The following is a 57284-nucleotide window of genomic DNA, read 5'->3' as shown; positions in this document are numbered from 1 at the left end:
AGCGTGTGCTCCCACTCGTGCTCGCAGCACCTCCGGCAGTCAGCTTGCCATTCACCGCTCTCACTCCTGATTCTAATACCCCCTCAAGACACAAGCCGGCTTGCCGGCGATAGGGCCGGACAGGGTTACACCGGGTCGGCGTGCACCATCACATCCGCCTGTGGATAACGCTGGCGAATCACCTCCGATGCCGCCACGCACAGACTGTGCGCCTCATGCAGCGCCAGCTCGCCCGGCAACTCCAGGTGCAACTGCACGAACCATTGGTTGCCCGAGACCCGTGTACGCAAATCATGCACCCCCTTCACGCCAGGGATGGCCAGTACCAGGGCGGACATCGCCTCGCCCACATCGCCTGGCAGCTCCTTGTCCATCAGGATGGCGGTGCTCTCCCGCGCGATCTGCAGCGCACTCCAGAGAATGTAGAAGGCAATGCCCAAGCCGAACAGGGCATCCAGTTGCGACCAGCCAAATTGTGTCAGCAGCAACGCCAGCAAGATGCTGCCGTTCAGCAGCAGGTCTGAGCGGTAGTGCAGGGAGTCTGCCCGCACCGCAGTGGAGCCGGTCAGGCGTATGACCTTGTGCTGCAACGCCAGCAAGGCAACGGTCAGGGCCAGTGAAAGCAGCATGACCGCGATGCCGACGCCCGTGTCACCCAAGGGTTGTGGAGTTTGCAGGCGTTCGACTGCCTGCACCCCGATCAGCACCGCGCTGACTGCGATGAACAGCGCCTGGGCCATGCCCGCCAAGGCCTCGGCCTTGCCGTGGCCAAACCGATGGTCGTCATCGGCGGGGCGCAGGGCGTAATGCACGGCGAGCAAGTTGAGGAACGAGGCGACGGCGTCCAGTGCCGAATCGGTCAACCCGGCCAACAGGCTCACTGAGCCGCTCAGCCACCAGGCCAGCGCCTTGCTCACGACCAGGATGCTAGCCACCGCCAGTGACGCGCGGGTGGCCAGGCGTAGCAGACGCTGGTGTTCAGCCGGGGTGATCATGCCGGGGGGATGTCCTTGTCAGGGTCAGGCAGCCGGTACCAACTGGTAGGCGGCCAGTTGCTCAACGCTGCCACGGTGCTGGATCAGCCGTGGGTCGTTGAGCGGCAGGCGCTGGCCCAGTTCGCTTTCAAGAATGGCCTGCAGCTTGAGGTTGTCGACCTTGCCGTCCGGGCTTACCGCTTCGCGCAGTTTCTCTGGGGCGACCTGGGCTGTGCGGCCACCCGGGTAGTAGATGGCGCCGGTGGCAAAGTCGATGCCGAAGGCGATCAGCCCGGGGATCACGTAGAAGAGAATGCCGATGGCATCCATGGCGGCGACCACGGGGTCGATCTTGCCGTCGATCTGGCCGCGGCGGTCTGGGTAGAACAGCGTGCCGCAGGCCGTCAGCTGGGTCAGCAAGGTGACGATGAGGGCGCCGCCGATGACACGGGATGGGATACGCATGTAAATCTCCGAAAAGGTATTCAGCAGGGCAAGCGAAGCGCCAGCACCTGATGCTAAGACCATGATAGAGCAGGCTGGGTTCGCCGTTATACTCGCCCGACTGTTCGAGGACCACCATGATTTCATTACCGATCGATACTGTTTTGCCCGCCTTGCGCCAGGCCCTGGAAAACCGCGACGAAGCCGTGCTCGAAGCACCGCCCGGCGCCGGCAAGACCACCCGTGTGCCCTTGGCATTGCTGGACGCGCCGTGGCTGGCTGGGCAAACCATCGTGATGCTCGAACCACGCCGCCTGGCCGCCCGCGCGGCGGCCGAAAGGCTGGCCAGCGAGCTGGGTGAAAAGGTCGGGGAGACCGTGGGCTATCGTATTCGCCTGGACAGTAAGGTCGGGCCGAAGACCCGTATCGAGGTGGTCACCGAGGGTATTCTCACCCGCCGCTTGCAGGCAGACCCTGCGCTGGAGGGTGTGGGGCTGTTGATCTTCGACGAGTTCCACGAACGCAGCCTGGACGCTGACCTGGCCCTGGCCTTGAGCCTCAATGGGCGTGAACTGCTACGTGACGAGCCGCCCCTGAAAATCTTGCTGATGTCGGCGACGCTGGAGGGCGAGCGGCTGTCGCGGCTGCTCGGCGATGCGCCGGTGGTCAGCAGCGAAGGCCGCATGTACCCGGTGGATATCCGCTGGGGTCGGCCGTTCCAGCCGGGCGAGTTCATTGAGCCGCGGGTCGTCGATTGCGTGCTCCATGCGCTGGCGGACCAGGCCGGCAGCGTGCTGGTATTCCTGCCCGGCCAGGCCGAAATCCGCCGCGTTCATCAGAGCCTTCAGGACATGCTGGGCGAACGTTCCGACATCCTGCTTTGCCCATTGCACGGCGAGCTCGACCTCAATGCCCAGCGTGCGGCGATCGACCCAGCCCCTGCCGGCAAGCGCAAAGTGGTGCTGGCCACCAACATCGCCGAAACCAGCCTGACCATCGACGGCGTGCGCGTGGTGGTTGATGCCGGCTTGGCACGGGTGCCGCGCTTCGACCCCGGCAGCGGCATGACGCGGCTCGACACCCAGCGTATCTCTCGCGCCAGCGCCACCCAGCGCGCCGGCCGGGCTGGCCGCCTGGAGCCGGGGGTGTGCTACCGGCTGTGGTCCGAGGCCCAGCATGACCAGTTGGCGGCGCATGGCAGCGCAGAAATCCTCCAGGCCGACCTCGCCGGCCTGGCCTTGCAACTGGCCCGGTGGGGCGTCACCCCTGATCAACTGCACTGGCTGGACCAACCGCCCGCGGCGGCGTTCTCCCAGGCCCAGGACCTGCTGGCACGGCTCAGTGCCTTCAAGGCGGGCAGCCGCGACAACCTCAGCGAGCACGGCCAGGCCATGGCCGAACTGCCGGCCCACCCACGTATCGCCCATTTGCTGCTGCGCGGGCAGGGTCTGGGCTTGGCGGCCATGGCCTGTGATGTCGCGGCCTTGTTGGGGGAGCGTGATATCCAGCGCGGGGGTGGCGCCGACCTGCACAGCCGGCTGGCGCTGATCAGCGGTGAAAGCAAAACAGCCCGAGGCGGGCAGGGCGGCGTGCAGCGTGCGCGGCAGCTGGCCCGCCAGTACCGTGGGCTGCTGCGTGGCAAGGCGGGTGCCGGGGTTGCCGACCCTGATCATCCACGCTGGTTGGGCGCACTGTTGGCGCTGGCCTACCCAGACCGGGTTGCCCAGCAGCGCCGCGAGGGCGGTGCCGAGTATCGCCTGGCCAATGGCCGCGCGGCCCTGTTCGCCGAGGTCGATGCCTTGATGAAATGCCCCTGGCTGGTGATTGCCGACCTGGGTAGCCGCCAAGGCCAGCGGGAAGAACGCATATACCTGGCGGCCGAGTTCGACCCCGCACTGCTGGACGACGTGCTGGCCGAGCAGGTCGAGCGTATTGATATCCTCGACTGGGACGACCGCGAGCAGGTGCTGCGCGCCGAGCGCCAGACCAAGGTTGGCGAACTGGTGCTCAGCCGCGAGCCGTTGCCTGGCCTGGACGACGACGCCCGCGCCAGAGCCCTGCTCGGCCTGGTACGGCGTAAAGGCTTGAACCTGCTGACCTGGACACCCGAATTGCGCCAGTGGCAGGCGCGGGTGGCGTTGTTACGTCAGCTGGACCTGGACAAGACCGGGCAAAGTGAGTGGCCAGATTTAAGCGACGAAGCCCTGCTGGCGACCCTGGAAGGCTGGCTGCAACCCTACCTGGGCAAAGTGTCCCGCTTGAGCCATTTCGCCACGTTGGACCTGTCGTCGATGCTGCGCAACCTGTTGCCATGGCCTTTGCCGCAGCGCCTCGACGAATGGGCGCCGGCGAACTTGGCCGTGCCGTCCGGCTCGCACATACGGCTGGACTACAGTGAAAACCCGCCCATCCTCGCCGTGCGCCTGCAGGAGCTGTTTGGCCTGGCAGACACGCCACGCATCGCCCAAGGGCGACAGCAGGTCAAATTGCACCTGCTATCGCCAGCACGCCGGCCCGTGCAAGTGACTCAGGACCTGGCCAACTTCTGGCGCACGACCTATGCCGAGGTGAAGAAGGACCTCAAGGGCCGGTATCCCAAGCACTATTGGCCGGATGACCCGCTGGTAGCCGAAGCCACGGCGCGGGCCAAGCCACGGGGTACCTGAGGGTTTAATGGATACTGCGTTCAAGCCGTCTGTTTGAGCAGGAAGGTCACGACCGTGCCTTGCTCGACATTGAGCAAGGCAATCCAGTCGCCACTGAAGTGCGGATCATCTTGGAGTGCGCCAACCCTGTGGCCCTTGTGGTCTCGCAGGTAGCAAACAAGGCCTTCATCGGTCAGTTGCAGCGGTTCGATTTTCCAGAAATCTGTCACTTCGGCGTTCCAGTAAAACCCCAGGTAGCCATTGCGGCTAATGCCCAGTTTTTTGGTGCGTGGGTTACCCGGAATGCTGATGTGATAATGCAGTCGATCTTCGGTCCGGGAGTCGAAATGGAAGCTCATGACTGGCGAATCCTTTGGTCCGCCAGCTTGCAGCCAGTCATCTTCCGGGGTGATGCCCCAGCTGAACTTGTCGGTGCTGCGGCTTAACCGCAACGGAATATCGCGCCCGACTGCCCGTACATACAGTTTGCCGCGAAATGACCTGGCGTAGCCCGCCTGGATGTCTTCGTCCATGGTGCTTTCTCGAATTCAATTAAAGAAGCACGCACGGTAGACAGGCATGGCAGGTGGGGGCAGCGTGAACCTTTTCACGGCGCTGTTCTCAGCTGCTGGCAGGAGACTCCAGCAGCGTGAACAGGCGGTACAGCACCACGGTGCTGAACAGCTGCAAGAAGCCGCTGAGGCTGTCCATGGCCAGTTCCATGCCGGGGGACGGCTCTGGGAAGGCCATCAGCAGCAGCCCGTCGATCAGCCAGATCGGCGCCAGCACCGCCAGCACGCAAATCATGATGCGCAGGAAGTTGCCGGTGGTCATCCGCGCACTTTCGCGCATCGACTGCACCACCGGCAGGCCCCGCAGTACCAGCAGGTACTCGGCGAACACCAGGTTGATCATGATCCACACGCCCGGGAAGATGAACAACGCCAGGCCGGCCATGATCAGCAGAGAGCTGATGAGAATCAGCAGGGCCAGCTGCGGCCACAGTTGCACGGCCCGGGCAAACAGGTCGCGCTTGGCGATCTCCTGGCCATTGCTGCGGGTGTCGAGGTAAAGGATCAGCGCCGCGCTGTACAGCGGGTACAACAGCAAGCTGACCAGCATGCCGTAGGCCGGCGACGCCTGGTCGCCCATTTGCCGGTACAGCAGCTGGGTGACTAAGGCTTCGAGCACCACCAGCGGCAGGCACAGCGGGAGGATGTTCGGCAGGTGGCGGCGGAAGAAGTACAGGGAGTCGCGCAGAACGCTCAGCGGATTCATCGGTCAACATCGCATGGCAGTAAAAGCAGGGGTGTACTTTAGCCCAAAGCAGGCGTGTAGCTGTCACTTGCTGAAAAAAGTTTCACCGCCGAGGTGATTGAATCCCGTGCCTGAACGCCCCATCTTTGACGCTGTCCGTTGTCCCGCTTCCCCATGAGGTAGCTTCATGAACACTGAAGAACAAACCCTGATCGATAGCCTGTTCGGCCGCATCAAGCAAGCGGAAGACCCGAGCCAGCCGCGCGACGCGCAGGCCCAGGCGTGCATCGAAGCGCATGTGCGTCAGCAGCCGGCAGCGCCTTACTACATGGCCCAGGCGATCCTCGTGCAAGAAGCCGCGATCAAGCGCCTTGATGAGCAGAACAAGCAACTGGAGGCGGAGCTCCAGCAAGCTCGGGCACAGGTCGAAGCCAGCCGCGCCGGTAACAGCAGCCCCACCAGCAACGGTGGCGGTGGTTTTCTGTCGAGCCTCTTTGGTTCGGGTGGGCGTAACACGCCACCGGCCGTGCAACCGCAGCGCCCCTCGGCGCCCGTTGCTGGCGGGGGTGGCTGGCGTGAACCGTCGGCGCCGGGCTTCAGCCCGCAGCAACCGCAGCAACAGCAGCAAGCTGGCTTCGGCGCAGCGCCAGCGCGAGGGGGCGCCAGCAGCTTCCTCGGCGGTGCGATGCAGACCGCTGCCGGCGTGGCCGGCGGGGTGTTGCTGGCCCAAGGGATCAGCAGCCTGTTCAACCACAACTCGCAGCCAGAGGAAGTGGTCGAAGTGATCAAGGAAGAGCCGACACCGGCCAGCGACAGCGGCGGCTGGAACGACCAGGGCGGGCAGCAGCAGGTGGCCGACAACGGCGGTTGGGGCAATGACCAGGGTGGTTACGCCGATACCGATTACGGCGGTGGTGACGGCGGGTTCTTCTCCGACGACGATTCCTACGTCTGACGGGTCTGGCATACTGCTGGCATTTGGGGCTGCACGGCAGCCCCGGATTCCATCAGACCATGAGGTTCCCGTGAAAAAGATCGCGTTGTTCGCCGACGTGCAGAACCTCTACTACACCGTGCGCCAGGCGCATGGCTGCCACTTCAATTACGCCGCGTTGTGGGCCGAGGTCAGCCGTGAAGGGCAGATTGTCGAAGCCGTGGCCTATGCCATCGACCGCGGTGACAGCAAGCAACAGCAGTTCCAGCAGATCTTGCGCAACCTCGGGTTCGAGGTACGCCTTAAACCGTACATCCAGCGCAGTGACGGCTCGGCCAAAGGTGACTGGGATGTGGGCATTACCCTGGATGTGATCGACGCCGCCAGCCGCGTGGACCAGGTGGTGTTGGCCTCCGGTGATGGCGACTTCGATTTGTTGCTGGAGCGGGTTATCCAGCGCCATGGTGCCGAAGCGGTGGTGTATGGCGTGCCTGGGCTTACGGCGATGTCACTGATCCGTGCTGCGAGCCGTTATGTGCCTATTGAGGGGCGGTTGTTGTTGCGGCATTGAGCGCGGGGTTGGGGCGCGAGGTGGAGGGGTGTTGATGGCGTCAGGGCGAAGAGGGGCATGGCGTTAGGTTTTTAGCGCCTGGGAGATCGAGCGCCGCCCGCGCGGCGCATCGCGAGCAACGCTCGCTCCTACGTCTGTTTCGGGCCAGTCACGCCTGTGGTAGCTGCGCGCGACCGCCTTGTTTGTTCGACGCGATATCGCGCCATGCGCCAAAGGCGGTCGCGCGCATATGCCCCAGGAATAATTGGCCCGAAACAAACGTAGGAGCGAGCGTTGCTCGCGATGCGCCGCGCGGGCGGCGCTCGATCTCAAACACCCCAAAAACCTCAAGCCAAACACCCGGGCCAGCACACAACCTCAACGCACCCACACCAAGTGTGTCGCTCATTTATTCCGGTTTTGTAACTTAAGTTTACGCAGTGACCTTTCTAAACTAAGTCACCCGTAAACGGATTTCGAGTACTTAGCCATGCCTGCCTCCCGCCGCTTCCCACTCCTGCTCATCGGTGCCTTCATGGCCCTGTACCTGGTCTGGGGATCCACCTACCTGTTCATTCGCATCGGCGTCGAATCGTGGCCACCGATGCTCATGGCAGGCGTGCGCTTTCTGATCGCCGGGGGCCTGTTGTATGGCTTTCTGCGCTGGCGCGGTGTGCCGGCGCCGACCTGGCCGCAATGGCGGGCCGCAGGGGCAATCGGCTTTCTGTTGCTCAGCTGTGGTAACGGCGGCGTGACCGTGGCCGAACACGCCGGTGTGGCGTCCGGCGTGGCGGCCTTGGCGGTAGCGACGGTGCCGCTGTTCACCCTGGTCTTCGGCCTGCTGTTCGGGCACCGCAACTCGCGGCTCGAATGGGCGGGGATCGGCCTCGGGCTGGCCGGTATCGCACTGCTTAACCTCGGCTCCAACTTGCAGGCAAGCCCGATTGGCGCGGCACTGATTCTGTTCGCGGCGGCCTCGTGGGCATTTGGTTCGGTGTGGAGCAAAAGCTTGCCGCTGCCGCAGGGGCCGATGGCCAGTGCCGCCGAAATGCTGGTGGGCGGTGCCGTGTTGCTGCTGGGCAGTGTGCTGTCGGGCGAGCGCATGACCCAGATGCCCACCGCTGCCGGTTGGGGCGCGCTGGCCTACCTGGTGTTCTTCGGCTCGATCCTGGCGTTCAGTGCCTACATGTACCTGCTCAAGCATGTGCGCCCGGCGGCTGCTACCAGCTATGCCTACGTCAACCCGGCGGTGGCGGTGCTGTTGGGGATCGTCTTCGCCGGCGAACAGATCGGCGCCGAAGAATGCGTGGCCATGGCGGTGATCATTGGCGCAGTGGTGCTGATCGGCCTGCCTCAGTGGCGCAAGGCACCCGCGCCTGCGCAACCGTTGAAGGGCGAAATCTGCAAGTAGGCGGGGGTGTTGCGGTAAACTTGCCGCCTTCGCTGAACCCCCTGACGGTATTGCCATGAATTTCGCCAAACTCGGCCTGATCGAACCCTTGCTGCGTACCCTGCAGCAGCTGGACTACACCACCCCGACCCCGGTCCAGGCCCAGGCCATCCCCGCCGTGCTGGCCGGCCGCGACCTGATGGCTGCGGCCCAGACCGGCACCGGCAAGACCGCAGGCTTCGCCCTGCCGGTGCTGCAGCGCCTGGCGCTGGAAGGTGAGAAGGTTGCCAGCAACTCGATCCGCGCGCTGGTGCTGGTACCGACCCGCGAGCTGGCCGAGCAGGTGCACAACAATGTGCGCGAGTATGCCGAGAACCTGCCGCTGAGCACCTATGCGGTGTACGGCGGGGTGAGCATCAACCCACAGATGATGCGCCTGCGCCGTGGCGTCGACCTGCTGGTCGCCACCCCGGGCCGCTTGCTCGACCTGTTCCGGCAGAACGCGGTGAAGTTCAACCAGGTGCAAACCCTGGTGCTCGATGAAGCCGACCGCATGCTCGACCTGGGTTTTGCCGAAGAGCTGCAGTCGGTGTACGCCGCACTGCCACGCAAGCGCCAGACCTTGCTGTTTTCCGCGACCTTCTCGGACCAGATCCGGGTCCTCGCCGGCCTGGCCCTGAACGACCCGCTGAGCATTGAAGTGAGCCCCCGCAATGCCGCCGCCAACACGGTCAAACAGTGGCTGGTGCCTGTGGACAAAAAGCGCAAGGCCGACCTGTTCTGCCATTTGCTGCGCAAGCAGCGCTGGAGCCAGGTGCTGGTGTTTGCCAAGACCCGCAACGGTGTCGACCAGTTGGTGGAGCGCTTGTTGAGCGAGGGTATCAACGCCGACGGCATCCATGGCGATCGCCCGCAGGCCACGCGCCAACGTGCGCTGGATACCTTCAAGGCCCGTGAAATCCAGGTGTTGGTGGCGACCGATGTTGCCGCGCGTGGGCTGGATATCGACGACCTGCCGCTGGTGGTCAACCTCGACCTACCGATCGTTGCTGAAGACTATGTGCACCGCATTGGCCGCACTGGCCGCGCCGGCAACAAAGGGGAGGCGATTTCGCTGGTGTGTGCCGACGAAGTGCAGATGCTGGCGTCGATCGAGACATTGATCCGCCAGACCTTGCCGCGGCATGAAGAGCCGGACTTTATCCCAGAGCACCGCGTGCCGATGACCGATGCCAGTGGCCAAGTGATCAAGAAACCGAAAAAGCCTAAAAAGCCGAAAGAGAACAGCGCGAAGCGTGGTTTGGGGCGCTGGATGGACAGTGCCGAGGCCGCGAGCCCGGCGCCGTCAGTGAAAGCGGTGCGTAAGGTGCCGAGCTTCAATGGTGGGTCGCGTAAGCGTAAGCCTTGAGATTTTGGGGCCGCGTTGCGGCCCTTTCGCGACACAAGGCCGCTCCTACAGGAGATCGCGTTGCCTTTGTAGGAGCGGCCTTGCGTCGCGAAAGGACCGCAAAGCGGTCCCGGCGATCTATCAGGCCGCCCCCGCCGCTACCCATTGCGCCGCCGCCCGCCCGGCGCGCAGCCCGCTGGCAAAACATGCCGTCAGCAAATACCCCCCGGTCGGCGCCTCCCAGTCCAGCATCTCGCCGGCACAGAACACCCCCGGCAATGCCTTGAGCATCAACCCCTCGCTCAGCCCTTCGAAACGCACCCCGCCAGCACTGCTGATGGCCTCATCCAGCGGCCGGGTACGCACCACGGTGATCGGCAACGCCTTGATGGCCCGCGCCAGCGCCTGTGGATCGGCGAACGTGGCCTGATCGGTCAGCTCCCGTAACAACGCCGCCTTGACTCCATCGATGCCCAACTGGCTGTGCAGGTGCTTGGCCATGGAGCGCGAGCCGCGTGGCTTGGCCAATGCCTGGGCGATGTTATCCACAGCCTTGTCCGGCAGCAGGTCGAGCAGCAGCACACCCCGGCCGTCACGCTTGATGGCCTCACGCACCGGTGCCGACCAGGCATACACCAGGCTGCCTTCGACACCTTGCGCAGTGAGGATGAACTCACCTTTGCGCGGCAGGCTACCGGGCACGCTCAGGGCAATGTTCTTCAGCGGTGCGCCGGCAAACTTGTCTTTAAGCAAGGTGCTCCAGCCTTCGACCTCAAACCCACAGTTGCTCGGCTGCAAGGGCGAGATATCCACAGCCCGCTCAGCCAGCAGCGGCTGCCACGCACCGTCCGAACCCAGACGCGCCCAGCTACCCCCACCCAGTGCGAGCACCACGGCGGCCGCGTGTACCTGGCGTTCACCCTGTGGATAAGCGATCCGCAGGCTGCCATCGTCATGCCAGCCCACCCAGCGATGGCGGGTGTGGATAACTACACCGCTGTCGCGCAGGCGCTTGAGCCAGGCGCGCAGCAAGGGCGCGGCCTTCATGTCGCGCGGGAAGACCCGGCCCGAGGTACCGACGAAGGTTTCGATGCCCAGGCCGTGAATCCACTGGCGCAGCGCGTCGGCATCGAAGCCGCGCAGCAGGGCGTCAATCTCGCCCTGGCGTTCGGCGTAGCGCGCGACAAAGGCCGGGTAGGGCTCGGAATGGGTGATGTTCATGCCGCCGACACCTGCCAGCAGGAACTTGCGGCCGACCGAGGGCATGGCATCGAACACCTCGACCGCCAAGCCCGCCTGGGCCAGCGCTTCGGCGGCCATCAGGCCGGCGGGGCCGCCACCGATGACGGCGACAAGGGGAGGGGTGCAGTGGTGTAGATCGGGCATGGGGGCGGCAGGCTGTGGAAAAGAGCGCGCATTCTAGCGCAGGCCGGTAGGCGGAAGCACTGGTCAAAAAATGATCAATACTCTACAGGTGGCGTAGCTAAAGGGCTGCAGCCGCTTTCCAGCAGCTTATCCACAGGCGGTTCCACAGTCATTGTGAACAACCCATGACCCGCGCCGCACTGTGGTGCAGGATGCCGTGGCGCCGTGCCAGGGCCACGCGGTCCTTGCTGTAGCCGCCACCGATCACGCCCACCACCGGGATGTCGCGGCCCAGGCACTGGCGCATCACCAACTCGTCGCGTGCCGCCAGGCCCTCATCGGTCAACTGCAGGTAGCCCAGGGCATCGTCCTTGTGCACATCGACGCCGGCGTCGTACAGCACCAGGTCTGGCTGGTAGAGCGGCAACAGGTAGTTGAGGGCGTCTTCCACCACCTTGAGGTAGGCCGCGTCGCCCATACCACGGGGCAGGGGGATGTCCCAGTCGCTCTGGGCCTTGCGGGCCGGGAAGTTCTGTTCACAGTGCAGAGACACGGTAATTGCATCGGGGGTGTCGTGCAGAATTCGCGCGGTGCCGTCGCCCTGGTGCACGTCGCAGTCGAAAATCAGCACCCGGTGCACCCGCCCAGCTTCCAGCAGGTAGCGGCTGATCACGGCCAGGTCGTTGAAGATGCAAAAGCCTGCAGGGTGGTCGTAATGGGCGTGGTGGGTGCCGCCGGCCAAGTGGCAGGCGATGCCGTGCTGCAAGGCCAGCTCGGCGCTCAGCAGCGAACCGCCCACGGCGCGCACGGTGCGCCGGGCCAGCGCCTCGCTCCAGGGCAGGCCGAGGCGACGCTGGTCCTCGCGGGACAGGTCGCCGCTCATGTAGCGTTCGATGTAGCTTCGGTCGTGGGCCAGGGCAAGGATGTCGTTGGGGCAGATTTGCGGGCGCAACAGGTCCTGGTCACGGGTCAGGCCGCTGTCGACCAGGTGGTCGCGCAGCAAGCGAAACTTGTCCATCGGGAAGCGGTGCTCGGCGGGGAATTCCGGGCTGTAGTCATCGTGGTAGATCAGCGGCAACGGCATGGTCGGTTCGCAATCGGGGCCAGTGCTGATCTTGCCAGTTGTGACGCGCCGCGCAACCGGCTTGTGGCATTAGCGTGTCATTTGCCGATGCTGGCCAGTACCCGCTGCCAATCCGGCTCGTTCAAGCGCCCGAGAATCCGCGCCTTGCCGTTGCCGTCGACCGACACGAACAGCGCACTGGCATAGCCGCTTTCCCGTTCCCCACCGACTACACGCTGCTGGCGCTGGAAGTGATCGATGCAACCATTGTGGGTCACCAACACCAGGTTGTGACCCGGGCGTTTGCGCGCCAGGGCTTCATCGGCGAACGGGTTGTCGCAGCTCTCCAGCCAGGCAGCGCTCGGCACGGCCTGGCCCAGAATGAAGTGCGCGGTCTGGCGAGTCCGCACTTTAGGGCTGCTCAGCACATCGGCATTGCTTAAGCCCAGCGTGTGCAAACCCTGGCCGACGCGGGTGGCCGCCTGGGTGCCGGCCACGGTGATGCCGGTGGGGTCGTCCAGGCAGGGCCCGGGTGCGCTGTCGCAGCGTTCGGCATGGCGGATCATCACGATCACTGCGCCTTCGGCCCAATCCTGCAGCAGGCCGCTGTCACTCAACTGTTGCTCGTTGCCAAGGTCCACGATGTGCGTCCTCGTTGCCAGCCAGGTGGTCAACGCCGCCACGACCATGCACAGGCCCAAAGCGGCACCGAGGGCCTTGCGTGATAAACGTCGCTTGCGCCGGGCGTGGATGGCAGGGTGGCCCAGGGTATTGCTCGATAGCATGCGGGACTCCGATGGCATGGCCGCGCCGGGTGTGGTCGTGGCTGGCGACATTCTGGTGAGCGGCCTGTCGGGTGGCGGTGAAGGCGTTGTGAAAATTGCATTCAGGCGCCGCCGCTTGAGTGAAACCGTCGCCCGCGCCTACGCTGTAAACTGCAAGACAGCAAAACCGGAGCACGCCCGATGACCCCGATTCTTCACCTGGAAAGCGCACGGCTGGTGCTGCGGCAATGGCACGACGACGACCTGCGCGAGTTCGCCGCGCTGTGCGCCGACCCGCACGTGATGCAGTATTTTCCGGCACCCCTGACGCGCTTGGAGGCGGCTGCGCTGATTGGTCGAATCCGTGGCCATTTCAATGAGCATGGGTTTGGCCTGTGGGCGCTGGAGCGCAAAGACAGCGGCGCCTTCATCGGCATGACCGGGCTGCTGAACGTCAGCTTCGATGCCGATTTTGCGCCCGCGGTAGAAATCGGCTGGCGCCTGGCGCGTCGCCACTGGGGCTTGGGGTTTGCCAGTGAAGCGGCCTGGACCTGCCTGCGTTGTGCCTTCGCCCAATTGCGCCTGGACGAGGTGGTGTCGTTCACTAGTGAGAGCAACTTGCCCTCGCAGAAAGTGATGCAGGCCATCGGCATGCAGCAGGACCCGAGCGGCAGTTTCGAACACCCGCGCCTGCCTGCCGGCCACCCCTTGCGCCCGCATGTGCTGTACCGCATCGACCGCGCACGCTGGGAGCAGACCCTGCGCGGCTGAATGGATGGGCATGCGCGGTGCGAATGACAAACCCTGTATCATTCGCCTTCATGAAAGCGCTGTAGAGCCGTGTTGCCTTGCTAGGAGAACCCCCGATGAGTCATGTGTTGGACGACCTGGTCGACCTGTTGAGCCTCGAGTCCATCGAGGAGAACCTGTTCCGTGGACGCAGCCAGGACCTGGGCTTCCGCCAGTTGTACGGCGGGCAAGTGCTGGGCCAGTCATTGTCGGCGGCGAGCCAGACGGTCGAAGATGCGCGCCATGTGCATTCGCTGCACGGTTACTTTCTGCGCCCTGGCGACGCCAGTTTGCCGGTGGTCTATTCGGTGGACCGCGTGCGTGACGGCGGCAGCTTCAGCACCCGGCGGGTGACGGCGATCCAGAAGGGCCACACCATCTTCACTTGCAGCGCGTCGTTCCAGTACGACGAAGAGGGCTTCGAGCACCAGGCGCAGATGCCTGATGTGGTCGGCCCGGAAAACCTGCCCAGCGAAGTCGAACTGGCCAGTGCCATGGCCGAGCACCTGCCAGAGCGCATCCGCGACAAAGTGCTGTGCGCCAAGCCGATCGAGATCCGCCCGGTGACCGAGCGTGACCCGTTCAACCCCAAGCCCGGCGACCCGGTGAAGTACGCCTGGTTCCGTGCCGACGGCAACCTGCCGGACGTGCCTGCGCTGCACAAGTACTTGCTGGCTTACGCCTCGGACTTCGGCCTGCTGACCACCGCCTTGCTGCCCCATGGCAAATCGGTGTGGCAGCGCGACATGCAGATCGCCAGCCTCGATCATTCGCTGTGGTTCCATGGCAACCTGCGCGCCGACGAGTGGTTGCTGTACGCCACCGACAGCCCGTGGGCCGGCAATGCCCGCGGCTTCTGCCGTGGCAGCATCTTCAACCAGGCCGGGCAACTGGTCGCGTCGTCGAGCCAGGAAGGCCTGATTCGCCATCGCAAGGACTGGGCATGAGCCTGGGCGAGGTACGTAACTGGGTGTTCGACATGGACGGCACCCTGACCGTGGCGGTGCATGACTTTGCGGCGATTCGCGAAGCGCTGGAGATACCGCCTGAAGACGACATACTGACCCACCTGGCGGCCTTGCCGGCGGCGCAAGCGGCGGCCAAGCACGCCTGGCTGCTGGAGCATGAACGCGACCTGGCGCTGGCTTCGACGGCCGCGACGGGGGCGGTGGAGCTGGTGCGCGAACTGGCCGGGCGTGGCTGCCGGCTGGCGATCCTGACCCGCAATGCCCGGGAGTTGGCGCATGTCACCCTGGAGGCCATCGGCCTGGCTGACTGCTTCCCGGTGGAGCATGTGCTTGGCCGTGATGAGGCCGAACCCAAGCCTAGCCCGGACGGCCTGCTGAAGATTGCAGAGGCGTGGGGTGTGGCGCCCAGCGAACTGGTGATGGTGGGTGACTATCGGTTTGACCTGGATTGTGGGCGTGCGGCCGGGGCGCGTACCGTATTGGTCAACTTGCCGGATAACCCATGGCCGCATCTGGTGGATTGGCATGCGGCGGATTGCCGAGCGTTGCGCGCGATGCTTGGCTGATTTTTTGTTGGCCGTGCGGGCCTCTTCGCGGGTAAACCCGCTCCCACACGGGAGGAGGCAGCCTGCACTGGCTATGCTGAACCGCAGTTTTTCCCTGAATGGAGACCCAGCCATGAGCAGCAAGGCCATCTACGTCCAACCTGGCGGCGGCTACGACAACGTCCAGGTCGGCACCTGCGAGGCGCCTGCGCCACAGGCCGGCGAAATCACTGTGCGTCTGCACGCCAGTTCCCTCAACTACCACGACTTCGCCGTGGTCAGCGGCATGTGGGGGCCGAGCGAGCGGCGTATCCCCATGGCCGACGGTGCCGGCGAAGTCACGGCAGTGGGACCGGGTGTCAGCGAGTTCCAGGTCGGCGACAACGTTGTCAGTACCTTCTTCCCAGACTGGCTCGACGGCCAGGCCAATGTCGAAGGGTTTGCCCGGGTGCCCGGCGATGGCCTCGACGGCTACGCCCGTGAACAGGTCACTGCCCGCGCCACGGCCTTCACCCTCGCGCCCAAGGGCTACAGCCACGCCGAGGCAGCCACGCTGACCACCGCAGGGCTGACGGCCTGGCGTGCCTTGATGAGCGATGACCACCTCAAGCCCGGCGATACCGTGCTGGTGCAGGGCACGGGCGGGGTGTCGATCTTCGCCTTGCAGTTCGCCAAGCTGGCCGGTGCCACGGTGATCGCGACCTCGTCCAGCGATGCCAAGCTCGAGCGCCTCAAGGCCCTCGGCGCCGACCACTTGATCAACTACAAAAGCACCCCGGCCTGGGGTGAGAAGGTGCGTGAGCTGACCCACAACCGCGGGGTCGACCATGTGATCGAAGTGGGCGGGCCGGCGACCCTGGAGCAGTCGATGATTGCCACGCGCATCGGCGGGCATGTGTCGTTGATCGGCATTCTCACCGGGGTAGCGGGGCAGTTGCCGTTGGTTCAGGCACTGGTGCGGCAAATCCGCCTGCAGGGCGTGCTGGTCGGCAGCCGTGCACAGCAGCAGGCGATGGTGCGGGCGATCGATGCCAATGGCCTGCGGCCGGTGGTGGACAAGCACTTCGAACTGGAGCAGATCGTCGACGCGTTCCGCTACCAGGAGAGCAATCGGCATTTCGGCAAGATCTGCCTGACCTGGTAATCGCACCTGTGAGTCCGATTGCCTTGTCCGGCCTCATCGCTGGCAAGCCAGCTCCCACAGGTGCGGCGCTAGCCTTGGAGGCTACACGGGTGCGGCGCTAGCCTTCGGTGCTACACGGGTGCGGTGCTAGCCTTGGGTGCTACACGGTTCGGGTGGGAGCGGGCTTGCCCGCGAATGGGCCGCATCGCGGCCCCTAGTCGGGCAGTAATCTGTCGCGGCTATTGGACAGGTGCAGGCACATCGCCGCCCGTGCCGCATCCGAGTCCTGGCGGCGGATGGCATTGAGTATCGCCTCATGCTCCAGGTTGGCCAGGTACGCATGCCTTGCCAGCTTGGCGCCGGCGCGTTCGGCCAGGGCCATGCGGTTGCGGGGGATCAGGCCGCTGCCGAGCTGGGCCATCATTTCGCTGAAATACAGGTTGCCGGTGGCCTCGGCGATCAGCAGGTGAAAGCGCCGGTCGGCCTCGATGCAGCTGTCGCCAGCGGCCGCCAAGTCTTGATAGTCGTCCAGCGCCTGGCGCATGCGTGCCACGTGCCCGTCGTCGCGGCGCACTGCGGCGAGGGCGGCGGCTTGGCCTTCCAGGCCGATGCGCAATTCCAGCAGGTCGCGCACGCTGGCGGCGTTTTCGGCGCCAACGCGCAGCCCCGCCTGGGGCTGGCGCTCTATCACAAAGGTACCGATCCCGTGGCGGGGCTCCACCAGCCCTGAGGCCTGCAGCTTCGACAAGGCTTCGCGCACCACGGTGCGGCTGACCCCATGTTCACGCACCAGGGTGTTTTCCGAGGGCAGCTTGTCGCCTGGCTTGAAGGTGCCCAGCAAAATTTGCTGCGTCAGGCTGGAGACCAGGTCGTGAGCGCGGCTGTGGCCGCGCACGCGGGGGTGTGCTGAGTCCATGGTGTGCTCCGTGGTATCGATAACTTGTACGACAAGTTAAAACACCAAAATATTTTTCGCTGATTTTTCTGATCGAGAAGGCCGCATCGTACTCGGTTGTTTTTGAACGTTCGCGGCAAATACTCATTTTTACAGCTTGTATTTTGTACTTTTGTCGACTTTATCGATCTTGTCGTACAACTGCGCGAGGCATATGCTCCACCCCACTGTCATGTCAGACAACCCGCATAAAAACAACTAGTGGGAGATTCGCAAGTGAACGACACCCTCGCTCCGTCTGCCGGGAAGGATGGCGACGCTTTGGCCAGTGCCGTGGCCAAGGTCAAGCGCCACGTCCTGCCGCTGTTCGTCATCATGTTCATCGTCAACTACCTCGACCGCGTCAACATCGGCTTCGTCCGCCGACACCTGGAAAGCGACCTGGGCATCAGCGCTGCTGCCTATGGGTTTGGCGCCGGGCTGTTTTTCATTGGCTACGCATTGTTCGAAGTGCCCTCGAACATGCTCCTGCAGCGTGTCGGCGCTCGGCTGTGGCTGACCCGCATCATGTTCACCTGGGGGCTGGTGGCCACGGCCATGGCCTTTGTCCAGACCGAAACCCAGTTCTATGTGCTGCGGTTTTTGTTGGGCGTCGCCGAGGCCGGGTTCTTCCCTGGGGTGATCTACTACTTCACCCGTTGGCTGCCCGGCGCCGAGCGCGGCAAGGCGATTGCGATTTTTCTCAGCGGCTCGGCATTGGCGTCGCTGATCTCCGGCCCGCTGGCCGGGGCCTTGATGCAAATCCAGGGCCTTGGCCTGCATGGCTGGCAGTGGATGCTGTTCATCGAGGGCATGGCCTCGGTAACGCTGTGCTTCTTCGTGTTCTTCTGGCTCGACTCCAAGCCGCAGGATGCCAAGTGGCTGAGCCAGGCCGAGCAGGATGCGCTGGTGCACACCATCGACCGCGAGCAGCGTGAGCGGGAGGCTGTCGGTAGCGTCAAGACCTCGGCCTGGAGCCTGCTCAAAGACCGCCAGATCGTGCTGTTCTGCCTGATCTACTTCTGCATCCAGCTGACCATTTATGCCGCGACCTTCTGGCTGCCGAGCATCATCAAGCGCATGGGCGACCTCAGCGACCTGCAGGTTGGCTTCTTCAACTCGATCCCCTGGCTGATCTCGATCCTGGCGATGTACGCCTTCGCGTCCGGCTCGGCACGCTGGAAGTTCCAGCAGGCCTGGGTAGCCGCTGCGCTGGTGGTCGCCGCCATCGGCATGTTCATGTCCACCACCGGTGGGCCGGTGTTCGCCTTTGTCGCCATCTGTTTTGCCGCCATCGGTTTCAAGTCGGCCTCGTCGCTGTTCTGGCCGATCCCTCAGGGCTACCTGGACGCCCGCATCGCGGCGGCAGTGATTGCCCTGATCAACTCGGTCGGCAACCTCGGCGGTTTCGTGGCCCCCACCACCTTCGGCCTGCTCGAGCAGCAGACCGGCTCGATCCAAGGCGGCTTGTATGGCCTGGCGGTGACGTCTGTGCTGGCAGCCATCGCCGTGTTCTTCGTACGCACTCGCCCAAAGGGCGCTCCTTCCGATGAGCTCAAGGCGCCTTCGGCCCTGGGCCAGACCCACTGATGACTGCGAGATAAAACCATGAACATGCAGACGACTCCCGCCGTTCACACCACCACCCCCGTGGTCACCGATTTGCGCGTGATCCCGGTGGCTGGCCACGACAGCATGCTGCTCAACCTCAGTGGCGCCCATGGCCCGTACTTCACCCGCAACGTGGTAGTGCTGCGCGACAGCGCTGGCAACACCGGCCTGGGCGAGGTGCCGGGTGGCGAGAAGATTCGCCAGACCTTGGAAGATGCCCGCAGCCTGGTCGTAGGCCAGCCCATCGGCCATTACCAGCGCGTGCTCAACGCCATGCGCCAGGCCTTCGCCAACCGCGATGCCGGCGGCCGCGGGCTGCAGACCTTCGACCTGCGCATCACCGTGCACGCTGTGACAGCCATCGAATCTGCATTGCTCGACCTGCTTGGCCAGCACCTGAACGTGCCCATGGCCGCACTGCTCGGCGAAGGGCAGCAGCGCGAGGCGGTGAAGATGCTCGGTTACCTGTTCTACATCGGCGACCGCCAGCAAACCGACTTGGCCTACCGCAGCGAAGCAGACGCGGAAGATGACTGGTTCCGCCTGCGCCACGAGAAGGCCCTGACCCCGGACGCGGTCGTGCGCCTGGCCGAAGCCGCCAGGCAGCGCTATGGCTTCAGTGACTTCAAGCTCAAGGGTGGTGTACTGCGCGGTGAGGAAGAGATGGAGGCAGTGACCGCCCTGGCCGAACGCTTCCCCGATGCGCGCATCACCCTCGACCCGAACGGCGCCTGGTCGCTTAAAGAGGCCATCGCCTTGTGCCGTGACAAGCACGACGTGCTGGCCTATGCCGAAGACCCCTGCGGTGCCGAAAACGGCTACTCGGGCCGCGAGGTGATGGCCGAATTCCGTCGTGCCACGGGGCTGCCCACCGCCACCAACATGATCGCCACCGACTGGCGCCAGATGGGCCACGCGATCCAGCTGCAATCGGTGGACATCCCGCTGGCCGACCCGCACTTCTGGACCTTGCAGGGTTCGGTGCGGGTGGCGCAGATGTGCAATGACTGGGGGCTGACCTGGGGCTCGCACTCGAACAACCACTTCGACATCTCCCTGGCCATGTTCACCCAGGTGGCTGCCGCCGCGCCGGGTGAAATCACCGCCATCGACACCCACTGGATCTGGCAGGACGGCCAGCGCCTGACGCGTGAGCCGCTGCGTATCGTCGACGGCCATGTGCACGTGCCGGCGCGGCCTGGGTTGGGTGTGGAGATCGATGAAGACCAGCTGGCCAAGGCGCATGAGTGCTACCGCAACATGGGCCTCGGGGCGCGGGATGACAGCGTGGCGATGCAGTTTCTGATACCGGGCTGGCAGTTCGACAACAAGCGCCCTTGCCTGGTGCGCTGAGCCCTTTCTAGCGCGCTACCCAAGCGCCCAACACCCTCTCTGTAGGAGCAGCCTTGTGCTGCGAAGAGGCCGGTGAACACACAGTGAATCTCTGCTGTGTTCACCGGCCTCTTCGCAGCACAAGGCTGCTCCTACAGTGCAAGAATCAGAGCCCTGACCATGCAGCAAGCGTTGCAGGGCGATGCACACCCAAATGAAAAACGATAGCTTCAGACGGCCCGATGGCGCGTTTGGACATGCCAATCGCGACATCTGGCGGGAATGGAAAAGCGTTGTCGTGATCGCACACCTGCGGGACGTTCTCGTGTAATTTTCCTACGCCTTACGGGGCTTAAATGGACCTCGAATTCTGCTGGTGCGTTGCTCTGAATGCGTGCAAAAGGCCAACAACAGCGCGTGAGTGATGTGTCATTCCGATGGACTCTCTAGGAGATAATGTTCGCCTACGCCTGCCCCCGTCCTTCCTTGTGTCAGCAAAAAGAGAACAAGATCAATGAACACCGTGGGATCTGATGGCAACCTTGCACAAGGTTTCAAGCCACGTCATGTAACGATGCTGTCCATCGCGGGCATTATCGGTGCAGGACTATTCGTAGGCTCCGGGCACGCGATTGCCGCGGCCGGGCCAGCCACCATAATTTCTTACTTCGTGGCCGGCACCCTGGTGGTGCTGGTCATGCGCATGCTCGGCGAAATGGCCGTCGCGCACCCTGATACCGGGTCCTTCTCCACCTACGCCGACCAGGCCATTGGCCGCTGGGCTGGCTACACCATTGGCTGGTTGTACTGGTGGTTCTGGGTGTTGGTCATCCCCATCGAGGCACTGGCGGCGGGGCATGTACTGAACGCTTGGTTCCCGCAAGTGGACAGCTGGATCTTCGCACTGGCCTCGGTGCTGCTGTTGGCAGGTACCAACCTGTTCAGCGTGGCCAAGTACGGCGAGTTCGAGTTCTGGTTCGCGATTCTCAAGGTCACCGCCATCCTCGGCTTCATCGGCCTGGGCTTCGCGGCCTTGATGGGCTGGCTGCCAAACCGTGAAGTCAGCGGTTTGAGCACGTTGGTCGCCGAGCACGGCGGTTTCGCGCCCAAGGGCTGGTCTGCCGTCATCGGTGCCTTCATCACCGTGATGTTCAGCTTCATCGGTACCGAGGCCGTGACCATCGCCGCCTCCGAGTCCAGCGACCCGTCCCGCAACATCGCCAAGGCCACCCGCTCGGTGATCTGGCGGATCAGCACCTTCTACATCCTGTCGATCTTCGTGATCATCTCGGTGGTGCCGTGGAACGATCCGCAATTGGCGGTGGTGGGCTCCTACCAGCGTGCGCTGGAGATCATGAACATCCCCAACGCCGCCTTCATGGTCGACCTGGTGGTGCTGGTGGCTGTTACCAGCTGCATGAACTCGTCGATCTACATTGCCTCGCGGATGATGTATTCGCTGGCCAAGCGCGGTGACGCACCGGCCTTCCTCAACAAGACCTCCAAGGTCGGCGTGCCGCGCTCGGCGGTATTTGGCAGCACCCTGATCGGCGCGGCCATCGCCATCCTCAACTACTTCGCGCCCAAAGGTGTGTTCGAGTTCCTGCTGGCCAGCTCGGGCGCCATCGCCCTGCTGGTGTACATGGTCATCGCCATCTCCCAGCTGCGCATGCGCCGCCGTCTGGAGCGCGAGAACGCCGAACTGAAGTTCCGTATGTGGCTGTTCCCATGGCTGACCTGGGCGGTGATCATCTTCATCGCCGCGGCGCTGGCGGTGATGATGTATACGCCTGAGCACCGGGTGGAAGTGAGCTCGACACTGGGCCTGGCGATCGTGATTTCCTTCCTGGGGATAGTCACATCGCGTGGGCATACGCAGGCAGTGGCGGCGCGGTCGGTGAGGGGATCGGCTTAATCGTCCACGCCAAAAGTCTCACCCCTGTTCACTTAAGAATGCCGGGGCCGCTCTCACACCGACCGCGTTATGCCCTATTTACAGGGCATACGCGAACATTGTGGGAGCGGCCTTGTGCCGCGATGGGCCGCAAAGCGGCCCCAATACAGGCGATGGGGTGAGACGTTTACTGCGGGGGGGCAGCGCATCATCTCGATGTACCTGATCACCGCAGGTGCCTTTTCGAAACGCCGATGAATCAGGCTCAGCCATGAGCTGGCCTGGCAATCGGCGATACGCCGGTAATTCACCTGCGCCAGGCTGATGCGCTGCACGACCGACTCCGGCACCACGGCGATGCCCTGGCCCAACGAAACCAAGGTGATGACCGCGACCAGGCTCCCGGGTTGCGGGCCGAGCCGTGGCACGAAACCACCTTGTGCCGAGACTTCGAGCGTGCCGGAAATCTGCTCGGGGAGGATGAAGGTCTCATTGGCCAGGCGTGATGCAGGGATCTGTGGCAACTCATTGATCCGCGAGTTGGCAGGCAGGGCGAGAACGAAACCTTCCTGGTGCAGGGCGATGGCTTCCAGTTCTTCCGGCAGCTCCATCGGCGAGCGCACGTAGGCGAGGTCGAGCAGGCCATCGCGCACCTGTCCAGGCAACTCCACCATGGGCAGCTCGCGGATGTTCAGGCGTACGTCCGGGTGGCTTTCGCTAAAGCCGGTCACCTGCCGCTGCAGCATGCCCGAATACGCGGCAGAGGCCACATAGCCCATTTCGATACGCCCGCTTTCGCCGCGCCCTGCACGCTGCGCGCCCAGTTGCGCGGCATCGAATTGGCGTACGGCCTGTTCGGCTTCGATCAGCAATGCCTGGCCTGCAGCGGTGAGGTTCACCTCGCGTTGGCTGCGCTCGAACAGGCGCACGCCCAGCTCGCGTTCCATGTCCTGGATCTGCCGGCTGAGGGTAGGCGGAGCGATGCCCAGCTGTTCTGCGGCACGGGTGAAATGGCCGTGCTGGGCGACGCAGAGGAAGTAGCGGAAATGGCGGATTTCCATGCGGTGTTACCTGCAAGCTAATGACGCGGGCCACTGTGGCTAACAAGCCGTGGGGCTGATGGCGTTAGGGTGAAGACAACACTACAAGGCTGGTGCCATGGCGGCAAAGGTATCGGTGCTGTGAGTGATATTGCCGGGGCCGCTGCGCGCCCCTTCGCAGCACAAGGCTGCTCCTACAGGTACAGCGCAGCACCCAAGGCATGCGCTGCACCTGTAGGAGCAGCCTTGTGCTGCGAAGGGGCGCGCAGCGGCCCCAAAGATCCAGCCCGCCTTCGGAGCCTTGCCATGCCCACGCCCGCTTCCCCGCGCTTCACCCTGCTCACCGCCTCACTGGTCTGCGCCCTGATCATCCTCGACACCAACATCGTTGCTGTCAGCCTGCCCAGCATCGCCCGCGACCTGTCCGGCGCGTTCGCTGATATCGAATGGGTGGTCAGCGCCTACCTGCTGGCCTTCGCCGCCTGCCTGCTGCCAGCTGGCAGCCTGGCCGACCGCTTTGGCCGACGCCGCCTGCTGCTGATCGGCCTGGCCGTGTTCGGCATCGCCTCGCTGGCCTGCGGCGCAGCCCCCAGCTTAATGTTCCTCAACCTGGCCAGGGCAGCCAAGGGCATCGGCGCCGCCATGCTGCTGACCTCAGCACTCGCCGCCATCGGCCACCGCTTCCACGAACCCCAGGAACGCCTGCGCGCCTGGGCCTTCTGGGGCGCCTGCATGGGCGCCACCATCACCTTCGCGCCCCTGCTCGGCGGGGTGATCGCCAGCACGCTGGGCTGGCGCTGGATCTTCTACATCAACCTGCCGCTGGTGGCGGTGCTGGCCGTGATGGTACTGCGCAGCGTCGAGCCGTCCCGCGACAGCGCCGCAGCACGCCTCGACCCTTGGGGTAGCCTGACCTTCGCAGGCAGCCTGGGCTACCTGATCTGGGCAATGATCGACGCCAACCAAGTCGGTTGGAGCAGCGCCCAGACCTTGGCGCGGCTGCTGATCAGCGCATTCCTGTTCGGCCTGTTCATCATGGTCGAACGCAGCCAGACACGGCCGATGATCGACCTGCGGCTGATGCGCAGCGGGCGTTTCGTGGGTGCCCTGTTGGGCATGTTTGGCTATGCGGCCTGTGCCCAGGTGATGATGACCCTGCTGCCGCTCTACCTGCAAAACGGCCTGCAACTGTCGGCCCTGGCCGCAGGGGCGGGGATGCTGCCGTTCGCCGTGGCCATGCTGCTGACACCCCGCCTGGGCATGCGCCTGGCCACTCACCTGAGCCCGGCCCAGGTGTTCGCCCTTGGCCTGCTGCTGGTGGGCGCGGGCAACCTGCTGTGTGCCTGGGCCGCTGGCTACGGCGGCTACAGCGCTTTTGCCCTGGCCAGCGTGGTGCTGGGCGCGGGGGCAGGGCTGCTCAATGGCGATACGCAGAAAAACATCATGGCCTGCGTGCCCCGTGAGCGTACCGGCATGGCCTCGGGGCTGAGCACCACCACGCGCTTCGGCGCGATCGTGCTGGCCATCGGTGTGCTCGGCGGCGTGCTCGCGGCCCGTAGCGGCCAACTGCTGCACGAGGCCATGGCCGCCGTGGCGCCCGCGCATTTGGGCGAGGTTGCCACGATGGCCACGCGCGTTGCCGCGGGCGACCTGCAGGCGGCTTTAACCGCGCTGGACCCTGGCCTGCGTGAGGCAGTGGCGCCTTTGGCCCGCCAGGCCTTCATCGGAGGGTTTGAAGCCGTGTTGCACGTGGCGGGCGTGGCGGCGCTGCTGTTCGCGGTGCTGGTCGGCGTGTTACTGAGCCGACCCCTGCCGGCTTTGCAGGATGCACGTTTAACCGAAGGCTAGTGATGAGGCCGTGGGCGCAATGCGATTGTTTCTTCTTGACGCGCAACTAATTCAATTGGCAAATGTCATTGACTGCGCGCCAATTCAGGCTGAAGAAGGAGCTTCACATGCACGATGACGACGTACCTGCCCCAACCATCGAACTGCCTCCCGGCGTGTTCCCTCCGATGCCCGGTTATACGAATGCAGACCTGCTGTTTGTCATGAACCAGCCCATCGAAGCGCTGCTTGAACAACACAATGTCGACCCTGGCTTGATTCGCGAAACCAGCATAGCCCTGGTCAGCCATGTGTATGCGGTGTTTGAACGAGAAGATGTCGACTACCAAATCGCAACTTGGTATCAGAAGCCCTATGACGAGCCCTCCAAGCGTACGCGCAGCATCGAAAGCATCGCGGAAGAATTCGGGGTATTTACATTAAGGGCTGCCGCCGACTCCTTGAAAGGCTCGCCATTGCTGCATCTGGGTAAGGACTTTTATATGACGTTCGTCAGCCTGGCGGGTACTTCCATCAAAGAGCACATTCTGAAGTTGAATGACCGCGACGACGGGGCACATTCAACGGTGGAAGCGGGCGCACGGTAAGCCTCGACGGCGGTGTAGGAGGCTCAATTGCGCGCGTGTGACGTGTGCTGCGCAGAAACCTGAAAATAAATGAGGTGTTTTCTCATTCTCGTTCGGCCTGTAGAGAAGGCCGGAATACAGGCCAGTCTGCCAGCACTCCACGGAGCGAGAAAATGAGTTCGACCCCGGTTCCACAGCGCCACCCCTTGAATCGTGCCCTGCACGGCGCCTTCTTGGGCCTGGTTGTCAGCAGCTATGCCTTGCCGTCGCTTGCGCAACCCTTGGCCACTGATCACAACAACCAACTGCAGCAGTGGAACATCCCGGGGGGGCCGCTGGCGCCGGCGCTCGACCGCTTTGCGCGCCAGGCGGGCATCAGCCTGTCCTACGATGCGCAGAGCATCGGCAACCGCACGACCCAAGGCGTGCAGGGCACGCTCGAGACGTCGGCAGCACTGTCGTCATTGTTGCAGGGGACCGAGTTGCAGCCAGAGCAGCAAGGCCCGAATGCCTACCTGATCATTGCGCAAACCAAGCCTGCCGGCCCGCTCGAACTTGGCGCGACCGAGGACTATCGCCTGGCGCCCGTCATCATCAATGCCAAGGTTAAGGCCAGCGCTGACGACGATGCCGACTCGGTGGTCACCAAAGAGCTGTGGGTGGGTGGCAAAGTCGCGACCAGCATCCTCAACACGCCCGCGTCGGTGTCGGTGGTTACCCGCAAGGAAATGGAGCAGCGCAGCGTAAGCACCACCGAAGAGGCCTTGCTTTACACCCCAGGCGTCATCAGCGACTTCTACGGCTCGGACGACCGCAACGACTACTTCCAGATCCGCGGCTTCCAGGCCACCACCTACCGCGACGGCCTGACCTTAAGCTCGATGCGCGGTGTGCGCGAAGACCCCTACGCCTACGAGCGCATCGAGATTCTGCGCGGCGCCAACTCCACCCTGTTCGGCCCGGCCGACCCCGGTGGCTCGGTCAACTTCGTGACCAAACAGCCCCGCTTCGAGCAGTTCGGCCAGGGCTACGTCACTTACGGCTCCTACGACCATGTCGAGACCGGCATCGATGTTGGCGATGCGCTGAACGACGAAAAAACCGTCGCCGGCCGCTTCACCGCCAAGATGCAGAACAGCGACCGCGAGTACGACCACTCGCAAGACGACAACCGCTTCGTGATGGGTGGCCTGACCTGGGCGCCGACCGACTACACCTCGGCCACCGTGATCCTGGACTACCTGAAAACCGACAGCTCGCCCAACAGCGGTGGCTACCCGCTGGACAAGGAATACGACCGCAGCGATTTTTACGGTGAGCCCAGCTACAACTTCCACAACGTCGAGCGCACCAGCCTCAGCGGCAACATCACCCACGACTTCGACAACGGCTTCGTGCTGCGCAGCAACCTGCGTTACAGCGAGCTGAGCGATGACTTCGGCTACGCCTACCTGAGCGACAGCCCTACGCGTGTTGGCACCACGATCCCACGCTACGTGTTTGGTACCGACAGCGATGCCGACCAACTCAACGGCAACCTGATGCTGCAATACGATGCCCAGTTCGAGCACATCGACAGCAGCACCCTGGTGGGCGTGGAGTACCTCGACTCGACCACCAAGCAAAGCTCCGTCTACGGCCTGGCGCCTTCCATCGATATCGCCAACCCAATCTTCACCGGCGTGCCGGGCGATATCTCGCCGTATACCCGCAAAAAGAACGACGCCACGACCAAGGCTGTTTTCCTGCAGCAGAACTTGTCGTTCTACGACCGCGTGATTGCTACCGCGGGTGTGCGTAACGACTCCATGGACCTGTCCAGCAAGGAGTACATCGGCGGCGCTTCGAGTGAAAACGATAGCTTCTCCGAAACTTCCTACCGCGGTGCGTTGACCTACATCGTCAACGATGAAGTGTCGACCTATGTGAGCATGGTGGAATCCGTTTCGCCGCCACAGGTTGGCGTTACCCCGCAAACGGGCCGGCAGTACGAAGTGGGCGTGAAGTATTCGCCCATGGGGATGGATGCGTTGTTCTCTGCAGCCATTTATGACCTGACGCAGGAGAACGTCACCATTGCCGTGGTGTTGCCGAGCGGCATCATCGAGCAGCAGACGGTGGGTGAGTCTCGCGTGCGCGGCCTGGACCTGGAAGCCAAGGCGCAGGTGACGCAAGACATCAGCGTGATCGGGGCTTACTCGTATATGGAGTCTGAAGTGCTGCGTGGGTCGTTGTATGACGGCTCGTCGCTGAAGGGTAAGGAATTCACCACGGCGCCGAAGCATTCTGCCTCGCTTTGGAGCTACTACAGCATTCCTGATACTGACGTGAGCGTTGGGCTGGGGGCGCGGTATGTGGGGGCCTATTACATGGATGCGGCCAATACCAAGAAAAGCGATGGGACCACGCTGTTTGATGCGGCTTTGAATTACAAGATTGCCAAGGGGACCGACCTTGCGCTGAATGTGAGCAATCTGTTCGATGAGCAGCATGTGGTGGGGTCGGGGACGGCGAATTATTACAACCCGGGGCGGGAGGTTACGGCTAAGTTGAGTTATAGCTGGTAAGGCGGGGGGCTGGATTGTGAGGTGCCCGCTATATGGCGGGCACCTACGTTGGCTCCTTAACGCATGGTGAATATGGCACTGATTTAAGCAGCGGCCTAAAGGCTGGCTTTTACCTGGGCCACCGCCTCCCCAAGGCGCTCGGTGAAACCCGACTGGCCTTGATGGCTCATCACCAGGCGATCAACTGCCCGTGTCATCGCTACGTACAGCAAGCGCATCTCGTCGGCCTCATCCTCACCTTTTCCTGGCATTTCATGCAGGCGCGGGATCATCACAAAACCAAACTCCAGCCCTTTGCTGGAATGCATGCTGACGACTTTTACCGAGTTTTCGGCATAGAGCTTTGTACGCTGAGAGATCACCCTGGCACTGGTGTAAGGAATACCTGCCGCTTTTAGCGCCTCCTCAACCCAGATGGCTTGACTGGTATGTCGGTAAATCACCGCCATGTCTTCCCAGGCTCTGCCGTTTTCATGTTCTGCCCTTAACCTCATCGCCAGGCACTGTGCTTCTTGTGCTGGCTGAGAGAAGCTTAAAAGCTGTGGCATATCACCCCGACGCCCCGCACTTTGAGGTGCAAGCACAGGTACATGATCGTCTTCGGCATCACGTGCGCTTAGCAGATCCTTGGAGAAAGCATGGGCCACCGAGAGTACTTCTAGGGTGTTGCGGTAATTGGTACGCAGCACCGTGGTCCGGCCAGAGGCCTTGATGCCTACGCTGGCAAAGCTGAACGCCATTTTGGCCGTGCCCGTCGTCTTGCCGCGATAGATGGCTTGAGCGTCGTCATACAGTACCAACAGGTCTTCACGCTCGCGATCCACCTGATGGACGACCAAGCGAAACCACTCGGGTTTAAAGTCATGCCCTTCGTCAATGAGGATGGCGGCGTATTGCTCTGGGGCTAGGGCGCCGCTTTCCATGTGCCGAAGCACTTCTTCTTCCAATGCTTGAACGAACTTCGCCCCTTTCATTTCAGGAAGACTTAGCTTTGCATTGGTCAGTAAACCGTGGCACCAGGCATGGAAGCCCATAATCGTAACCTTGTGGTCCTGACGGTGCTGCTGCAGTACTTGGCTCAAACGCGCGGCAAGCGTTTTGTTGAAGCACAAGACCAAAACCGGTTTGGTAGCTACGCGGGCTAGGTACAAGCAGCGATAGACCAAGATCATGGTTTTACCGCTACCGGCGACACCGTGGATCACCCGATGGCCATCGCCCATTGAACGTGCCAACTGCTCTTGCTGAAGGTCCATCACCTTAAGCAGGCTGGGAAGGGGAGCATCTTGTTCACTGAACAACCCGAACTGAGCACGTGCCGGGTTTAACCGAATCTCGGGAAACAGGTGGTAGCGCACTCGGTCAATTTGCTCCGGCTGCAAGTGCACCGGGAACTGATGTACGAGCATCTTGCACACCTGCTGTTCGAATACCGTGCTGTCTGCAGTTTCGTACATTTCGTCTTTGCAGATTACCCGCGTGCCTTCCATCGCTGCGCCGAGCTTCTTTGCATCGAACTCTTTGCGAGTGATCTCGGTGAGTACCACCCCCCAGCTGTACGGCATGATGAGTTTGCCAGGCCGGTAAGCCCCAACACCTTGGGTTAAGGCGCTGTCTTTTTCCAATGCCTGGACCGTTTCAAAGGCATTTTTGCGGGCTTGGGCCAGCGGGTTGATGACGGTTTTTTCCTGGCCGTCATCGTATTTTTTTACATCGCTGGCCGTCATCGAGATCAGCGAAGTGATTTTCCAGTCTTTGACCTCAAGCACTAGCAGCCCGATTTTGGGGTGCAGGAGGACGAAATCAGGTTGCAGGCCTTTTGGCCCGACTGGCACGTTGAACCAGCACAACCAGTGGTCTGAGAGCTTTTTTTCGAGTCGTTCGGCGAGTCGTTTTTCGCCTGGGGCGTCGAAGCGGCAGGCACTTAGTGCGGGGAAGAGTTGGGCCATATCCTTAGCCTCCATATCCAAAAACGACATGCACGGTAGGATTTATAGCTGCGGGGTGCAATGAAAAAGGTGAGGGGGGCGTGGATTTTTGGGGGGATGCGGCAGGTTCACTGGGCGGGATACCTGGGGAAAGCAGCGCGAACAAAGAGCTGGAGACTCGGTGCGAAAAAAGAGAGTCGTAGGGGCTCGTGTCACATCTTTCTTGAGCCGGGGTAATCTGAACAGATATCTCAAGCTATTGATTTTAAAGTACTAATTCTGTTCATTTTTTCTGCTGGAATGCCATTTGGAATGCCGATAGGATTTGCTTGGTACCTTGGGGTGTCATGATGGGGCGCTATTGCAATGTCGTTCCATTACCACTTACCTGAAGATCGGACTGGCTGATACGCGTAGTGAGCGGCAACAGACCAGGCCACTGATTCTCCAGGGGGCATCGGTCGCACAACAGACTGGCCGAATGGTTGGCTACAGGGCCATGGTGATCGCGTTACGTCTGATGTTGTTCACCTTTGTTCGCACCGTAGCTCCGCAAGGCGGCGTGGAGCGAATTCGATTTGGAACGGGCCGAATAGTGAATTCCGGCTGAGCGTATGAAGATGTGAGAGCCGCACATCGTCCCGTTCTCCAGGCAGATGGCCGAGTTGCTGCGTGAACTGAGCACCCATACAGGTGGTCGTCGGTTGTTTTTTCCGAACTATCGCAAGCCAAACGAATGCATGATCGCCACAGCGCTGAACTGGGCACTTGAGCAGATGAGCGTCAACGGTAAGGACAGCATAAGCTTTTCAGCCTATCGCTTTCGTGCGACAGCTTCGACCATGTTGAACGAAACGTGATATCACGCAGCCTTGATCAAGCGTCAGTTTTCACATGCCAAGAGAAACAAATCTCGTGCAAACTACAATCAGCTGAATATATTGAAGAGCGACGCCAGATGATGAAGGTGTGGGCTGACGAAATTGATGCTCAAATTATGGTGGCGGATGCTCCTGATCTGTTTTAATTAATTTCCTTTTATTGATATCGCAAGGCTGTTTACTAGCTTCTGACAGCCTTGCTAGTGATTAGAATGCTTCGGTAAGGGTGTTTTTGGCGGGGAGTGAATAGGTAAAATTGCCTGTGCAATGTTTAGCTGTCGATCAGTTGTTTCAGTCTTTCAGGGATGTAAACTCCTTTCTCTTCTTCCAGTTTTAGTAGTATCTCTAGCACTTGAGTTCGCTTTAGGTCATGTTTGTCGGCTAGCTTGTCAAGGCGCTTAATAGCTTTGTCGGATAGGATGAAATTGTGCTGCTTTTTGCCAGTCATTTTGGCGCGGTATTTATTTTGGCTCCATCGTTTCTTGATGGAGTTCATAAGTAGTGCTTTGTCTGATGTGTTGATGAATGGAGAGTCAAGTAAAGTAATTAAATCGTCCTTCTCTTGCGGTTGGCTTTGAAGATAGGTCAAGGGTGAGTGTTTGACTTTGATTATTTCCCATGCCGTATTCAGTTTTTCTTTCTCGTCTGGTCCATCGAACCATTTAAATAAATCGTCTGCTTTTGTATGGGTTTCCCATTCGGATCTTATTTGGTTGAATATTACTGATTTTTGAGTGTTGTCTGTTTGCCATGTGTCAATTGCTGCAATGGTTAGATCTCTGCCGGCTAGGTTTTCGGGGCCGATTGTGTAGTTTATCCCATTTTTTTCGGTCAGCTTTCTAATTATGAAAGCGTTCTGTCTTTTGTTGTTTGTTATCCACTGAAAGCTCTGCTCAGGCAAGAGGTTGGTGCTCTTTTGGTTTTCGATTGATTGTTTTAGTCCTGGCTGGTTGATGATGACTTCCGCCATTCGATCACGCATGCCTGGGCTTCCTAATTCCCCTAAATTTATATTTTGAAAGTTTTCTCTTATGAGAAACCATAGCCAGGTGGCAAATCGTCTGTCGGCATTAAGGCCACTAAATATTTTTTGAAGTTTATCGTTGAAACGGACAGCCATGTCTGCGGTTCGCCTGGTAGATGGTGGAAGGGTTGTAGTAAATCTCTAGTAGATCCATAGTGGGGAAATAGTCGATTTTTAGCTGTTTTTTAGCGCAATCCTATGGCTTTTCTAGAATGTAAAATCAGCTAAGATGTCAGTATACACGGGTCTTTCATGGGGTAAAGCTTGCTGTGATATGGGGCTCAGTCTCCCAAAGCATTGTGAGACTGTCGGAGCCGCCTCTTGCAAGTGGAGTGGACTGCGGGCGGTGTTGGCTGAGGAGAGTGGTAGAAAGGCGCGCCTACAAATGAGGAGAGTGAGAGTTGAGTGCTCGGTCGTTTATCTACTTGCACAACTCCATTGGTTTGATTGAGTTTGTGCGTGGTTATTTTGCTGTGACTGCATGGTCGGGGTTGTGGGTGGACTGATCACCAAGTAAAGAATTACAAGAAAGCCAGATCTGATGAGTAAAATTAGGAACTCATCATGAAAATAATTCGACTGCAGCAGGTAATGGAAATGACAGGCCTTGGGCGCTCGACGGTTTACAAATATGTTTCCGGTAGCTTGTTTCCGAAGCCAATATCCTTGGGAGGGCGGAGTGTTGGATGGCTGGAAAGTGAGGTTAAGGAGTGGATCTTGAATCGAATTGAGGAGCGCGACATGCAAGGGGGTAATTCAGTTTGACCTTATAGTTTCTATGGCTTTTAGGGGGAGATTGCCATGGCCAGGTTCACTGGCTGTGGCAATTTTTTTCCAGAGTTTATTTTTGACGTGTTGCATGGTTGTTATTGGATGTTTTCCTGATGGCTCTGGGTGTTTTGTTTGTTGGGTCTTTCGGTATTGGTAGTATGCTTTATAGCTTGTATGGCAATCGTCATTAGGTGTGGGCGTGTATTTATAATGAATATCAGGCATCCACAGGTGCTTGAGTGTTGTACGTTGATGGCAAATTGTAAAAAAGTACTCATTGCTAGAAGTATATGAAACTAGCACTGGAGTATTTGGAAATGCAGCGTCATCCTAAAAACGAAAATCTGATTATTCATGATGCAAGCAGCTATTTTGGAATGCCTATTCAGGTCGATAAAGGGCCTTTTGTTCAGCAGTATCTGGAAAGACTCCGCAGCACTACGGAGCGGGCTGTTCAGCAGTATTCTCGTGTGTTCGCATTTAGAGTTGATCTGAGGTTCCCTGCAGGCGTTTATCTGCCTGAAAGCTATTACACGAATCATGTAATTGACCGATTTGTCGAGTCGTTCAAAGCCAAGATACGGCACAATCGTCGAATGGCGCGTATGGAGAGCAAGAGTGCGCATGACAGTAATGTTCGTTGCGTCTGGACCAGGGAGGTGGGGCAGCATGGAAGACCGCATTATCACATGGCCTTCCTGCTGAACTTCGACGCCTTCAATGCCCTTGGCAAGTTCGAGGCAGGAAGAGACAACATGTTCAACCGTCTTGAGGGTGCATGGGCCAGTGCCTTGGGGCTACCAGTAGAAGCGGTCAGGGGGCTGGTCGAGATACCGACCAATCCAACCTACTGTCTGCGTCGTAATGACCCGCAGAGCCAGGCTGCCTTTTTCTACAGGGCCAGCTATCTCTGCAAGGTAGCCACCAAGGTTTATGGAGATGGCCAGCATGGCTTCGGTGCGAGCCGGCTCTGACAGGCCTTTGCAATGTCTTGTGTGCTGACCCTTCAGCAGAGTGGTTATCAACAAAACGGAACGGGCAGCGGTATGGTCACCATCAGCTCAGTGAGCGTGGAGATGCATCAGAGTAGGTCGGCTGAGCGAGATCAATGAAGGCCTCGATCAGTTACCCAAACGGCAGAAAGCGTGGAGGGTGGCTTTACCCACGCCGTCCCAATGGATAAGGTGATGCATATCGCATCATGGCAGGCCGTAGTATCCCAGGGATGGCCGATCTACAGCGTTCTCTGCGAGCACGAATGCCGCTGTTCCAGCCTTGGATTCGCACCTGTACTCAATTGAATTTAGTGCTTCGCGCTCTTGAAAGCGCGCAACGCACATGGTGTCGCTCATCCGTAATCATCGATTTGATGATTACGGTGTTAAGGAGATAAGAATGACTGCGTCGGTGGACAACAGCAGTTACCGTAATATTCCAGAGCCAGGTCAACTCGTCGAAGTTAGATGTCGGCAATGGGTGGTGGCCAATGCCGATTCCTCCAAATTAGGCAGCGTGCACCAGCATGCAGTTACGCTCGCCTCCATTGACGAGGATGGCCTTGGCGAGGAGCTTGAGGTTATTTGGGAGATTGAGCCCGGCGCACAGATCATCGAGCGTGCAGGCCTCCCCTCAATCACCGGTCAGGATGATTCCGACACACTGGAAGCGTTCCTTGACGCGGTGCGTTGGGGGGCTGCGACCAATGCCGACCGAGGCTTCCTTCAAGCACCATTCCGCAGCGGCGTCAGCATCGAGGACTTCCAGCTAGACCCGCTGGTACGTGCCATCGACATGGCCCGTGTCAATTTGCTCATCGCTGACGACGTCGGCTTGGGCAAGACCATTGAGGCCGGTCTCGTCATCCAGGAGATGTTGCTGCGGCACCGTGCCCGTACCGTCCTGATCATCTGCCCTGCTTCTCTTCAGGAAAAGTGGCGCGTCGAGATGCTGGAAAAATTCGGCCTCGAATTCCGAGTCGTCGATACGGGCTACATCAAGCAGTTGCGCCGAGAGCGCGGCATCCACGCCAATCCGTGGACTTCGCATCCTCGCTTGATCGCCTCCATGGACTGGGTCAAGAGCGGCGAAGGACTGCGAGCCATGCGTGATGTTCTTCCAGCGCACACCAGCTATCCACGGAAGTTCGACATGCTGGTTGTCGACGAAGCACACAACATCGCACCCGCTTCCGGAGCGAACTACGCGCTGGAGAGCCAGCGCACGCGCTTCATTCGTTCAATCAGCCCGCACTTCCAGCATCGCTTGTTTTTGACCGCTACACCGCACAACGGCTACACCGAGTCCTTCACATCGTTGCTCGAACTGCTCGATGACCAACGCTTCGCCAGAAACATTCTGCCCGATGAAAAACAGTTGAGTCAGGTCATGATCCGCCGCCTCAAGAGCGATCTGGTCGATGCGGAAGGCAAGCCGCTCTATGCGCAGCGCAAGCTGCAAACGCTGCTAGCCTTGTACTCTGTACAGGAGCGGGCCATTCACCAGAAGTTGAACGACTACTGCGCGAGCAGGGAACATGACGCAGAGAAAGCAGGCAATGCTTTCGGCACGTCGTTCGTCAATCAGCTACTCAAGAAACGGCTCTTTTCTTCTCCCGCCGCCTTCGCGTCGACCCTTGAGAAGCATATTGCTAGCCTGTCTGCTGGCCACCAGCGCAAACGCAAAGACGTGATGGCCGACCGGATCTTGCGCAAAGCCATCCTGCGGGTCGATGAAGACTACGCCAACGACCAGGAGGTCGAAAACGCCCAATCGGAGGCCGTCGAAGAGGCCTCTCGTCTTGCGCAACCACTAACGGCAGACCAGCAACAAACGCTGAAGGAACTGCGATCTTGGGCACAGTTAGCCAGGAACCAGGTCGACGCTAAAGCCAAAGCTGTCCTCGACTGGCTCACGGCCAACCTCAAAACAGACGGTCAGTGGAATGAGCGCCGGGTCATCTTGTTCACCGAATACCGAACCACCCATCAGTGGATGCACGAGATCCTCGCCAGCCACGGTGTTGGTGGTGATCGACTGGCCGTCCTTCATGGCGGCATGGCGCAAGACGAACGTGAGAAAGTCAAAGCAGCCTTCCAGACCTCGCCCAAGGATTCAGCGGTTCGCATCCTGCTGGCCACCGATGCGGCGTCTGAAGGTATCGACTTGCAGAACCACTGTAATTGCCTCATCCATCTGGAGATCCCTTACAACCCCAATGTGATGGAGCAGCGTAACGGTCGTATCGACCGGCACGGTCAGCGCCAGAAGGAAGTTTTGATTTGGCACCCCGTCGATGGTGGCGACCAAGACGAAGCTACCATTGGTGGTCACGGCGAGGACATCATCCGGGCGCTGCGCAAACTCGAATCCATGCGGGCGGACATGGGTAGCGTCAACCCAGTCATCGCGCCGCAGATGGCAGGGCTGATCGAAGGCTCGCTAAAAGATCTCGACACTCGCTTGGCTGAAGCCAAGATCGCTAAGGCTAGACGCTTCGTGCGCGCCGAGCGCGAACTGAAAGACCGTGTCGCCAAACTGCACGAACGGCTCCTGACCACGCAGCAGGATTTTCACCTCACGCCAGAGCACATCCTCATGGCGGTCAAGACAGGTCTTGAGTTGGCCGGCCGGTCGCCGCTCGAACCCTGTGCCTTGGCTGACACCCCGGCGGGCACTGTATTCAAGATGCCCGCACTTTCTGGCTCGTGGGCACGTTGCCTTGAAGGCTTGCGTCACCCCCACACACTGCAAATTCGACCCATCACCTTCGATCACGGCGTCGCCACTGGGCGTGACGATGTGGTGTTGGTTCACCTGAACCACCGACTGGTGCAGATGTGTCTGCGCTTGTTGCGAGCCGAGGTTTGGAAACAAGGCGATGGGAAGAAGCTGCATCGCGTCACGGTACGTTCGGTGCCGGACGCACTGATCGATGGCCCTGCCGTGGCCGTTATCTCGCGGCTGGTCGTCACTGGCGGTAATCATCATCGCCTTCACGAAGAGCTGACCGTGGCCGGTGGCTATCTGGGGGATAAAAACTTCCGCCGTGAAGAGGGTGTCACCAAGGTCCAGCAGTGGCTGGACCAGGCCAAGCCTCTGACAGCTGCCGACTCTCTGTTCGATGCAATCCGCGTGCGTTTTGACCAAGCGCAGAACGCCATCCTGCAGTCGGTCGACGCTCGCTCGAAAGACCGGCTCAAGTTCCTGACCAATACCCTGCAATTACGCAAGCAGCAGGAAGTGGCCGACATTGGCACCGTGCTCAACGAACTGGAAAAAGCCATCCAGCTCGAACTGAAAAAAGATCAGCAACCGGCACAGCTCTCATTGTTCTCGGAGGACGAGAGAACACAGCTCAGGCGAGACACCGCAGCACTGGAGGCGCGTCTTGCCCGCATTCCAGCCGAGCGCCAGCAGGAGGCCGAGGCCATCGAAACCCGTTACGCCAAACTGAACGACCGCACCTTCCCAGTAGCGGTGATATTCATCGTTCCCGAGTCGACATTGGGGGCGACGAAATGATGACTTGGCAGGAATATCAAGAGGCCGTCGCCGTGCTCTATGAGCAAACCGAAGGATTCGGAAATGTCAGCAGGAATGTCATGGTGCCGGACAAGATTACCGGTCAGCCACGGCAAATTGACGCGCTCATCGAAATCAATACTAAGGGGCACTGCTTAAGAATGATCGTTGATGCCAAGTTTCACGCAGCGCCCATTGACGTGAGGGAGGTCGAATCAGTACTTGCGCTCGCAGATGCAGTTGGCGCGAACAAAGCCATCGTTGTTGCGGCGAATGGCTGGACAGAACCTGCCAAGAAAAAAGCAGACCATGTCGGATGCTCCCTTGAACTGCTCTCAGTGGAGGATGCCTTGGATCTGATCGTTCCAGACAAATGGAAGATGTGTCCGTCTTGCGGTGCGGATTGCATCGTTCTCGATCAAGATGGAGCGGTTACTTTTGAGGGTGGCTCTTGGTTTTGGTGGCTTGCGGGGCAATGTCGTGGATGTAAGTGCGCTCGTTTCCACTGCCAAGATTGCGGAACAAAGGCATATATCGATCTCGGTCAATCCATGATCTGCGAATGCGGCCATCGTTGGGCTAGTACCAGCAAAGGCGTCGCCATTGCGTTTTTCGAGGAACAGCCTGAATGACGATGCCTATTCAAGCCAATGATTGGCTCTCGCTGATCGAGATATCCGGCCCTTTCCTCGCCGTTCCCGTTCTGAAGGAAGTCTTTCCGCAAGGATTGGAACAGCTAGATGGCATCAAGCGTAAACGCTTGCGTCAAGCCTACGAGGAATGGTGCGAAGCGCTGGAGTTGGACGACTCGCAGTTCGCCGAGTTGCACACGGCCTGGATCGACGAAGTGCTGTCGCGCGGCCTCGAACTTGATGAAGATGGCAAAGGCGACGTTCTCAAGCGCGTCGACTGGTGCGCCGCCAACCTCCAAACCAGCTTGCCCGAACACGGTGTGTCGCTGTCACCCGATCTTGCGCTGATTGATGAGCAGCGCGCTAACAAACCGCTGCTGCTGATCCAGACTTATGCGCAAGATGTCGATCTCGATGCCACTTTGAAGCAAAACGGCTGGGCCGCCACACCCGCCGATCGCATGGTCGCGCTGTGCCGCGCGCTGGGCTGCCGCCTCGGCTTGGTGAGCAATGGCGAGCGCTGGATGTTGGTGGATGCCCCGATCGGCGCAGTCACCACCTTTGCCAGTTGGTATGCCCGCATCTGGAGCCAAGAACCCATCACGCTGCAGGCCTTCGTGCATCTGCTCGGCATTCGCCGTTTCTTTGTCGATGAATCCGAACAACTGCCTGCACTGTTCGATCGCTCACTGAAGTTCCAGGATGAAGTCACCGACGCCCTTGGCGAGCAAGTACGCCGCGCCGTCGAGGTATTGATTCAAACCCTCGACAAGGCCGACCAGGATCGCAACCGAGAGCTCCTGCACGACGTCAAGGAACCCGAGCTGTATGAAGCTTCGCTGACTGTGATGATGCGCTTGGTGTTCCTGCTCTCCGCCGAGGAGCGAGGCCTGCTCTTGATGGGCGACGAGCGCTACGAGACCAACTACGCACTCTCCACCTTGCGCATGCAGTTGCGCAAAGAGTCCGAGGAAATCCTCGAGCGCCGCTGGGATGCGTGGTCGCGTCTGCTGGCGATCTTCCGCGCTGTATTCGGCGGCATCGAGCACGAAAACCTAAGGCTGCCAGCACTGGGAGGCTCGCTATTCGACCCAGACCGTTTCCCCTTCCTCGAAGGTCGGGCCAAAGGCTCCAATTGGCGAAGCGATGCAGCCCAGCCACTGCCTATCGACAACCGCACCGTGCTGCTGTTGCTGGAGGCCATTCAGCAATTCCAAGGCCGCACGCTGTCTTATCGTGCGCTGGACGTCGAGCAAATTGGCTACGTGTATGAGGGCTTGCTCGAACGTACTGTCAAACGCACCGATGAAGTCACGCTGGAACTGGATGCCACCAAGAATGCCAAGACGCCATGGGTCAAGCTGGCCGAACTGGATTCGGCTCGCTTGGATAGTGCCGCGCGACTGGCCGAATTGCTGCAAGAACGCTCCGGAAGTTCCGCCAGCCGGGTGCGCAATGATCTGGCCAAACCCGTCGACGATACCCTGGCCGACCGCCTTTTGACCGCTTGCCAAGGCGACACCAAGCTCCGCGATCGGGTCAAACCTTATGCCCATCTGCTGCGAACCGATCCATGGGGCTATCCGCTGGTGTATCCCGCTGGAGCCTTTATCGTCACCACCGGTTCCGATCGACGCGAAACCGGCACCCACTACACCCCGAAATCGCTGACCGAAGCGATCGTCGCCGAGACGCTCACGCCGGTGGCCTATGTCGGTCCAGTAGAAGGAGCGCCACGCGAGCAGTGGGCACTGAAATCTCCCGCCGAACTACTTGACCTCAAGATCTGCGATCCAGCCATGGGCTCGGGCGCTTTCCTGGTGCAAGCCTGCCGCTGGCTTTCCGATCGCCTCGTCGAGGCTTGGTCGTTGGTCGAGGCTAATGGCAAAACCGTGAGCGTGGATGGGAAGGCTTTGGAAGCAAGTGTAGTCACGGAACCTCTGCCCCGCGACTTTGAAGCTCGCACGGTGATTGCGCGCCGTCTCATCGCCGAGCGTTGTCTGTACGGGGTCGATCTGAACCCGCTGGCGGTCGAACTGGCCAAACTCTCGATCTGGTTGGTGACGCTGGCCAAGGGACGCCCTTTCGGCTTTCTCGACCACAACCTGCGTTGTGGCAATAGCCTGCTGGGCATTCATCGGCTGGATCAGCTAACCCTGCTTGCGACGAAACCTACCGGTCAAGGGCAGCTACGTCTGTTTGGCCAGAACATTGAGCGGGCCGTACGCGAGGCCATCGAACTGCGGCAGCAGTTGCGTGAGATGCCCATCCGCGATATCCGGGATGTGGAAGCCATGGCACATCTGGATGCTGGTGCTCGTCGCAGACTCGAAGTGCCGGAAAGCATCGCTAATGCGTTTGTCGGCGATGTATTCGCAGCAGGGCTCAATACTTCTGCCAGAGAAACTGGGCTTGCATCGCTTGCAGTTTTGGCGGGCCAAGCTGTCGATGGCAGCTTGGATTCACTTGATGCTATTCGCAGACGCTCGATTCTCTCACTCTCGACCGATCTGCCCGCCGACAAGCCCGCGCGCCAGCCTTTCCATTGGCCACTGGAGTTTCCCGAGGTGTTCGCTCGCGAGCGAGGTGGCTTCGACGGTATCGTCGGCAATCCACCATTTCTTGGCGGGCAGCGTATCACCGGAGTCGCGGGCACAGCCTTCCGTGATTGGCTAGTAACGCACATCGCCGAAGGGCGGCGAGGTTCGGCGGATCTTGTCGCCTATTTCTTCCTGCGTTCATGGAGCCTGTTACGCGATGGCGGCGGTTTCGGGTTACTCGCAGTCAACACCATTGCGGAAGGTGATACACGACGGGTCGGGCTTGAGTCGATGGTCGGCGCGGGTGCCGTCATCCACGCGGCCTACCCGAATGAGCCTTGGCCCGGAAAGGCGGCGGTCGTCACCAGCCGCGTGCATGTCCGCAGGGGCGAGTGGTCGGGAGAACGCTCGCTGCTCGGACGACCGGCTCCCTTCATATCCGCCTTTCTGTCCGATCGTGAGGAATGGAGTCCGAAGCGACTCAGGACCAACGAGGGCATCGCGTATCAGGGGTCGATCGCGCTCGGCATGGGTTTCGTGCTTTCACCCGACGAAGCGCGTGACATGTTGAACGCCGATCCGAAAAACGCCGACGTGATCCTCCCATACATAAACGGCGATGACCTCAATTCAGATCCCGCGCAGCGACCGAGCCGCTGGGTGATCAATTTTTGGGATTGGTCGAAAGAGCGCGCTATGGAGTACGAACTGCCATGGCGTCGACTTGAGGAAACGGTAAAGGAAGAGCGTCAAAGAAATAATCGCAAGGTGTACCGAGACTATTGGTGGCAATTCGCAGAAAAGCGACCTGCTATGTACCACGCCATCGGTCGTGGTCACCATTTCGAGCGCCACCCAGAGGGATGGAACTCAGAAACGTCTCCCATGGCGCGAGTCATCGCCATCACTCGAGTCTCGAAGTATCTAAATGCGGCGTTTCTACCGAACGATCGGATTTTTACGCTTGACCTGTTTGTGTTCGCACTGAGCGATGCGGGCAACTTAGCACTTCTCCAATCCTCCATTCACGATGCGTGGACTCGCAAGCAGTCTTCGACTCAGGAAACGAGAATGCGATATACGGCCACCGACAGCTTCGAGACGATGCCGCAGCCGGCCACAAAAGATGCACTTCACGACATCGGAATGAGTTATTCGGAACTGCGTTCATCGATTATGAAGGAGAGTGAGTTTGGCTTGACCAAGCTCTACAACCGTTTCCATACCAAGACCGAACGCGATTCTCGTATAGAGAGGCTGCGTGCATTGCATCGCGAAATGGATGCCGCCGTCGCATGTGCCTACGGCTGGGACGACCTTGACCTCGAACACGGCTTCCACGAGGTGCCGTATCTGCCGGAGAACGACCGCGTCCGCTTCACCATCTCGGAATCTGTGCGTGTCGAAGTGTTGCGTCGCCTTTCAGAGTTGAACCGGCAGGGATACGAAGCAGAGGTAGCACAAGGAGTGCATTCCGAAGGCAAGACACGCACTTCCTCACCGGCCAAGCGCGGTCGCAGATCAAAAGCCACTTCTGATCAGCCCGTGATTGACCTGTTTTCTGGAGAGAACTCATGACAGCACTCTCCGCCGATCGCCCAAGTTCAAACCCGCAGGAAGATTTGTTTGGGCACGCTCCGTTCGCTGAAAGTCTTGCCAATAGCATCTGCCGATATCCCGGCAATGATGGCTTGGTGCTGGCGCTCTATGGCCCTTGGGGTTCAGGGAAGTCCACGGTGCTGAGTTATGCACGGTACTTTCTGGAGCAACGTCCGGAAGCTGAGCAACCAGCCATCGTGACTTTCAACCCTTGGTGGTTCTCAGGGCAGGAAAACTTGGCGCGGGCCTTTCTAGGTCAGCTTCAGGCCGTACTGCCTGCCAAGAGCGCGAAGTTCAAAAAGCTCGGTGATCTGCTCGGTGATTTCGCCGAAGGGGTAGGTGGTCTGATCGACCTGAGCGGCATGACCGGCGGTGCTGGCAGCAAAGTCGGTAAGTTGATCGGCATGATCACCAAGCGGAAGCCGAAAGATGTGCCAGCGCTCAAATCAGAGATCAGCAAGATTCTGCGGGATGCACAAACTCGGATATTGGTCATCATTGATGATATCGATCGGCTGACTCCCGAGGAAACTCGTCAGCTATTTACGGTCATCAAGGCGTTGGCCGACTTCCCCAACGTCGTATATCTGCTTGCCTTCGATCGCGAAGTCGCCGCACAGGCCATTGAGCAACAGAGTGGCATGCCTGGCGAGCGCTATCTGGAGAAGATCATTCAGGTGCCGTTCGAGTTGCCACCGGTCGATCGGGTGGCTTTGCAGGCAGCATTGTTCAAGCGTCTCGACGAGATTCTTGGTGGTACCCCGGACGGTCTTTTCGATCAGTCCTATTGGACGAATGTCTTTTACGATGGCATCGATTCGCTAATTCAGGTTCCGCGTGATGTCGTCCGTTTCACGAACACATTGGCTGTGACCTATTCGGCGGTACGTGGTGAGGTCAATCCGGTAGATTTTATCGCACTTGAAGCACTTCGCGTTTTTTTGCCAGGTCTTTATGACATCATCCGTACAAGTCAGGACAAGTTTTCTGGCCACAGTCGTGATAGCCAGTATGACGGCGATCAGAAGGCCAGAGCAGCCTTTCATGAGCAATGGGTGGAAGCACTGCCAGAGCAGCTGCGGTCTGGCACGAGAGATCTGCTTGAGCGCATTTTCCCGAAAATTGGACAAATGGGCTACGGAGCCGACTGGTTGGCGCAATGGCGGAGGAGTCTTCGCGCGTGCCACCCTGACGTATTCCCGACTTACTTCCGAATGACCGTTCCTCCCGGTGCTATCCGCCGCAGCGAAATGCTAACGCTATTAAGCCTGGCAGAAACGCCTGCCGAATTGGGCGATGCGCTGGTTCAAGCCACGAGCGAGAAGCGTCCTGATGGCCTGTCAAAAGCACGGGCACTACTTGAACGGCTGATGGATCATGTTGAAGAAGACATACCCGATCAGTACATTCCGGTGTTCATCGGCGTGCTTCTCGATATTGGCGACTCACTTTTATTGGAGAGCGATGAGCGCGGGTCTTTCGATTTTGGCAACGAATCACGTGTTACACGGATTGTGTATCACCTTCTCAAGAGAGTCGACCGAGCGCAGCGGCATCATTTGCTCAAAACAGCGATTACAGCAGGTCGCGCCGTCGGGGTTCAGCGTTATTTGATCGCAGCGCTTTCCGATGAGGTCCAAAAGCGGGCGGAGGGCGGCGAAGAGGCGCTCGTTGATGCCGTCACTCTTAGTGACTTGAAAGCCTGCTGGCTTGACGGCTTGAAAACAAAATTCAGTCAGAGTGAACTGCTCGCTCATTCGAAACTAGCTCGGCTATTGGCTGCCTGGTGCCAATGGGGCGACTCCGCCGAAGCCAAGATATGGTGCGAAGCGGCAACTTCATCAAACGATGGCTTGCTGGCATTCCTGACGAAGTTCTGCTCGCATACACGTACGCAGACAATGGGGGATTGGGCCGTTCGCCTTCAACCGCGCTTGAATCCGACTTGGCTGGAACCGTATTTGGACACCAAATCCTGCGCGCAGCGCTTGATAGACCTGCAGCAAGCCGGTGACATTTCGGATGCGGCACGGGAATCCGCCGATCAGTTCCTGAAAGAGTTCGAGATGCTCAAGGCCGGGAGAAATCCTGATGGCGTCGGCGCGTTTGATGATTGATGGTGAGCACATATGACTGAGAAAAATAAGGCCGGTAAAGCGCAGAATGCATGGATAGCCATTGATCATGGCCTTTCGATAAATGAAACGTGGGCACTCTATACGCTGCAACTGAAGGGCCAGCGTTCGCTGTATCAAGCTATCGCCGATGACGATTGGGTATTGATCCTGAACGCCTTTGGCCGCATCACGCGGGTCGGGCGGGTACTGCGGGTTCGTTCCGATCTGGAGACCACGACGATTTACCTCGACCGCATGTTGTTGGTTGAGCCGGCAGTTTCTATTGGCCTTACATCGTTCGCACCACCGTCCTCTGGCAGCGTTGGTCCTATTCAATGGACGGACTTTGTAGAGTCGCTCCCCAAGGCGCTGCACAAGACCATCGCCGACGTGCCGGCCATTGAGGATCAGGCCTACATCCGCGAGCTGCTACAACTGGCAGTGATGGATGATTTGCTCGGCCCGGCTGGTGGCCCCTGTGAACGCATCGTCGATATGGGTGTGCGGGATCGCTATTTGGTTGGCAAACTGGCCCCGCGTGAGGCCGCACAGGGCGGCATCGAGGGGTTGGACGGGGCATTGGCCAATGACGAGGCCGAAGAGCCCACCGAGCCCAAGGCGCCTGGTCGGCACGAACCCGGTGCGGAGTTTGGAACGGCTACCGGGAGGGTGGAACCGGAGTCGGATTCGGCTGATGAGATCGATGCTGCCAGTAACCAGTCGCTGGTGCCCAGCAGCCTCGGTATGACCTTCTGTGTGGATGGGGATGCCGATCGGATCGAGATCGAAGCTCGCTGGGGGAGGTACGAGCGTGTACCGAACGATGAGCACGACCTCCTAAAACCTAATTTACAGAAAGCCAAGGTGTGGCAACGCATTCCCTGTGGAGGCAAGATCGTACTGCCGCTGACCGAAGGCGTGATTCCACATCTGGCTCCTGATAATAAGTTTCCCGAAGTGCGCGTGCAGGGCTCCATTCGGGCCAAGAGTGCCAAGGGAGATCGGTTGGTCACCTTATTCCTGGTGAATGCACAGAAAGAGCTGAAGACTAACCGCGATACGGCGTGGGTATTCCAGCCTGAGCTGATCGCTCGTTCTGCGCAGGATGCCGCCAAGCGGGCCATCTTCCGGCGCAGGCCAGTGTTAGACACAGACGGTGTGGATCCCGAGCGTGAAGCGTTGGAGATGATCTACCGCAATCGCGTCGAGTTCGCCATGGGCCATGGCGTTGCCGTCCATGCTGAAACTGCAGAAGACGTAGCGTTAGCCACCGAAGTCCGCACCACCGTCATGCCGCAGTACGAGGTACAAGTAACGGAGACGCCCGGCCTTGACCCTTCCGATCGCCCGGCGATGCGTGAGATGGTCAGCAGCGGCTTGCTCGACATGCAGCGACTGGCGACTTTGGACATTGACCCACTGGTCGAAGCCTTGAGCATGTTGACCAAGGACTACACCTCGTGGATTGATGAACAGCGCGCTCGTATCGGTACTGAAGTGACTGGCTATGACACTCAGTCGGAACAAGCGATGGATCGCTGCCAGGAGATCTGCGCTCGCCTGCAACAAGGCATCGACACGCTAAAAACCGATGAGAAGGCCCTGGCTGCCTTCCGGTTCGCTAACCGTTCGATGGCGACGCAACGCGTGCGCAGCCAATACGCACTGGCGATGCGCCGGGGTGAAAATGTCAGCATCGATAAGTTCGATCTGGTGAAGAACCGCAGCTGGCGTCCATTCCAGTTGGCGTTTCTTCTGCTGTCGATCCCATCACTGGCAAACCCCTGTCACCCGGATCGCGTCCAGCCCGTCGAGGCTTATGCCGATCTGCTGTGGTTTCCTACTGGCGGTGGTAAGACCGAGGCTTACTTGGGTGTAGCGGCCTTCACCATGGTCATCCGGCGCATGCAGGGCAATCTGGGCGGTTACGATAGCTCACGTGGTTTGGCGGTGATCATGCGCTACACCCTGCGTCTCTTGACGCTGCAGCAGTTTCAGCGTGCAACGGCACTGATTTGCGCGATGGAGGTGTTGCGGCGCGAGGCGCTGGACAAGGGTGACAAATCCTTCGGCATCGAACCTTTCACCATCGGCCTCTGGGTTGGCAACAAGGTCACGCCGGGCACGACAGAGGACAGCCACCGCGCCATTGAGGATGTGCGCAACCCCGGCAAATACAACGCCGGGGCGGCATCGCCCGCGCAGCTCACCAGCTGCCCGTGGTGTGGCTCGGAGGTGGCCCCGGGACGAGACGTCGAAGTCGATAAAGGATCTGGCCGAACCTTCGTCTACTGCGGCGATAAGAAAGGCCGCTGCGATTTTTCCAAAGGAAAGTCCAGCAAGCAGCCGCACCCGGGGATTCCGGTGCTGGTCGTGGACGAAGAGATCTATCACCGCCCACCCACCATGATGATCGCCACCGTGGACAAGTTCGCCATGATGGCGTGGCGTGGTCAGGTGCGGACGCTGTTTGGGCGCGTGGGCCAGGAATGCGAGCGCCACGGGCTGCTTTGGCAAGGCGCTGATTGCAATGGCAATCACCAAGCTGGCAAGGGCTTTCCGTCCTCGAAGGTAAAGGCCATTAACCCGATTCGCCCACCTGACCTGATCATTCAGGACGAATTTCACCTCATCAGTGGGCCTCTGGGCACCATGGTTGGTTTGTATGAAACTGCTGTCGATGAGCTGTGCGGCTGGGCACTCGATGGCAAGACGGTCAAGCCGAAGATCATCGCCTCTACGGCAACGGTACGCAAAGCCAAGGAGCAAGTGAACAACGTCTTCATGCGGCGTGTTTCGGTGTTTCCTCCGCATGGATTGGACGTGGAAGACAACTTCTTCTCGGTGCAACGCCCGATCGAAGAAAAACCGGGACGGCGCTACCTCGGCGTGTGCTCTCCCGGCAGTTCACGCCCCGCAATGCTGATCCGCGTCTACACCGCGTTTCTGACGGCGGCACAAGAGCTGTTTGATCACTTTGGCGAGCCTGCTGACCCGTACATGACTATGGTGGGCTACTTCAACTCCCTGCGTGAGTTGGGGGGGATGAAGCGGTTGGCAGAGGATGACGTTCAGACACGTTCCTACCGCGTACAGATGAGCATGGTGGAGCGGGCTGCGCTAGCCCAACGCAGCATCAGTAACATTCGCGAGCTGACGTCGCGGGTATCGAGTCAGGATATTCCCAAGTACCTCGACAACCTAGAGGTCAAGTTCAAGTCTGAGTTCGACACAGCTACCGGCAGGTATGTGACCCGCTGGCAGGAAGGTGACATACGCGCCATCGATGTGGTGCTGGCGACTAACATGCTGTCAGTGGGTGTTGACGTGAATCGACTCGGACTGATGGCCGTCAATGGCCAGCCCAAAGGTACGGCTGAGTACATCCAAGCCACCAGTCGCGTCGGCCGTTCCTTCCCGGGATTGGTCTGCACGGTGCTAACGTGGGCAAGACCGCGCGACCTCTCGCATTACGAAACCTTCGAGCATTACCACGCCACATTCTACAAACACGTCGAGGCGCAATCGGTAACGCCGTTCTCACCGCGAGCGATGGATCGAGGTCTGACGGGCTCGCTGTTGAGCTTGATGCGTCTGGAGAACGACGATTTCAGCCCGAACGAAGGCGCTGGCCAATTGAGCACGTCCAATCAGGCCGAGATCGTCGATGCTATCAAGGTGTTGGCGTCTCGCGCAGGCAATGTCGCTGAAGACAATTCGCGTAAGCAGTTGGCTGAGACCGAGCTGAAAGAGCGCGCCGATGAATGGGCGAAAGAAGTCAGCAAGGGCGGACGGATCTTGGCGTATGAGAAGCGCGGCCCTGAAAAAGACAAGACCGTTGCATTGATCAAGTCACCAGGACTTCAAGCCTGGGACAACTGGACCGTACCGATGTCGATGCGGGAGGTCGAGCCAGGCGTGCGCCTGATCATGAACACGAGCCATATCACGGACGACCACGATTGGAAGCCTCGTCCCGCAACTAAGGATGAGGATTGAGCATGATCATCAATAACAAAACTCCAGTCGGCGAAGTACGTCCCAGCCAATTGCTGTGGACTTATGGCCCCGGTGCTCTGATCGACCTACCCAGCCTTTCCGTAGTGACGCTCGGTATCGACCGATGGGAAAAGGATCGCTGCCAGCCGATTCAAGAGGCACGGCTACTTGCCGCCGTTCGGAAGGTTCTGGGGGCGCAGATCGAGAACCTGCGGATGCCGCCCTTCCAGAAGAGTGAACTCGCCGACGTCTGGTCGGCTGAGGCCAACATCGGTGTACCTGTTCGGCCATTCCCGCGCTGGATGCGCTGCGTGAAGTGTGGTCTGCTGTCGCCCTTTGATGTCGGTCTGTTCGAGATTAAGGAGAACCGCTTCAGGCCGGAGCGAACCCGCTTCGTGCACAAAGGCTGTCGTGGTTCCAAGGGCGACCAACCGGCCAAAGATGCAGATGCCGTCCCTGCACGTTTTCTGCTGGCCTGCCCTGGCGGTCACCTCGACGACTTTCCTTGGCACTACTTCGTCCATGGTGGTAACAGCTCGTGCAAGGGCAACCTGCGATTCTTCGAGAGTGGTGCATCACTCCAAACTGAGAACTTGTGGGTCAAATGCGATGCAAAAGACTGCGGGGCGTCTAGAAGCCTCGCACAAGCCTTCGGTAAGGCTGGTAAAGAAAATCTACCCGCTTGTCGAGGTCGACATCCTCACCTTGACCACTTCGACCACGAATGCAAAGAAGAAGCGCGAGCGGTCCTATTAGGAGCCACCAATAGCTGGTTTCCGATCACGCTCTCGGCGCTTGCGATTCCTCAAACCAAAGACCCGCTCAGTCAACTCATTCAGGATGGTTGGGACTTCTTCGAAGACCTTGATTCCGAGGCTGAGGTATTGGTGACGGTGAAGACCTTGAAGAAGACTGGAGTGCTACCAGGCATCGACAAATATGATGCGACTGCGATCTGGGCGGCCGTCGAGGCTCACCGCAAAGGGGGAGGGCAGGCGGTCTTGGGTGAAGTCGACATCAAAGGTCCTGAATGGAGCGTGCTGACTGAAGCTAACCCGCCCACGGACTACCCCCATTTCATGAGCAAGAAGGTTGGAACGCCGCCGGGTCTCGGAGGCCATATCAGCCGAGTTTTGCTCCTTGAGCGTTTGCGCGAGGTGAATGCGTTGCTGGGTTTCACTCGGGTCGAGGCCCCTGAAGAGTCTGGTGATCCCGATGAGCGGCCGCAGATGGCTAGCCTTTCACGCGGCAAGCCAGATTGGGTGCCAGCCAACCAGGTGCATGGTGAAGGGATCTTCATCCAGTTCGACGAGGCCGCGCTTGTCGACTGGGAGGCTTTGGAGGGCGTCAAAGAGGTCGACCAGATGCTTCGGGGGGGGCATAAGGGCTGGCGAAATTCGCGTCATCTCAACCCGAATGAGAGCTATCCCGGCATTCGTTATGCGATGCTACACACGCTATCTCATCTACTAATTCGGGAGTTGGCGCTGGAGTGTGGATACAACGCCGCTAGCATTCGTGAGCGCATCTATGCCGACACATCAGGAGATAGCCCGCAGGCTGGCATCCTCATCTATACCGCTGCAGCGGATTCGGATGGAACGCTGGGCGGCCTCGTCGATCTCGGTAAGCCAGACAATCTTGGGCGCTTGCTGGAGCAAGCATTGAATCGTTCGAAAATTTGCTCTTCCGATCCACTATGTTCGGAGCATGATCCGGAAAAGGATCGCTCCCTCCATGGTGCCGCCTGTCATGCCTGCAGTTTGGTAGCGGAGACCTCTTGTGAGCGGGGCAACCGCTATCTGGATCGATCTCTGCTGGTACCAACACTCGAACGTGCCGACGCTGCTTTCTTCAAGGGTTTTTGACGTGGATGAACTTTTGGACGCCATTGCGGCCGTTGTCTGTCTGGTCTCTCCAGAGAAGGTTCAGGCTATAGCCAGCCGGATTCGTCGAACCGATACCAGCAAAGCTAGCAGTGCACTGTCGGGTGTGGTTGGCACGCCCACTGCCGCCGGGCTAGTGGAGCAACTCATCAATGCTTGGCGAGCTAGCGCTGTTGGTGCCGAGGAGCTGGCATCTATGCTTCTCGCTTCAGGTCATGTCTTGACCAAGGCTGCGAATCAGCAATCCACCGAGCTCGTGTGGACAGGGCCGACGACCCCCATCGTCTCTGCTCGTCGAACGGAGCAGGCTCTGTTGCAAGTCATCAATGCCGCCGAAAGGACCCTTTTCATAACCAGTTTCGTGGCTTATGACGTCTCGACTATCGTAAAGACGCTGAATGCGGCCAGTGATCGAGGAGTGGTCATCTCCATGCTGCTTGAGTTGTCCCAGGATCACGGCGGTAGCATCGCCTTTGATGCGATAGGCAAAATGAGAACGCTGGTCCCCACCGCAAAACTCTATGCCTGGCGTGAAAAGGCCGATCAATTCTCTGACGGGCGCGTCCATGCCAAAGTCGCCGTAGCGGACGGCAAGATGTGCTTTATCACCAGTGCGAACCTGACTGGGCACGCCATGGAGAAAAATATAGAGGCCGGCGTTTTGATCTCGGGCGACCCATTGCCGGGCCAGCTACACAGGCATCTAGAGGCTTTGGCGATGACTGGGGTGATCGTTCCTGCCGACGCCTGATCAATGGAGGAGGGAAAATGTCGCGTAGCGACATTATGCGTGCGGTCAAGCGTGCTCATACTGGGCCGGAGATCATCGTGCGTCGGGCATTGCATGCTTTGGGGCTCAGGTTCCGTTTGCATCGTCGGGATCTCCCAGGTTCGCCGGACATAGTCCTACCGAGATTCCGGACTGTGGTCTTTGTACATGGGTGTTTCTGGCATCGACATCTTGGCTGTCGTTACGCGAGCGTGCCGAAGAGCCGGCAGGAATACTGGCTTCCCAAGTTCAAGGCCAACGTCGAGCGGGATGCAAAAAAAGAAGCCCAGCTGTGTGAGTTGGGCTGGCGTGTACTGGTGATCTGGGAGTGTGAAACTCGCAAGCTTATAGAGCTTGAGCAGCGACTCAGGCGGGAATTTCTTGTGGCCGAGGTTGTTCATACTCCTCGACGTGACGCATGAGGCTTTCACCTATCACTTCACCCAGGCGAACTGGTACGGCGTTGCCGATCATCCGCCCGACTGCTTTGAAGGTGATTTGCTCCGGCGGCATGAACTCATAGTCTCTTGGGAAGGACTGGAGAATTGCAGCCTCGCGCAGCGAGAGCGCTCGCGCTTGCTCGTAGTGACCGAAGCGGCCATTACCGAAGCCGTAGCACAGCGTGGTCATCGTGGGACTCGGTTCATCTCTTTTCAGCCGGCCGTAGACGCTAGGGTAGGTTTTGCCGCTAGCTTTGCGGTGGCACTCTGCGATGAGGTGTGGGGGCCAATCCCGCCAAGTGCCGCCCTCGCGCGAGCGCAGGATGCGTTCCAAATTGATCGGAGTCAGTGTGGCAGCGCGATGCATCGGGTCATTTGGATCGCACTCGCCTGCTGCAATTCGAGGCAGGTCATGGATCATGTCCATTACGGTGACGGGGGTATTGCGGTGGGTTGGCTCAATGAGCTTGATCGGGCCTAGTTTGGAGGCTAGCAGAACGTGTCGACGACGGTGCTGAGGTAGGCCATAGTCGACGCAGGCCACTCGGTTTGCCCACACTTTGTAGCCTTGAGACTCCAAGTTGTCTACGAAATCCAGGTAGACCTGATGCTTGGTTACATCAGGAACGTTCTCCATCGTAACCAGTTCAGGTTGCACTTCTCGAATCAGGCGTGCGAAGTGGTACAGCAGGGGCCATTTGCTGTCGGTACTGGTGTCTCGCCCTTGATTATAGGTGGAGAAGGGTTGGCAGGGGGCACAGCCCGCGAGGAGGCGGTAGCGGCCTTCGACTCGCGGATACCATGCTTCAAGCTGTTCCTTGGTGAGGGTCTTGACGTCCTGCGTTACGAATGCTGTCTGGTTGTTTACTTCGTAAGCGTGCCTGCACTGGGCCTCAATGTCGTAGCCAGCGTAGACTTCGATACCAGCATTACGCATGCCAGCGGTCAGGCCGCCAGCGCCACAGAAAAGGTCAACAGCATCAATCATGGGGGTAGGGCCTCCTAGAGGAGGCTATTCTAGCTGGAACCTTTGTAAAGATCGAGCACGATAATTGGGGTAGTTACCATATCGAGTACTTGGGGTGTCAGTTTACGCCGTACGTCTTAGCGCCCGAACCCGCTCCACACTCAGCCATGCGCGCTTGGGGTGGATGAGCTTTGTCATGGGCGGCACGCCGCTGGATCGCGAAAAAAAAGCGATAGGGTGCCATGTCGATGGCCGCCCTGGCATCAGCCAAGGGCAGTCCGTCGGACGGTGTGAACCTTAGGGATTACAGGTAACCTCTTTCAGCCAACGAGACGCAACCTTCGTGGCCAACCACCACATGATCCAAGATGCGGGTGCCGACCATGTTCAGAGCGTTCTTGAGGGTGATGGTCAGGGTGCGATCGGCTTGGCTGGGTTCTGGGTCGCCGGAGGGATGATTGTGAACCATAATCACGGCCGCGGCGTTGTGCTCCAACGCAATCTTGACAACTTCTCGTGGGTACACGCTTGCCTCATCCAACGTGCCTCTAAACAGTTCTCTAAAGCCTATAACCCGGTGTTTGGAATCGAGCAGTAGCAGAGCAAAGACCTCATATTCATGGTACTGCAGCAGTGTTTGCAGGTGGCTAAAGACCTGCTTCGGCTCAGTCAGTGCCCGGCCTTTAGATAGACGACTCATGGCCAGTTGTTGCGCCATCTGCAAGATGTCGGCATCGGTGACTGGTGACTCCATGACGTAGGTGCCGCTCGTCTCACCGGGCTTGAGCTTGTGATATTTCATGACGGTACTCCTGGAGGAATGGGGGAAGGCTGGGGAGGTTGAGAAAAGCGTTGTTGGACTGAATGCCTAGTGCTGTGCTCGATAGCCTGAGTCTCTAACTTCTGAGCCAGAGAGGGTTTTGAGGGCGCTGTCAGCTGGAGCTCTGCGTTTCTGGGTGGGTCTTCAGCAGCGGGAAAGAACTCCTCGACAATGGCGCCGGTGTCCTCCTCGCTGTCTTCAAAGGCGCCGTTGTTAAAGCCCTGTCGGGCTGCGTGATCCAAGGCGCTCTGGTCAAAGCCCGAGGCTTGCCGGGTTTCCTTCAGTTGCTTGGCTGCCAACAGGGCCTCTTCTAAACTCAGTCCACTGCGTATCGTGATATCGACGTAGAAGATTGGTGTGCCATGGCTCTGACGGGTGGATTTGCCACGCAGACGCAGCTCCAGTGGCAGACAGGCCAGGCAATTGCCAGAGATGGCTTGCAGATAATGCAGACGCGCAGCCAGGGTGCGGATGCTGTTGAACCCAGTGGTTCGGAAGACAAAACTGCCCAATGGGTCGTCATCACCAATCACCACATTCAGCCGACCGTAAGGCTTGCAGGCATTGCCTTGGGCCAGTGGACAGCCATCGGGTGAAGGGCAGGGCAGCGATTGGATGCCGTCCTTGGTCAAACGCTTGCATGTTTCACCATTGCCGACGCATAACGGCCTGCCCGTAGTACGGTCGAACAGGCTGTATTCCGCGCGAAAATTGAGGTCCGGTTCGTTGAACAACAAACGGATTGGAATGCTGCGCAGCTTGCCATCCTGGCCATTGCGCAGTTCTTCGTTGAGTGGATGCAGCAGCCAGCCCTCTCGGCTCTGGACTTGCGAAGTGATGGTGAACTGATCGTCTTTCTCGGGCAGGCGCTTGCCGTTTTTCTCGACGACCTTGCCGATGGAAATGCGCCCGAGTACTGGCGGGGTGATGGCTAAACCTTTGAGCATGGCGGTTATCCTTGATCTGAAAATAAAAAAGCCACCGGGACGTGAACGGTCCGGGTGGCTAGGGCGTGCAGGTTTTTTCAGGCGATCAGGAAGCGACGGGTGCCTGTTTTGGCCTTGGGGTAGCGAGCCTGCAGGTAGGGCTTGTCTTTGAGCATCTGTTCGACATCCAGGCCCATGCTGTCCTTGGACTTCTTCCAGCTGATATAGCCCTCGGTAAACTCGGCACGGGTGGCTTCCCCCATGGCCTGCTGCAGAACCTGCTTGAGCTGCGCTTCACGTGTCTCCTGCTGGGCAATGGTTTGGCGAACAGACTTTAGTTCCAGAAAGGTGCTGGCCAACTCGGTGTGCTGGCTGAAGTCCAGGGTCTGTCCGTTATCCTCGGGGTAGAGGCAGCGTAATGCCGCTTCCGCAGACGCTGTGCCATCGGCCGGTGGCGGGGTGTCACTGACGACGTAATCCCAGAACAGCCGTTCCAAATCAATCAGCCGAGCAATCAGCACCTCGTCGCGTGTGATGCGATGGATTTCCAGATGCTGGCCACCGAGCAGGACCGCTACATCAGCGGCCTGCTTGCCAGTGACTGCGAGCTGGTGCATGACTTGCAATTGCACATATTCGGGCACGCCCTCTTTCCAGAGGCGTGCCCCATTTATGCCGGCAGTTTTGCATTCAAGGATTTGCACATCGTCGGTACCGATCACCTCGCGGTCGATATTGGCGAGCATCCAGGGCAGCGCCGGATCGGGATGCTGTAGCACCGCGTTGATCCGTCGAACCTTGTGCTGGCTGCGCTTGCTGTAGTGCCATGCCACGATGGGCTCCAGCACATTGCCCCAGTACAGCGGGCTTTCCTCATCGTGAGGATCAGCCTTCGGTAGCCCAGCATCGCGACCGGTCTTTTCTAGCCACAGCTCCAACTGCGACTTGTAGGGATTCAGACCCACCGCAGCGGCGGCATCCGAACTGCCGATGCCTTGCTTGCGGATCTGCAACCAGTCCTCGCGCGGCAGCTCCTTGGTGCTGACCAGGCGCAGGGCAGGGCGTTTCTTACAGGTGCTACTATTCAATGACGTTGCCTTCATCGTCTTTACCTGCTGGCGTAAAAACGCCCGACCAGCACAAGGCTGGCCGGGCGCGAGGATTGATGTGAGTGAGGGTTAGGCGGCGAGTTGCAGTGCGGCATCCAGGGCGCGTTGCTTGATCTGCGCCCCCTGACCGAACCATGCCGAGTCCAGGCGGTACTCGTTACTGCGGGCACGGCGCTCGTGGTCGACATACTCGGTCACGGCATTAAGCAGGCCCCAGGCGGTGCCGCGTGCCGAGTCCAGCTGGCTGCCGCGACCACGGCCCTCGTATAACTCCTGGACCTTGCGTAGCGCACGTTCGTTGGGCAGTACTTCCGGTAATTTGGCGGTTGGATTGGTTTCGCACAGCACGTTCATGAAGAAGCCCAGGGCCTCATGCCACTGCACCTTACGTTCAGCCAACGCCCTCATGCGGTACATAAACTCGTCCCAGCCAGAGACGGCGATGCCCAGTTGCCTCTTCACCGTCTGCTGGTCAAAGCGAGTGTTGTGCGGCACTTTTATGGCGCGGCTGCTGCCATCCAAGGCGATGGTCAGGGTGTTGTTGCACACCACGCGCACGGTGGTTGGCGTTGCTGTGGTGGCCAGGGTGCCGTCACAGGAGGTGGCGAGCAGTAGATAACCGTTGACCTGGTCGTTGCCCTTTATCTCTGCACTTTGCCCGGTGCGCGCCAGTGCCCAGAACTTGCGCCCGCCCTTGAGCACGCCAGCTGTTTCCAACTCGTAGCCGGAGACCTCGGTGAGATCGCGGTAGAACTCCAGAACCTCTCGCGGCTGCACGGTGTGATAGCGCTGCGAGACCACCGACAGAGGAGCCTTGGTGTCCGAGCGGTAGAGCACCTTCTGCTCAGGGAAGGAGTGGATGGCGCCTAGGTGGCCGACCGCGTCCGACTTGAAGTGCACTGGGCTTTCCAAAATCTGCCAGTTCATGCCGGCTTCACGTTGCCAGACCTCGATAGGCTGTTTACCGGGGAGTTGATTGCCCAGACCGTGCCAGGGAGTAGTGCCGGCGTAGGCCATGGTTTCAATGAGATGAGCCATAGGAATGATTCCTTACGAATGAGTTGGAATGAGCGTCGATTCATCAACCGCCGGCGCGTGTTAACGACGGCTTAGTGGTTGACGCTGAAGCTGTAACCGCACTCCTGGCACTGGTAGTTGTGAAGCACCTTGTCATCAATCTGCTCACCCAGCGTGGCACCGGCTATCCCGCCTGCTACTCCGCCAAACAGTCCACCCAGAAGAGCCCCAGCAATACCACCAATGGCGATTCCTACCGGCCCGCCGACAACACCAAGCACCGCACCGACTTCAGCGCCTGATAGGGCACCAGCGGCTCCACTGGCGGCACCACCTGCTGCACCAATCAAACCACCCGCTTGTTTACCGATATTTTTAGTGATGACGCGTCCAGAGTTACAGCTTGGACAAGGGGTATACATGCTCAGATCCTCTCAAGTGATGAGCGTGCCGAGGTAGAAGCTGGCACGCTAAATCCCCAGTAGCAGTCGATGCAGCGGGGCGTTCACAGAGGTGATATAGGTCTGAAATATCTTTGGATCTGATTTTTGATTAGTCGTAACTGCTTGGCACATCCAGGGCTAGGTATCTACGAAACCCGCCAGGGGCAATTCAACTCCATGCATTTGGTTGATTCTTGTCCCGAGCGACCTCATTTTGATGAGTGGCGCCCCTGCTCGACCTGCGGGCTGCTGACAAAGAGGCGCCCGGCGTCGTAACGGGTGACCGTGAGCCAAGTGGCTAAAAATAGCAGTGATCTAGGGGGCGCAAATCAAGTGGAATTTCACATCTTCAACATCGGTGAACCGTACACGAGCACATGGTGGCATGAGCTCCGCAGTCGAGCTGTCATCACAGCTGGCTTCGATTCAGAGCCGGGCGACCGTGGTGACAAAATCCTTCATGACATGGCTGAAGGGGACTGGCTGATTGCTTACTGTAATGGTCGCGGTTATGTCGGTGCAGGGATCGTCATGCCAATCGATACCTATGCCCTTCACGACGAAGATCTTCCTGGATCGCAGTCGAGTCACCGCCATGAACGGGCTGTTTTATGGCTACATGCTGTCGATGATTTCGCGGCTGCTGTTACCCTGGCAGAGGTTCAGCAATCCGCTCCCCGACAGACTAAAGAGCGTGAGCGAGACGCTGCAGTAGCTGGGAAAATCATTGCATTGTTGGAGGAGCGAAGCAGTGACCGCCAAGGCGCCAAATACTGGCATGTGATTGATGCTGTCTGAATCGCCCCTGGTTTCGTAGACACCTCCAAGCCTCATAATGAGGCCCAAATAGGAGGTGCCATGAGTCGTCAGCGTTACCCCGAAGAATTCAAGATCGAAGCGGTCAA

At 59.7% G+C, this 57284-nt stretch carries 44 protein-coding genes; 27 read left to right on the top strand and 17 right to left on the bottom strand.

Translation table 11 applies throughout. From position 1 onward, the window contains the following. Positions 1-125: 125 nt before the first annotated feature. Together HU750_RS25125 and pmcY are read right to left on the bottom strand one after the other, a co-directional pair. Positions 126-995 (bottom strand): cation diffusion facilitator family transporter, encoded by an 870-nt coding sequence (locus HU750_RS25125; protein ID WP_085272351.1) that lies wholly within the window; start codon positions 993-995, stop codon positions 126-128. Between the two features lie 24 nt (positions 996-1019). Then, positions 1020-1439: a periplasmic Zn2+ metallochaperone PmcY gene (pmcY, locus tag HU750_RS25120; RefSeq protein WP_027592641.1), complete on the bottom strand. Its 420-nt coding sequence runs from the start codon at positions 1437-1439 to the stop codon at positions 1020-1022. A 116-nt stretch (positions 1440-1555) separates the two neighbouring features. Between pmcY and hrpB the strand changes: the two genes are divergently transcribed. Continuing rightward, entirely contained in the window at positions 1556-4084 is a 2529-nt protein-coding gene (gene hrpB, locus HU750_RS25115) for an ATP-dependent helicase HrpB (protein ID WP_186683005.1), read from the top strand. A gap of 20 nt (positions 4085-4104) precedes the next feature. Here hrpB and HU750_RS25110 read toward each other — a convergent pair whose 3' ends face one another. Together HU750_RS25110 and HU750_RS25105 are read right to left on the bottom strand one after the other, a co-directional pair. Beyond that, complete coding sequence (locus HU750_RS25110; RefSeq protein ID WP_186683003.1) at positions 4105-4596, bottom strand: hypothetical protein; 492 nt, start codon at positions 4594-4596, stop codon at positions 4105-4107. An 88-nt stretch (positions 4597-4684) separates the two neighbouring features. Continuing rightward, entirely contained in the window at positions 4685-5341 is a 657-nt protein-coding gene (locus HU750_RS25105; RefSeq protein WP_186683001.1) for a YciC family protein, read from the bottom strand. A gap of 166 nt (positions 5342-5507) precedes the next feature. Between HU750_RS25105 and HU750_RS25100 the strand changes: the two genes are divergently transcribed. The 4 genes from HU750_RS25100 (at position 5508) to rhlE1 (ending at position 9602) form a co-directional block, all read left to right on the top strand. Continuing rightward, positions 5508-6275 (top strand): DUF2076 domain-containing protein, encoded by a 768-nt coding sequence (locus tag HU750_RS25100; protein ID WP_085272356.1) that lies wholly within the window; start codon positions 5508-5510, stop codon positions 6273-6275. Positions 6276-6345: 70 nt separating this feature from the next. Then, positions 6346-6825, top strand: a complete 480-nt coding sequence (locus tag HU750_RS25095) for a LabA-like NYN domain-containing protein (RefSeq protein ID WP_027595082.1) — start codon at positions 6346-6348, stop codon at positions 6823-6825. A 469-nt stretch (positions 6826-7294) separates the two neighbouring features. Further along, on the top strand, positions 7295-8215 hold the full coding sequence (gene yedA, locus HU750_RS25090) for a drug/metabolite exporter YedA (RefSeq protein ID WP_085272357.1): 921 nt from the start codon (positions 7295-7297) through the stop codon (positions 8213-8215). Between the two features lie 55 nt (positions 8216-8270). After that, the gene (rhlE1, locus tag HU750_RS25085) at positions 8271-9602 is read left to right on the top strand and encodes an RNA helicase RhlE1 (protein WP_186682999.1); all 1332 of its coding nucleotides are present in this window, start codon (positions 8271-8273) and stop codon (positions 9600-9602) included. A gap of 120 nt (positions 9603-9722) precedes the next feature. On the opposite strand, the gene HU750_RS25080 is transcribed toward rhlE1, so the two are convergent. The 3 genes from HU750_RS25080 to pmrG all read right to left on the bottom strand — a co-directional run bounded on the left by HU750_RS25080 (position 9723) and on the right by pmrG (position 12794). Beyond that, positions 9723-10967, bottom strand: coding sequence for a TIGR03862 family flavoprotein (locus tag HU750_RS25080; RefSeq protein WP_186682997.1), 1245 nt, complete (start codon positions 10965-10967; stop codon positions 9723-9725). A 148-nt stretch (positions 10968-11115) separates the two neighbouring features. Next, entirely contained in the window at positions 11116-12030 is a 915-nt protein-coding gene (locus tag HU750_RS25075; RefSeq protein ID WP_186682994.1) for a histone deacetylase family protein, read from the bottom strand. Between the two features lie 77 nt (positions 12031-12107). Then, positions 12108-12794: a lipopolysaccharide core heptose(II)-phosphate phosphatase PmrG gene (pmrG, locus tag HU750_RS25070; protein WP_186682992.1), complete on the bottom strand. Its 687-nt coding sequence runs from the start codon at positions 12792-12794 to the stop codon at positions 12108-12110. Between the two features lie 180 nt (positions 12795-12974). On the opposite strand from pmrG, the gene HU750_RS25065 reads away from it, so the two are divergent. The 4 genes from HU750_RS25065 (at position 12975) to HU750_RS25050 (ending at position 16219) form a co-directional block, all read left to right on the top strand. After that, positions 12975-13544: a GNAT family N-acetyltransferase gene (locus tag HU750_RS25065; RefSeq protein WP_186682990.1), complete on the top strand. Its 570-nt coding sequence runs from the start codon at positions 12975-12977 to the stop codon at positions 13542-13544. 95 nt (positions 13545-13639) lie between these two features. Then, complete coding sequence (gene tesB, locus HU750_RS25060; protein WP_027595074.1) at positions 13640-14509, top strand: acyl-CoA thioesterase II; 870 nt, start codon at positions 13640-13642, stop codon at positions 14507-14509. Further along, on the top strand, positions 14506-15096 hold the full coding sequence (locus HU750_RS25055) for an HAD family hydrolase (protein WP_027595073.1): 591 nt from the start codon (positions 14506-14508) through the stop codon (positions 15094-15096). The genes tesB and HU750_RS25055 overlap by 4 nt, the downstream gene beginning before the upstream one ends. Before the next feature lie 112 nt (positions 15097-15208). Continuing rightward, positions 15209-16219, top strand: coding sequence for a zinc-dependent alcohol dehydrogenase family protein (locus HU750_RS25050; RefSeq protein ID WP_085272362.1), 1011 nt, complete (start codon positions 15209-15211; stop codon positions 16217-16219). Between the two features lie 193 nt (positions 16220-16412). Here HU750_RS25050 and HU750_RS25045 read toward each other — a convergent pair whose 3' ends face one another. Then, positions 16413-17114 (bottom strand): FadR/GntR family transcriptional regulator, encoded by a 702-nt coding sequence (locus tag HU750_RS25045; RefSeq protein WP_186682988.1) that lies wholly within the window; start codon positions 17112-17114, stop codon positions 16413-16415. A 255-nt stretch (positions 17115-17369) separates the two neighbouring features. Here HU750_RS25045 and HU750_RS25040 point away from each other — a divergent pair, with 255 nt between their 5' ends. The 3 genes from HU750_RS25040 (at position 17370) to gabP (ending at position 21990) form a co-directional block, all read left to right on the top strand. After that, the gene (locus HU750_RS25040) at positions 17370-18722 is read left to right on the top strand and encodes an MFS transporter (RefSeq protein WP_186682986.1); all 1353 of its coding nucleotides are present in this window, start codon (positions 17370-17372) and stop codon (positions 18720-18722) included. A gap of 18 nt (positions 18723-18740) precedes the next feature. Continuing rightward, complete coding sequence (gene gudD, locus HU750_RS25035) at positions 18741-20096, top strand: glucarate dehydratase (RefSeq protein WP_186682984.1); 1356 nt, start codon at positions 18741-18743, stop codon at positions 20094-20096. Between the two features lie 493 nt (positions 20097-20589). After that, positions 20590-21990, top strand: coding sequence for a GABA permease (gene gabP / locus HU750_RS25030; protein ID WP_085272366.1), 1401 nt, complete (start codon positions 20590-20592; stop codon positions 21988-21990). Between the two features lie 74 nt (positions 21991-22064). Here the strand turns inward: gabP and HU750_RS25025 are convergent, their stop codons facing one another. Then, entirely contained in the window at positions 22065-23030 is a 966-nt protein-coding gene (locus tag HU750_RS25025; RefSeq protein ID WP_238348942.1) for a LysR family transcriptional regulator, read from the bottom strand. A 285-nt stretch (positions 23031-23315) separates the two neighbouring features. On the opposite strand from HU750_RS25025, the gene HU750_RS25020 reads away from it, so the two are divergent. The 3 genes from HU750_RS25020 (at position 23316) to HU750_RS25010 (ending at position 27990) form a co-directional block, all read left to right on the top strand. Then, on the top strand, positions 23316-24857 hold the full coding sequence (locus tag HU750_RS25020; RefSeq protein ID WP_186682982.1) for an MFS transporter: 1542 nt from the start codon (positions 23316-23318) through the stop codon (positions 24855-24857). Between the two features lie 107 nt (positions 24858-24964). Beyond that, complete coding sequence (locus HU750_RS25015) at positions 24965-25444, top strand: hypothetical protein (protein ID WP_186682981.1); 480 nt, start codon at positions 24965-24967, stop codon at positions 25442-25444. A 152-nt stretch (positions 25445-25596) separates the two neighbouring features. Continuing rightward, a complete protein-coding gene (locus HU750_RS25010) occupies positions 25597-27990 on the top strand; it encodes a TonB-dependent siderophore receptor (RefSeq protein ID WP_186682979.1) in 2394 nt (797 codons plus the stop codon). Positions 27991-28085: 95 nt separating this feature from the next. Here HU750_RS25010 and HU750_RS25005 read toward each other — a convergent pair whose 3' ends face one another. Beyond that, positions 28086-29939, bottom strand: a complete 1854-nt coding sequence (locus HU750_RS25005) for a 3'-5' exonuclease (RefSeq protein ID WP_186682977.1) — start codon at positions 29937-29939, stop codon at positions 28086-28088. 635 nt (positions 29940-30574) lie between these two features. Between HU750_RS25005 and HU750_RS25000 the strand changes: the two genes are divergently transcribed. Continuing rightward, entirely contained in the window at positions 30575-30778 is a 204-nt protein-coding gene (locus HU750_RS25000) for a hypothetical protein (RefSeq protein WP_186682975.1), read from the top strand. 292 nt (positions 30779-31070) lie between these two features. Here the strand turns inward: HU750_RS25000 and HU750_RS24995 are convergent, their stop codons facing one another. After that, positions 31071-31919: a hypothetical protein gene (locus HU750_RS24995; protein WP_238348941.1), complete on the bottom strand. Its 849-nt coding sequence runs from the start codon at positions 31917-31919 to the stop codon at positions 31071-31073. A gap of 468 nt (positions 31920-32387) precedes the next feature. On the opposite strand from HU750_RS24995, the gene HU750_RS24990 reads away from it, so the two are divergent. The 10 genes from HU750_RS24990 (at position 32388) to HU750_RS24945 (ending at position 51079) form a co-directional block, all read left to right on the top strand. Next, positions 32388-32588 (top strand): helix-turn-helix transcriptional regulator, encoded by a 201-nt coding sequence (locus HU750_RS24990; protein ID WP_186682973.1) that lies wholly within the window; start codon positions 32388-32390, stop codon positions 32586-32588. Positions 32589-32911: 323 nt separating this feature from the next. After that, positions 32912-33568 carry an inovirus Gp2 family protein gene (locus tag HU750_RS24985; protein ID WP_186683007.1) on the top strand — a complete coding sequence of 219 codons (657 nt, stop codon included), beginning with the start codon at positions 32912-32914 and terminating at the stop codon, positions 33566-33568. A 421-nt stretch (positions 33569-33989) separates the two neighbouring features. After that, positions 33990-37115: a DISARM system SNF2-like helicase DrmD gene (gene drmD / locus HU750_RS24980; protein ID WP_186682971.1), complete on the top strand. Its 3126-nt coding sequence runs from the start codon at positions 33990-33992 to the stop codon at positions 37113-37115. Beyond that, positions 37112-37747: a restriction endonuclease gene (locus HU750_RS24975; RefSeq protein WP_186682969.1), complete on the top strand. Its 636-nt coding sequence runs from the start codon at positions 37112-37114 to the stop codon at positions 37745-37747. The genes drmD and HU750_RS24975 overlap by 4 nt, the downstream gene beginning before the upstream one ends. Continuing rightward, the gene (locus tag HU750_RS24970) at positions 37744-41865 is read left to right on the top strand and encodes an Eco57I restriction-modification methylase domain-containing protein (RefSeq protein ID WP_202883858.1); all 4122 of its coding nucleotides are present in this window, start codon (positions 37744-37746) and stop codon (positions 41863-41865) included. Before HU750_RS24975 ends, HU750_RS24970 begins: the two co-directional genes overlap by 4 nt. Beyond that, positions 41862-44003, top strand: a complete 2142-nt coding sequence (locus HU750_RS24965) for a KAP family P-loop NTPase fold protein (RefSeq protein WP_186682967.1) — start codon at positions 41862-41864, stop codon at positions 44001-44003. Before HU750_RS24970 ends, HU750_RS24965 begins: the two co-directional genes overlap by 4 nt. Positions 44004-44015: 12 nt before the next feature. After that, positions 44016-48002: a DISARM system helicase DrmA gene (drmA, locus tag HU750_RS24960; protein WP_186682965.1), complete on the top strand. Its 3987-nt coding sequence runs from the start codon at positions 44016-44018 to the stop codon at positions 48000-48002. A gap of 2 nt (positions 48003-48004) precedes the next feature. Further along, positions 48005-49870, top strand: a complete 1866-nt coding sequence (gene drmB, locus HU750_RS24955) for an MrfA Zn-binding domain-containing protein (protein ID WP_186682963.1) — start codon at positions 48005-48007, stop codon at positions 49868-49870. Between the two features lies 1 nt (position 49871). Further along, positions 49872-50639 carry a DISARM system phospholipase D-like protein DrmC gene (gene drmC, locus HU750_RS24950; protein ID WP_186682961.1) on the top strand — a complete coding sequence of 256 codons (768 nt, stop codon included), beginning with the start codon at positions 49872-49874 and terminating at the stop codon, positions 50637-50639. 17 nt (positions 50640-50656) lie between these two features. Further along, positions 50657-51079 (top strand): very short patch repair endonuclease, encoded by a 423-nt coding sequence (locus tag HU750_RS24945; RefSeq protein ID WP_186682959.1) that lies wholly within the window; start codon positions 50657-50659, stop codon positions 51077-51079. Here HU750_RS24945 and HU750_RS24940 read toward each other — a convergent pair. The 6 genes from HU750_RS24940 to HU750_RS24915 form a co-directional block, all read right to left on the bottom strand. After that, positions 51024-52085 carry a DNA cytosine methyltransferase gene (locus tag HU750_RS24940; protein WP_186682957.1) on the bottom strand — a complete coding sequence of 354 codons (1062 nt, stop codon included), beginning with the start codon at positions 52083-52085 and terminating at the stop codon, positions 51024-51026. The two genes, HU750_RS24945 and HU750_RS24940, sit on opposite strands and share 56 nt — an antisense overlap. A 283-nt stretch (positions 52086-52368) precedes the next feature. Next, entirely contained in the window at positions 52369-52866 is a 498-nt protein-coding gene (gene radC, locus HU750_RS24935; RefSeq protein WP_186682955.1) for a RadC family protein, read from the bottom strand. Then, entirely contained in the window at positions 52863-53831 is a 969-nt protein-coding gene (locus HU750_RS24930) for a recombination directionality factor (protein WP_186682953.1), read from the bottom strand. The genes radC and HU750_RS24930 overlap by 4 nt, the downstream gene beginning before the upstream one ends. Positions 53832-53908: 77 nt before the next feature. Beyond that, positions 53909-54913: a YqaJ viral recombinase family nuclease gene (locus HU750_RS24925; protein ID WP_186682951.1), complete on the bottom strand. Its 1005-nt coding sequence runs from the start codon at positions 54911-54913 to the stop codon at positions 53909-53911. A gap of 75 nt (positions 54914-54988) precedes the next feature. Beyond that, on the bottom strand, positions 54989-55957 hold the full coding sequence (locus HU750_RS24920) for a TIGR03299 family phage/plasmid-derived protein (protein WP_186682949.1): 969 nt from the start codon (positions 55955-55957) through the stop codon (positions 54989-54991). A 71-nt stretch (positions 55958-56028) separates the two neighbouring features. Further along, positions 56029-56358 (bottom strand): hypothetical protein, encoded by a 330-nt coding sequence (locus HU750_RS24915; RefSeq protein WP_143110175.1) that lies wholly within the window; start codon positions 56356-56358, stop codon positions 56029-56031. A gap of 306 nt (positions 56359-56664) precedes the next feature. On the opposite strand from HU750_RS24915, the gene HU750_RS24910 reads away from it, so the two are divergent. Beyond that, a complete protein-coding gene (locus tag HU750_RS24910; RefSeq protein ID WP_186682947.1) occupies positions 56665-57177 on the top strand; it encodes a hypothetical protein in 513 nt (170 codons plus the stop codon). Positions 57178-57284: the final 107 nt, after the last annotated feature.

Source organism: Pseudomonas sp. SWRI50, assembly GCF_014269095.1.
In the GTDB taxonomy this organism is placed as follows: Bacteria; Pseudomonadota; Gammaproteobacteria; order Pseudomonadales; family Pseudomonadaceae; genus Aquipseudomonas; species Aquipseudomonas kermanshahensis.
Note: the sequence above shows the minus strand (reverse complement) of the source record. Positions and strands in the feature narration are given on the sequence as shown.

Coding starts and splice junctions, on each gene's coding strand:
- HU750_RS25125 (WP_085272351.1), bottom strand. CDS start 995: ATGATCACCCCGGCTGAACACCAGCGTCTGCTACGCCTGGCCACCCGC.
- pmcY (WP_027592641.1), bottom strand. CDS start 1,439: ATGCGTATCCCATCCCGTGTCATCGGCGGCGCCCTCATCGTCACCTTG.
- hrpB (WP_186683005.1), top strand. CDS start 1,556: ATGATTTCATTACCGATCGATACTGTTTTGCCCGCCTTGCGCCAGGCC.
- HU750_RS25110 (WP_186683003.1), bottom strand. CDS start 4,596: ATGGACGAAGACATCCAGGCGGGCTACGCCAGGTCATTTCGCGGCAAA.
- HU750_RS25105 (WP_186683001.1), bottom strand. CDS start 5,341: ATGAATCCGCTGAGCGTTCTGCGCGACTCCCTGTACTTCTTCCGCCGC.
- HU750_RS25100 (WP_085272356.1), top strand. CDS start 5,508: ATGAACACTGAAGAACAAACCCTGATCGATAGCCTGTTCGGCCGCATC.
- yedA (WP_085272357.1), top strand. CDS start 7,295: ATGCCTGCCTCCCGCCGCTTCCCACTCCTGCTCATCGGTGCCTTCATG.
- rhlE1 (WP_186682999.1), top strand. CDS start 8,271: ATGAATTTCGCCAAACTCGGCCTGATCGAACCCTTGCTGCGTACCCTG.
- HU750_RS25080 (WP_186682997.1), bottom strand. CDS start 10,967: ATGCCCGATCTACACCACTGCACCCCTCCCCTTGTCGCCGTCATCGGT.
- HU750_RS25075 (WP_186682994.1), bottom strand. CDS start 12,030: ATGCCGTTGCCGCTGATCTACCACGATGACTACAGCCCGGAATTCCCC.
- pmrG (WP_186682992.1), bottom strand. CDS start 12,794: ATGCTATCGAGCAATACCCTGGGCCACCCTGCCATCCACGCCCGGCGC.
- HU750_RS25065 (WP_186682990.1), top strand. CDS start 12,975: ATGACCCCGATTCTTCACCTGGAAAGCGCACGGCTGGTGCTGCGGCAA.
- tesB (WP_027595074.1), top strand. CDS start 13,640: ATGAGTCATGTGTTGGACGACCTGGTCGACCTGTTGAGCCTCGAGTCC.
- HU750_RS25055 (WP_027595073.1), top strand. CDS start 14,506: ATGAGCCTGGGCGAGGTACGTAACTGGGTGTTCGACATGGACGGCACC.
- HU750_RS25050 (WP_085272362.1), top strand. CDS start 15,209: ATGAGCAGCAAGGCCATCTACGTCCAACCTGGCGGCGGCTACGACAAC.
- HU750_RS25045 (WP_186682988.1), bottom strand. CDS start 17,114: ATGGACTCAGCACACCCCCGCGTGCGCGGCCACAGCCGCGCTCACGAC.
- gudD (WP_186682984.1), top strand. CDS start 18,741: ATGAACATGCAGACGACTCCCGCCGTTCACACCACCACCCCCGTGGTC.
- gabP (WP_085272366.1), top strand. CDS start 20,590: ATGAACACCGTGGGATCTGATGGCAACCTTGCACAAGGTTTCAAGCCA.
- HU750_RS25025 (WP_238348942.1), bottom strand. CDS start 23,030: ATGGAAATCCGCCATTTCCGCTACTTCCTCTGCGTCGCCCAGCACGGC.
- HU750_RS25020 (WP_186682982.1), top strand. CDS start 23,316: ATGCCCACGCCCGCTTCCCCGCGCTTCACCCTGCTCACCGCCTCACTG.
- HU750_RS25015 (WP_186682981.1), top strand. CDS start 24,965: ATGCACGATGACGACGTACCTGCCCCAACCATCGAACTGCCTCCCGGC.
- HU750_RS25010 (WP_186682979.1), top strand. CDS start 25,597: ATGAGTTCGACCCCGGTTCCACAGCGCCACCCCTTGAATCGTGCCCTG.
- HU750_RS25005 (WP_186682977.1), bottom strand. CDS start 29,939: ATGGCCCAACTCTTCCCCGCACTAAGTGCCTGCCGCTTCGACGCCCCA.
- HU750_RS25000 (WP_186682975.1), top strand. CDS start 30,575: ATGGCCGAGTTGCTGCGTGAACTGAGCACCCATACAGGTGGTCGTCGG.
- HU750_RS24995 (WP_238348941.1), bottom strand. CDS start 31,919: ATGGCTGTCCGTTTCAACGATAAACTTCAAAAAATATTTAGTGGCCTT.
- HU750_RS24990 (WP_186682973.1), top strand. CDS start 32,388: ATGAAAATAATTCGACTGCAGCAGGTAATGGAAATGACAGGCCTTGGG.
- HU750_RS24985 (WP_186683007.1), top strand. CDS start 32,912: ATGCAGCGTCATCCTAAAAACGAAAATCTGATTATTCATGATGCAAGC.
- drmD (WP_186682971.1), top strand. CDS start 33,990: ATGACTGCGTCGGTGGACAACAGCAGTTACCGTAATATTCCAGAGCCA.
- HU750_RS24975 (WP_186682969.1), top strand. CDS start 37,112: ATGATGACTTGGCAGGAATATCAAGAGGCCGTCGCCGTGCTCTATGAG.
- HU750_RS24970 (WP_202883858.1), top strand. CDS start 37,744: ATGACGATGCCTATTCAAGCCAATGATTGGCTCTCGCTGATCGAGATA.
- HU750_RS24965 (WP_186682967.1), top strand. CDS start 41,862: ATGACAGCACTCTCCGCCGATCGCCCAAGTTCAAACCCGCAGGAAGAT.
- drmA (WP_186682965.1), top strand. CDS start 44,016: ATGACTGAGAAAAATAAGGCCGGTAAAGCGCAGAATGCATGGATAGCC.
- drmB (WP_186682963.1), top strand. CDS start 48,005: ATGATCATCAATAACAAAACTCCAGTCGGCGAAGTACGTCCCAGCCAA.
- HU750_RS24945 (WP_186682959.1), top strand. CDS start 50,657: ATGTCGCGTAGCGACATTATGCGTGCGGTCAAGCGTGCTCATACTGGG.
- HU750_RS24940 (WP_186682957.1), bottom strand. CDS start 52,085: ATGATTGATGCTGTTGACCTTTTCTGTGGCGCTGGCGGCCTGACCGCT.
- radC (WP_186682955.1), bottom strand. CDS start 52,866: ATGAAATATCACAAGCTCAAGCCCGGTGAGACGAGCGGCACCTACGTC.
- HU750_RS24930 (WP_186682953.1), bottom strand. CDS start 53,831: ATGCTCAAAGGTTTAGCCATCACCCCGCCAGTACTCGGGCGCATTTCC.
- HU750_RS24925 (WP_186682951.1), bottom strand. CDS start 54,913: ATGAAGGCAACGTCATTGAATAGTAGCACCTGTAAGAAACGCCCTGCC.
- HU750_RS24920 (WP_186682949.1), bottom strand. CDS start 55,957: ATGGCTCATCTCATTGAAACCATGGCCTACGCCGGCACTACTCCCTGG.
- HU750_RS24915 (WP_143110175.1), bottom strand. CDS start 56,358: ATGTATACCCCTTGTCCAAGCTGTAACTCTGGACGCGTCATCACTAAA.